Genomic DNA, 56,652 nt, shown 5'->3' on the forward strand with positions numbered 1-56,652 from the left:
TGACAGGGCGCCGACGACGCGGCCATCACTCGCGCCCTTGAAGAGGTACCCTGCATGAAACTTGTCGTCGTCGAGTCGCCCGCCAAGGCCAAAACGATCAACAAATACCTCGGCAAGGACTACAAAGTCCTGGCCTCCTACGGCCATATCCGGGATCTCCCCTCCAAGAATGGCTCGGTCGACCCTGATAATGATTTCGAGATGGTCTGGGAGGCGGACTCGAAGTCCGCGAAGCGAATCTCCGACATCGCCAATGCCCTGAAGGACGCCGACACGCTCATTCTCGCGACCGACCCGGACCGCGAAGGCGAGGCCATTTCCTGGCACCTGATCGAAGCACTGAAGAAGCGCCGCGCGCTCAAGAAGGACACGGCCGTCGAGCGTGTCGTCTTCAACGCCATCACAAAATCCGCCGTCACCACGGCGATGGAACATCCGCGCCAGATCGACGGCGAACTGGTGGACGCCTACCTCGCCCGCCGCGCACTCGACTATCTGGTCGGTTTCAATCTCTCGCCGGTCCTGTGGCGCAAGCTGCCCGGTTCGCGGTCGGCCGGCCGCGTCCAGTCGGTCGCCCTGCGCATCGTCTGCGACCGTGAGAACGAAATCGAGATGTTCAAGCCGCAGGAATACTGGAGCGTCGAAGCAGACCTGCGCGCCCCGGACGGTACCGATTTCAAGGCCCGCCTCCATGCCCTTGACGGCACGACGCTCAAGAAATTCACGCTCAGCGACAAGGGCGGTGCCGACAAGGCCCTCGAAGCTGTCCGCGTCGGCGGCTATTCCGTTACGTCCGTCGAAGCAAAGCCCGTCAAGCGCAACCCCGCCCCGCCCTTCATCACCTCGACGCTGCAGCAGGAGGCCTCACGCAAGCTCGGCTACACCGCCAAGCGCACCATGCAGGCCGCGCAAAAGCTCTACGAGGAAGGCCGCATCACCTATATGCGGACCGACGGCGTCAACATGGCCGAGGAGGCCTATGTCGCCGCCCGGTCGATGATCCAGTCGAACTATGGCGCGCGCTACCTGCCGGAAAAGACGCGCTACTATTCCTCCAAGGCGAAGAACGCCCAGGAAGCGCACGAGGCCATCCGCCCGACGGATTTCAATCTGCGTCCTGAACAATACAATGGCGATGACGACCTGCGGAAACTCTACACGCTGATCTGGCGCCGCGCCGTCGCCTCCCAGATGGAAGCCGCCATCTTTGAACGGACGACCATCGACCTCCACGCGAAAGACAAGCGCGCCCAGCTGCGCGCCACCGGCCAGGTGCTGGTGTTCGACGGCTTCATCAAGCTCTACACCGAGGGCCACGATGCCGGCGACGAAGACGACGATGCCGAAGGCCGCCTGCCGAAAATGTCGGAAGGCCAGCATGCCGACCTCCTGAAGGCCGACGCCACCCAGCATTTCACCACGCCCCCGCCGCGCTACACCGAAGCTTCGCTGGTCAAGCGCCTCGAGGAACTCGGCATCGGCCGTCCGTCCACCTATGCCTCGACACTGTCGACCCTTGAAGACCGCGGCTATGTCCGCCTCGAAAACAAGGCGCTCATCCCGGAAGACAAGGGCCGCCTCGTCACCGCCTTCCTCGAAAACTTCTTCCAGCGCTATGTCGAATACGACTTCACCGCCGCGCTTGAGGAAAAGCTCGACATCATCTCCGACGGCAAGCTCGACTGGAAAGCGTTTCTGCGGGAATTCTGGACGCAGTTCGTCTCCGACATCGATCAGACGAAAGACCTCCGCGTCTCCGCCGTCCTCGATGCCCTGAACGAAGCGCTCGGCGCGCACGTCTTCCCCGACCATGACGCAGACGGCAACCCGATTGCCAATCCGCGCCTCTGCCCGGTGTGCAAGGAAGGCGAGCTCTCCATGAAGCTCGGCAAGTTCGGCGCCTTCGTCGGCTGCTCGCGCCATCCCGAGTGCAAGTACACCCGCCAGTTCTCGGCCGAGGGCGGCGAAGCTGGCTTCATCAATCCCGACGGCAACGAGCTTGGCGTCCATCCGGACACCGGCGAAACCATCTGGCTGAAATCCGGCCGGTTCGGCCCCTATGTCGAAATGGCCAATGGAGAGAAGCCGAAGCGCGCCTCGCTCACCAAGAACGACACGCCGGAAACCCTGACGCTCGACCGTGCCGTCGAACTCCTCTCCCTGCCGCGGGAAGTTGGTCAGCACCCGGAAGATGGCGAGATGATCTACGCCAATTTCGGCCGCTTCGGGCCTTACGTCCAGCATGGCAAGACCTATGCGAACCTGAAGGATCCGTCCGACGTCTTCAATATCGGCCTCAACCGCGCCGTCGCCCTGATCGCCGACAAGAAGGCCCGCGGCGCTGCCCGTGGTGCGGCCTCAGCCCTCAAGACGCTGGGCGACCACCCGGACGGCGGCGCGATCGAAGTCTTCGAAGGTCGCTATGGCCCTTATGTGAAGCACGGCAAGATCAACGCGACGCTGCCGAAGGACGTGACGCCGGACACGGTCACGCTGGAACAGGCCGTAGAGCTGATCAACGCGAAAGCGGGAAAAGGCGGCGGGAAGAAGAAGGCTGCGCCGAAGAAGAAGGCCCCGGCCAAGAAGAAAGCTCCAGCAAAAAAGCCTACGTAGGGCCTCCTTGATCTTGCTGTTCAAATACTTCTGGGCGCTCCTGATTATCGGCCAGGCCGGAAATGGAGCAATCTGGTGGGACTCAACTGCGCCCCAACGGAAAAAGAATCCGGAGCTGGTCAAAGATCACATACGGATCATTTGGATCTGGTATGTCTGTGCCGGATCAATCCCTTGGTTACTCTTGGGTCTGGGCGTGCTCAGCGGCGAACTAACGATCGTTCACGACGTCTTTTTTTTGATACCAATCACGCCATTTAAGCTTGCATTTTACGTCAGTATCGAGGCGCTGACATTGGCATACATTTACTATGTCTTTTTCCGTTCCGGTGCTGAAGAACTTTCAAGAACTCCCGGAATGCTCCGTATGATGCCGCTACAAGGCTCACCAGCGTTTTGGAAGGCATTAGCACTCCTGCTGCTTCCATTCCACGTTGCTTTCTATTTGATGCTCTCCGGTTTCAACAGCCGATAGCTGGGCTGAATACTTCGGGCACAGCAAATCCCCCGCGCATTCCCGCTCGATTCGCCCTATATGGGCCGAATGAGCTTTCCAGACAGACAAACCGTCCTCGACTATCTCCGCGACCATCCCAACGCCACGACCAAGCAGGAAATCGCCCGCGGCCTGCACGTGAAGGGGAAGGAGCGCAACACGCTGCGCCAGATCCTGAAGGAACTGGAAGAGGAAGGCGTGCTGGAACGCACCGGCAAACGCGCCTGGGCACAGGCAGACCGGCCCCCGCCCACCGGGGTCGTCGAATTCACCCATCTCGACGAGGATGGCGAGCTGATCGGCAAGTCCGTCGGCGACAATGGCCTCTTCGGGCCGGACATCCGCTATGCCGGCCCCTCCGGCAAGCCGAAGGCCAAAGCCCCTGCCGTCGGCGACCGCGCCCTCTGCAAGATCTCAGAGCACGATGGCGAATGGCTCGCCCGCGCCATCACCGTCTTCGAAAAGCGCCTGTCCGACCGGATCGTCGGCCTCTACGAGCAGGGCCCGCGCGGCGGCAAGGTCGTGCCGTCTTCCCGAAAGGAAAAGCGCGAATTCGTCATCCAGGAAGCCGACCGTAAGGGCGCCGAGGATGGCGACCTCGTCATCGCGGAGCCGAAACCTGTCGGCCGGCGCCAGTACGGCCCGGCCTTCGGCGTGGTCACCGAAATCATCGGCCACATCACCGATCCGCGCTCGGCGAGCCTCCTCGCCATCCACGCACACGACATTCCGACCGAATTCCCCGAAGCGGCCCTCGAACAGGCGCGCACTGCCGTGCCCGCCGACGCGCCGCGCGAAGACCTGACCCAGATCCCCCTGATTACCATCGACCCGCATGACGCCCGCGACCATGACGACGCCGTCTGGGCCGAGGAACTGGACGATGGCTGGCGCGTCATCGTCGCTATTGCCGATGTCGCCGCTTATGTCACCGAAGGCTCCGCCCTCGACAAGGAAGCCCTGAAGCGCGGCAACTCGACTTACTTCCCTGACCGCGTCGTGCCCATGCTCCCTTTCGAGCTGTCTGCTGACGAATGCTCGCTGCGCGAAGGGGAACTACGCCGCTGCATGGCGGTCGAAATGATCTTCGACAAGTCCGGCACCAAGCGTTCGCATCGCTTCATCCGTGGCATGATGAAATCAGCCGCCAAGCTCGCCTATGAAGAGGCACAGGCCGCTATCGACGGCAAGCCGGGCGGCAAGGCCGGGGAAATCCTCGACAGCGTACTGAAGCCGCTCTGGGGCGCCTACGCCGCCCTCGCCAAGGCGCGCGACAAGCGCAGCCCGCTGGACCTCGACCTGCCCGAACGCCGCATCCTGTTCGATTCCAACGGCGAAATCGAAGGCATCATCACCAAGGAACGCCTCGAAGCGCACCGCCTGATCGAGGAAATGATGATCCAGGCAAACGTCGCTGCAGCCGAGACGCTGGAAGCGAAGAAAAGCCCGCTGGTCTACCGCATCCACGATGTGCCGACCGAGGCCAAGATTTCCGCCTTCGCGGAATTCCTCCAGACGCTCGACATCAAATGGCATATCGGCGACCGTCCGCAGACGCACAAATTCAACAAGCTGCTGACCGACATCCGCGGCGGCGACTACGACCAGATGGTCACGCAGATGGTGCTGCGCTCGCAGGCGCAGGCGATCTATTCGGAAGAAAACCTCGGCCATTTCGGCCTGAACCTTGCGAAGTATGCCCACTTCACCTCGCCCATCCGCCGCTATGCGGACCTGATCGTCCACCGCGCCCTGATCCGCGCCCTCAAACTCGGCCCCGACGGCCTCAGCGACGAGAACGCGGCCCGGCTTGAGGAGATCGCTGAACACATCACCACGACCGAGCGCCGCTCCATGGCCGCCGAGCGTGAAGCGACCGACCGTTACCTCGCCATCTTCCTCGCTGACCGGATCGGGGCTGAGTTCGACGGTCGCATCATGGGCGTCACGGCCTCCGGCCTGTTCGTCGCCCTCGCTGGCTCCGGCGCCGACGGCTTCATCCCGATCTCATCCATCTCGGACGATTACTGGGTGCTCGACGAAGCCGCGATGGAGATTTACGCCCGCGGCTCCGGCAAGACCTATGGCCTCGGCCAGACCGTGCGCGTGCGCCTCAAGGAAGTGACACCGCTGCAAGGCGGCCTGCTGCTCGAAATGCTGTCCGATCCGATGCCCGCGCCGAAGGGGCGTGCCGCGGCCCGCAAGAAAGCAGATGCAGAGCGCGCCGCTTCCCCTCGCGGCAGGGGTGGACCGCCCCGGCGCGGAAAGCCAAAATTCAACAAGAAGACGCTCCCGAAGCAAAAACGGGGACGCCGCAAGTAACCGGCGATCAATTTTAGCCACACCTATGGTCAACAAAAGCGACAGTGAATCCCGCATTGCGGCCGGCATGACGGCTTCCGCCTTCGACCGTGAGGGCGACGATGACGTGATCCTGAAGAATGAACGCTCGCCCCGCCCGAAAGACGCGGCCACGCTGATTCTGGTGCGCCGGGACGCTGCGAAACCCCGCGTCCTGATGGGCCAGCGCTCCGGAGGCCATGTCTTCATGCCGGACAAGTATGTCTTCCCCGGCGGCCGCGTCGACCGTGAGGATGGACGGGCCGTATCCTGGTGTGAACTCAGGCCCGAGGAGGAGGATAGGTTGCGTATCCAGTCGCGCCGCCTGCCCCGCGCGCTGGCGCTCACGGCCATCCGCGAAACCTTCGAGGAGACCGGCCTCCTGGTCGCCCGGCCGGCCGAAATGCCGGCGGTTGCCCCCAAAGGCTGGCAGGCCTTTCACGACCTTGATGTCGCCCCGCATCTCAGCCCGCTTACCTTCATCGGCCGGGCGATCACGCCGCCCTACCGCCCCCGCCGCTTCGACGCCCGCTTCTTCATGGCCGAAGCCGAAGAAGCCCTGATCGATGAGCGGCCGCCGGTCGACGGTGCAGAACTTGCGGATTTACAATGGGTTACGATCGATGACGCGATGGGACTCGACCTGCCGAGCGTCACCCGCTTCATGCTGGGAGAGATCGCCGAACGCCTTTCGACCCCGGATTTCCGGAAAGGTCCGCCCTTCCTGCGCTGGAGCCGCACCGGCCACGTGACCGACCGGCTGTAAACCGCAGCAACCGGTGCTTGACTTAAGCCCCGCACCCCGTCATTAAGCCGCTTTCCGAATTCAGACGCTAGCACAAGCGAGCCCGCGCCATGGCAAAACCGGCCACCATCAAGATCCGCCTCAACTCGACGGCAGACACCGGCTTCTTCTACGTGACCAAGAAGAACCCGCGCAACATGACCGAGAAGATGGTCAAGCGTAAGTACGACCCGGTCGCCAAGAAGCATGTCGAGTTCAAGGAAGGCAAGATCAAGTAAGATCCTGTTTCCTTTAGGTTTCTGAAGAGCCCGCTCGTGTCCCGAGCGGGCTTTTTCATTGCACCTCGTCCCGGTGCAGCTGGCGGGTGGTGCGGATGCCGGGAAACAGGAAGGCCCACGCCGCGGCAACGCCGATGGCAGCGGCTCCGCCCGCAACAACGGTCACGACCGCCCCCAGATAATGCGCCATGAAGCCGGCCCGCGCCTCGCCCAGTTCATTGGAGGCGCCGAGGAACACCGAATTCACGGCGCTGACCCGTCCGCGCACTTCATCCGGCGTCCACAGCTGCAGCAGCACTTCGCGCACATAGACCGAGACCATGTCGAACGCCCCGACCAGCGCGAGCGCCAGAATCGACAGCCAGGCCAGCGTCGAGGCCCCGAACACCATGGTCGCCAGCCCGAACAGGGCGACCGAGACGAACAGGATGATCCCGGCATGGTCCCGGATGGGAAACGCCGTGATCAGGCCGATCATGACAACCGCGCCCACGCCGGGTGCGGCCCGTAACAGGCCAAGGCCTGATGGGCCGAGTTCCAGGATGTCCCGTGCATAAACCGGCAGCAACGCGACCGCGCCGCCCAGCAAAACGGCGAACAGGTCGAGCGAGATAGCCCCCAGAACGACCTTCTCTTTCCAGACATAGGAGAAGCCACCGAGCAGCGATGACAGTGTCGTCGGCTCCTTCACGCCCCGCTGCGCCGGCTTTGGAATCGCGAATACCAGCAGGCCTGCCATCAGGAACAGCACACCTGCCGTGGAATACGCTGCCGACGCGCTGAAGCCATACAGCAATCCGCCAATGACCGGACCAAGGATGGAAGCCAGCTGCCATGACGCCGTGACCCAGCCGACCGCATTGGCGAAATCCTCCCTCGGAACGAGGTTCACTGCGAGACTGGACGATGCCGGTGCATAGAAGGCCCGCGCAACGCCAAACAGGGTCAGGATCCCGAGCACCCAGACAGGGTTGAACGCTTCGCTGACAGCCAGCGCGAGAATCGCCAGCGCGCACCCCATCTCGACCAGCACAGCCAATCCCATGACGTTCCGGCGGCCGAAGCGATCGGCCGTCACCCCTGTGACGACGACAAGCACCAAGGCAGGAAGAAACTGCACGAGGCCGATCCAGCCGAGCAGCGCGGCATTCTGTGTCTGGTCGTAGATCTGCCAGCCCACGGCGACGGAAACGACCTGCGCACCGAGCGAGGCGCAGAAGCGGGAGATGAAATAGCGGCTATAGGCAGCGTGCCGGAATGCCGAAAACCGATCTGTCACGCCCCGCCCCTTTCACTCTGCGCCAGCAGTGCGGACTGCAGGGCGCAGAGTCAATCAGGCTGCGACGCTCTCGACCCGGTTCCGGCCGGCCGACTTTGCCTGATACAGTGCCTGGTCGGCACGTTTGGTCAGGTCGCCGATCGTGTCGTCGGGACCAAGGATGGTCGAAACGCCCGCACTCACGGTGATGGTCAGCTCACGCTCACCGCCGCTCACCTTGAACGGAATGGCCGCGACAGCGCGACGAATGCGCTCTGCGGCTGCGCAGGCGAGGTCGCCCGGCGTGTCCGGCATGATCACCAGGAATTCCTCGCCGCCCGGCCGGCAGACAATATCCATCGGCCTGACATTCTCCTGAAGCCTGTGGGCGACTTCCTGCAACACCTCATCGCCGGCATCGTGACCGAAACTGTCATTGACCGATTTGAAATGGTCGATGTCCGCCATAAGGACAGAAACCGGCTTACCGCCCATGACTGAGCGCTGCATCAGCTGGTGCAGCTGGCTCATCATGTAGCGGCGATTATAGAGGCCGGTCAGTTGGTCGATGACCGAGAGTTCCAGGCCCTTGTCCACGCGCTGGCGCAGCATCTCGATATAGCGCGAGCGGCGCGCCTGCGTGCGCACCCGCGCCAGCAATTCCTGCTTGTCCACCGGCGTCAGGATCACATCGCTGGCACCAATCTCAAGGCCCTTGGCGGCGCGCACCCGGTCATCCGGATCGCAAATCAGGAGAATGGAAATTGCCCGCGTCGCCGCGCTCACCTTGAAGTGCGCACAGATCTTCAGCGCGTCAAAAGTCTTGCTGGTGACGGACAGGATCAGGATGTCGACGCCCTGGCTCGACAGGTCTGCCATGCTGCCTGCCTCCAGCAGCGTGACAGCCGTGTGGCCCGCCTCTCTCAGAACGCTCGCCAGCCGCGAAGAGGCGCGGGGATTGTCATCGACAATGAAGATACGCGCAGGGCGGTCGGCCTCTTCCTTGTTCAGCTCATCAATGGCGCCGATGCCCAGACCTCTCGCCTGCCGCTGGCGCAGTTCGGATGCCACGGCATTGTAGCGCATCAGCGCGCCCACGCGCGACATGAGCGCGAAATCGTCCACGGGCTTGCTGAGGAAATCTTCCGCACCGACCGAAAGTCCGCGGACCCGGTCTTCCGTATCGCTCAGCGCCGTCACCATGACGACCGGGATGAAGCTCGTCGCCGGATCAGCCTTGAGGCGGCGGCAGACCTCATAGCCATCCATGCCGGGCATCATCACGTCCAGCAGGAGGATGTCCGGATGCTTTGTGCGGGCAATCTCCAGCGCCTGCGCGCCATTCTCCGCTTCAAGCACAGTATAGTACTGCGCTTCCAGCTTCGCCTTCAGGACACGTCGGTTGGCTTCGATGTCATCAACAACAAGGATCCTGGCGCTCATGCCGGCTCCCTGGGCATCAGCGACTCCACCGCCTTGATGAAGGTCATGATCTGGATGGGTTTCGAAAGGTATCCCTCGCACCCGGCTTCGCGCACGCGCTGCTCATCCGCCCGCATTGCAAAGGCTGTGACGGCGAGCACAGGTATGTGCCCGACCTTTTCGTCATCCTTCAGCCAGCGCGTTATATCGAGGCCCGACACTTCCGGCAACTGGATGTCCATGATGATGAGGTCCGGCAGTTCGCGCCGGGCGATTTCGACCGCCTTCGCGCCATCGCGGCACTGGTAGGTCTGATAGCCATAGGCGTCCAGCAGGTCGCAAAAAAGGCGCATGTTGAGTTCATTGTCCTCAACAACCAGCACTTTTCTGGTCTTCGCCTCTGCCATTTTTCCTCACGAAAGCAGCGATTCGCACGGATACTCCGATCCAGCGTCCAGCTATACGCGAAAGTGTTAACGGGCTTTTACGATCTTGTCCCGGATTGCCGCGGCCACCGGAACATGGCAGGAACATGAGGGCGATGACCCTGCTGTGCCGCGACTGTTTCCACATTGATGAGCAAGAGGCTGCAACCTGCCCTTCCTGCAACAGCGGGCGTGTCATTGTGCATCCCGCGCTTACGCGGCTCGGTGTGGCGCACATCGACTGCGACGCCTTCTTCGCGGCCATAGAAAAGCGGGACAATCCCGAGCTGAAGGACAAGCCCGTGATCGTCGGCGGCGGTGAGCGCGGTGTCGTTCTGACCTGCTGCTACATCGCCCGGCTCTACGGTGTGCGCTCCGCCATGCCCATGTTCCAGGCGCTGAAACTCTGCCCGGACGCGGCGGTCGTGCGGCCCAGCCGCAATAAATACAGCGAAGCCGCCGCCATCGTCCGCGTGAAGATGGAAGCCCTGACCCCGATGGTCCAACCAGTTTCCATCGACGAAGCCTATCTCGACCTGACCGGAACAGGCACCATCCACAAGTCTCCCCCGGCCGCATCGCTCGCCCGCCTCGCGGCAGAAATCGAACGGGACTTGCAGATCACGGTCTCCATCGGGCTCTCGTCCAATAAGTTTCTCGCCAAGACCGCCAGCGAACTCGACAAGCCACGCGGCTTTGCCGTCATCGCCCCGGAAGAAGCCGAAGCGCTGCTCGGCCCCCGGCCGGTTGGGTTCCTGCACGGTGTCGGGCCCAAATTCGCCGCGCGCCTTTCGCAGGATGGCTTCGAAACGGTCGGAGACCTCCAGCAGGCCGAACTGAAAGCCCTCATCGCCCGCTATGGCGAAACCGGCATGTGGCTGAAACAGGTCGCGCACGGCATCGACCATCGCCCGGTACGCACCGACGAGGAGCGCAAATCCGTTTCGACCGAGACCACGTTCCGGACCGACCTCAGCGACCCGCGCGAACTGGAAGACCAGCTCTGGCAACTCTGCGTGAAGACGGCTGACCGCGCAAAAGCCATCGGCGTCGTCGGATCGGTCATCACGCTCAAACTCAAGACGGCAGACTTCAAACCCCTGACCCGCCGCGTCTCCCTGCCCGAACCGACCCAGATCGCCCAGTCAATCTTCCGCAGCGCGCGGCCGCTGCTGGAACGCGAGGCAGACGGGCGCAGACGCTTCCGCCTGATCGGCATCGGCATTTCCGAACTCGAAGACTACAAAGCCGACTCGATCGACCTGATCGATCCGCTCGTTGCCAAGCGCGCGAAGGCGGAACGGGCCTCAGACGCCGCCCGCGCAAAGTTCGGCAAGGACGCCGTCATCACCGGCCGCGCGGCGCGGTCTGCAAAAGACGAGAAATGACGCCCGCGCGCTTGCCGCCGCGCGTTCCGTGCGGCAAGTCTGCGGCCAGCCATCCAAGATCAGGAGTTATCCATGTCCACACCAGAAGCCCGGCTCGACGCGCTCGGCATCGCCCTGCCCGAGCCGATGAAGCCGGTCGCCACCTATGTGCCCTACGTGATCACCGGCAACCTGCTGTTCGTCTCCGGCCAGGTCAGCGCCACGGCGGAAGGCCGGATGCTCGGCCGCCTCGGTGAGAACATGGAACTGTCGGCAGGCCAGCAGGCGGCCCGCCAATGCGGCATCAACATCATCGCCCAGATCAAGGCGGCGCTGGGAGACCTTTCGCGCGTCAAACAGATCGTGAAGCTCGGCGGCTTCGTGAATGCGGCTCCGGACTTCGTCGATATTCCGCAGGTCATCAATGGCTGTTCGGACCTCATGGTCGAGGTGTTCGGCGACGCAGGCCGGCACGCCCGTTCTGCCGTAGCCTGCCCCGTGCTTCCCCTCGGCGTCGCGGTTGAAGTGGACGCCGTGATCGAGTTCGCTGACTAGGCATGGCGACCCCGTTCGATCCCCGCAAGTTTCGCTACGCCCACCGGGGCCTCTGGTCGGCCAACGGCCCGCCAGAGAACTCGCTGGAGGCGTTCCGGCAGGCCCGTGCGAAGGGGCTCGGGATCGAATTCGATGTCCGTCCCGCCCGCGACGGCACGCCCATCGTCTTCCATGACGACACGCTCGACCGGATGACGCCCAAAGACGGGCCCATCGAACAGCTCAGCGCAAAGGAGGCCGTGCGCCTGCCGCTCGCCGGCACACGGGAAACCATCCCGACCTTTCTCGACCTGCTGCGGATCTGGCCGTACCAGCTGCCGCTCCTGACCGAACTCAAGATCGACGGCCAGACCGATCCGGAAGCCTTCGCCCGGCGTGTCGGCGACAGGCTCTGCCGCTGGAAAGGATTTGCGGCGGCAATGAGTTTTTCGGAAAAGGCCGTCCGGGCGCTGCCACGGACTCTGATGCGCGGCCAGCTGATCCGGTCCGTTTCGCACACCAGCGAAGCAGAATTCGATGAAGTGGCCGACCGCGCAATTGCAGACGGAATAGACTACTTGTCTGTGCACCACACCGACGTTGAACGCGCGTCACTGAAAGCGAAGGCCGCCGGCAAACCGGTCGTCGTCTGGACGGTTCGGACGGAGGATGACCTGGACCGGGTTGCCCGTCACAAACCTGCCGTCATTTTTGAACACCTTGCACCAGACCTCGTCGCAAAGCGCCTTTCGACCTAGATACACCCCATGGATGACACGGCCTTCCGCATCGAAATCGTCACCGCCCTGGCGGATGTCGATGCAGATGAATGGAATGCGGTTGCCAATCCGCCCGGCCTGCGGCGGGATCCCTTCCTGAGCTGGGAGTTTCTCGAAGCGCTTGAAAGTTCCGGCGCGGCGACCCCGGCAACCGGCTGGATGCCGCATCATGTCCTCGTCCGCGACGCAAACGAGAGGCTGCGTGGGGCAATGCCGCTTTACGGCAAGACGCATTCGCGCGGCGAATTCGTTTTCGATCATTCCTGGGCCGACGCATTCGAACGCGCCGGCGGCGCCTATTATCCGAAACTATTGGGTGCGGTCCCCTTCACGCCCGTCACCGGCCGCCGGCGCCTCGTCCCGCCCGGTCCTGACCAGGCGGCGATCGAATCCAGTTTGCTGGACACGGCACTCCGGCTGGCGCAGCAGAACCACATTTCCTCCGTACACGTTAATTTCGTGGAAGAAGACGAAGCGGACGCACTGGTCCGCGCCGGCCTGCTGCTGCGGACGGACCAGCAATTCCACTGGATCAACAATGGCTATGAGACCTTCGACGATTTCCTGGCCCAACTTTCTTCTGCCAAGCGCAAGAATCTGCGGAAAGAGCGCGCGAAAGCCCAGGACGGGCTGTCCTTTCTTCACGTGACCGGCAGCGACATCACCGAAGACCATCTCGACCGCTTCTACGAATTCTATATCGACACCGGCAGCCGGAAATGGGGCTCCCCCTACCTCACGCGCGAAACCTTTTCTCTCCTGCGAGAGCGCATGGCGGACGATTTGCTGTTCATATTTGCCATGGAAGATGGAGACGCAATCGCCGGCGCGATGAACCTGATCGGCTCCGACACGCTATACGGCCGATACTGGGGCACGCTTACCGAGCGCCCAATGCTCCACTTCGAGACCTGTTATTATCAGGCCATCGACTTCGCTATCGCAAACGGGCTCAGCACGGTCGAGGCTGGCGCACAGGGCGGGCACAAACTGGCGCGGGGCTATGTTCCGGTGACGACGCGATCGGCGCACTGGATCGCGCATCCGGGCCTGCGTGACGCTGTGGCGGACTACCTCCACCGGGAACGGATCGCCGTCGAGCACGATTTGGACTACCTCAACGAACGAACGCCCTTTAAGAAGACCGAATGACCCTTCACGCCGATTACGACCCCGACAATATCTTCGCAAAAATCCTGCGCGGCGAAATTCCGTGCATTAAAGTCTATGAGGACGATGTCGCGCTTTCGTTCATGGACGTTTTCCCGCAAAGCGAAGGGCACACGCTCGTAATCCCGAAGCGCGCGAACGCCCGGAACTTCCTCGACATGCCCGGCAATGAACTTGGCTCTTACATGCAGCGGGTCCAGAAGATCGCAAGAGCCGTCGAAGCCGGGCTCCAGCCGGATGGCCTCGTCGTCACCCAGTTCAACGGCGCTCCGGCCGGCCAGACAGTGTTCCATCTTCATTTTCACATCATTCCCCGTTGGGAGGGAGAGGCCCTCGGCCGTCATGCCGGCGGCGGCATGGCCAGCGCGGAAACGCTGGAACCCGTCGCCGCGAGAATTCGCGCAAAACTATAGTTTTCCAAATAGAAGTCATCTAGGTTGCCCCCGGATATGGGGGACAAGAGCGTGCCGGAAGCTTTAAGGAGCTATATCGAGCGTGCCGACAAAGCAGGAACGCCGGAAGACCTTTTCCGCGAATTCGACTCCTATGTCCGATCCTTCGGCATCGAAGTATCCAGCTATCACATACTCGCGGAACACTTGCGCGCCGTGCCCGTCGAGATCGGCCTGGTCCGCGAGAACTTTCCGGACGACTGGACCGAAACCTACCTCAAGCGCCACTATGCTGACATTGACCCGGTCATAAACCAGGCGCGTTTCGAGGCCGAGCCGTTCCACTGGTTCGATATCGAAGACAAGGTGAAGCTGTCACGGGAGCAGCGCTTCTTCCTGAAGGAGATGAAGCAGGTCGGCCTGACCGACGGAATTGCCGTTCCGATCTTCGGACCGATGGGAACCATGGCCTATTTCGGCCTCGGCCGGACGAACGGCACGCTCGATCTGTCCCATGAAGACCAGCTGGAACTCCAGTTCGCGTGCCAGACGACGCACAATCACTATCTCGACCTTACGGCGGAACATCACAATGGCGATCCGCCGCCATCGCTGTCGGCGCGTGAGACCGAAATCCTGAACCTTGTAGCGCTTGGCCTGTCGAACGCTGCCATCGCCGAACGGCTGGGCATCACCGACAATACGGTCGACACGATCCTCCGCCGTGCCTTCAAGAAGCTCGGCGTGACGAACCGTATCACTGCCGTTCTGAAGGGCGTCGGTGCGGGCCTGATCGTTCCCTGAAGCGGGCTAGAGACCGAGCTTGCTTTTCAGGATTTCATTGACGGATTGCGGGTTGGCCTTGCCACCCGACGCCTTCATCACCTGGCCGACGAACCAGCCGAGCGTCTGAGGCTTTTCCTTCACCTTCTCGGCCTGTTCCGGGTTCGCGGCGATGATCTCGTCGACGATCTTCTCGATGGCGCCGGTATCGGTCACCTGCTTCAGACCGTGCTTCTCCACGATCGCTGCGGCTTCTCCTTCACCGTCGATCATCCGTGCGAAGACATCTTTGGCGATCTTGCCGCTGATCGTGTTGTTCGAAATCAGCTCGATCAGCCCGCCGAGGCCCGCTGCGGAGACCGGGCTTTGGGCTAACGTCAGATCTTCCTTGTTGAGATAACCGAACAACTCCTGCGTCACCCAGTTGGCCGCCAGTTTCGCATCGCGCCCCTTCGCCACCTCTTCGAAGAATGCGGCCTTGTCGGCTTCAGCGGTCAGCACACCCGCATCATAGCGTGACAGGCCATATTCCGTCTCGAACCGGGACCGTTTCTCGTCGGGCAATTCCGGCAAGGACGCCCGGATCTCATCGACCCAGGCATGCTCGAATTCGAGCGGCAGGAGGTCCGGATCGGGGAAATACCGGTAGTCGTGCGCATCTTCCTTGGAGCGCATGGACCTTGTTTCGCCCTTCACCGGGTCGAACAGGCGTGTTTCCTGGTCCACCTTGCCGCCGCTTTCGAGAATCTCGATCTGGCGGCGCGCTTCGTACTCGATTGCCTGCTGGATGAAACGAAACGAGTTCATGTTCTTGATCTCGCACCGCGTGCCGAGATGGCTGAAATCGTCAGTCTCGCGGAATTTCTCGTAAGCACCGGGCTTGCAGACGGAGACGTTCACGTCAGCGCGCAGATTGCCCTTCTCCATGTCCCCGTCGCAGGTGCCGAGCGCGATGACGATGGCTCGCAGCTTCTTCACATAGGCCGCAGCCTCCGCCGGCGTGCGCACGTCCGGGCGCGACACGATTTCCATGAGCGCGACCCCGGAACGATTGAGGTCCACATAAGTCGCGTTCGGGTCCATGTCGTGGATCGACTTGCCGGCATCCTGTTCAAGGTGCAGCCGCTCGATCCGGCACGGGAAGGAATAGGCCTCACCCCCATGCGCGGGCTCGACATCCACCTCGATCACACCTTCACCGACGATCGGATGCGCGAACTGGCTGATCTGGTAGCCCTGCGGCAGGTCCGGATAAAAATAATTCTTCCGGTCGAACCGGCTCCAGGTATTGATCTTCGCCTTGAGGCCGAGGCCCGTCCGGATGGCCTGCTCCACGCAGAAACGGTTGATCACCGGCAGCATGCCCGGCATTGCAGCGTCGACCAGAGAGACATTGCAGTTCGGATCGGCCCCGAACGCCGTCGCAGCGCCGGAAAACAGCTTGGCGTTGGAAGACACCTGCGCATGGACTTCAAGGCCCATGACCAGTTCCCAGTCACCTGTTTCGCCCTTGATCGTGTATGGGGTACGTGCGGACATACTTGCCTCGGTCTTCCTGTCGAATCCCGACCTTCTAGCCCCACCCTTGCAGCCCTGTCGAGCCAGTGTGACCACTGCGCGTCACATCTTGCCGCACTGCCGGGGAATGGCTTTGCAAAATGCCCGGGATACGGCAGAATTTGAAGGGTTGGCCGTTCATGCCGGCGGAGGCAGGTGAATGCTGTTCAAGATGATCCTCGACGGTGCCAGTGACGACGAGCGCCACATCGCCCGGGGTTTCCTGAAACACATCGTGGCCGGCTTCGGCGCCGGGCTCCTTTTCGCCGGCGTCATGATCGCTCTGCTGTTCCTTATGATGGGACAACTCGACCTGAATGTGCCGGTGATCTTCATCGCCGCGATGCTCCTGCAGTTCGGCCCGATCGGCGGCCTCATCGGCGCCGGGGTCTATGTGACGCGGATTGCTGACCGCCCGAAGACCCGCGACGAGGACGATGACGACGACAAGCCTGGCGGCGGCACACGGGCGCCCGTTACGCAGGGCGCATTCAAACCCGTCCGGCTACGCCCTAAAGCTTTCCCTGTTCCTTCGCGCGCCTGACGCGTTCGGCGCGGGCGGCCATCCGGTCCTTGATAGGGGCGGATTGCGATACGCGTGTCGGCGATGAGCGTTCTTCGGCGGGCGGTGGCTCCGGTTCAGGGTCGGCTTCCAGCTTGCCTTCCGCGATCAGCTTCTGGCGTTTCGCCTCAACGCGCGCTTCGCGCTCAAGTTGGGCTGCGCTTTTCTGATTGAACACCGATGACAGTTTCGACGCCCACGCCCCAACCGGCCGCGCAGTCCGGTCGAGCGAGTTGCGGCGCCTGGATATGATTCCGGTAATGCGGAACGAAACATAGCCCGCCACCAGGAAGCAGACGAGCAGCATGGGTGCCATCTCGGCGCTGAAAAGATTCAAGCCGTTCTGCGCCATCAACGCCCACATCAGACCGATGGAGACTGTTAACAGGATAAAGAACAGGATGATGAAGCGGCCCATTGCGCCAGAGCCTACCACCACTTCTCCGGCTTGGCCACGAACCCGGCCGCACGCTCCAGTTCGCCGCCGACGCGGAAACACGCCGTTTCATCGAGCGCCTTGCCGATGACCTGCAGCCCGAGCGGCAGGCCGCTTTCGGAAAGACCCGCGGGCACCGAAATGCCCGGCAGGCCGGCGAGATTCGCCGTAACCGTGAACACGTCGTTGAGGTACATTTCGACCGGATCGCCACTCTTCTCGCCGAACGCGAAGGCCGGAGAGGGACAGGTCGGCGTCAGCACAGCATCACAGGTCTCGAAGGCCGTGATGAAGTCCTGCAGGATGCGGGTACGGACCTTCTGTGCCCGGAGGTAGTAGGCGTCATAATAGCCCGACGAGAGCACATAGGTGCCGATCATCAGGCGGCGCTGCACTTCCTTGCCGAAGCCGCCCGCGCGGGTCGCTTCGTATGTACCAGTGAGGTTGTCGCCGTCCACGCGTGCGCCATAGCGCATACCGTCATAGCGCGCGAGGTTCGAAGAGGCTTCGGCTGGGGCCACGATGTAATAGGCCGGCAGGGCATATTTGGTGTGCGGCAGGCTGATCTCGACGATTTCCGCACCCGCCGCCTTCAGCCAGGTGATCCCCTGCTGCCACAGCGCATCGATTTCGTCGGACATGCCGTCGACCCGGTATTCCTTCGGAATGCCGATCCGCATGCCTTTCACGCCCTTGGTCACATCGGCGCGCCAGTCCGGCGTTTCGATCGGGAGCGACGTTGAATCCTTCGGGTCATGGCTGCACATGACTTCGAGAAGGATGGCGCTGTCCTCGACCGTCTTGGCGATCGGGCCTGCCTGGTCGAGCGACGAGGCGAACGCCACCATGCCCCAGCGGCTGGCGCGGCCATAGGTCGGCTTGATGCCGACGGTGCCCGTGAACGCCGCCGGCTGGCGGATGGAGCCGCCTGTGTCGGATGCCGTCGCAGCGAGGCAGAGATCACCCGAAACCGCTGCGGCCGAACCGCCCGAGGAACCGCCCGGCGTCAGCCCCTGATTGTCGCCCTTGCGACGCCAGGGATTGGTTGGCGGCCCGAAGCGTGACGTCTCGTTCGACGAGCCCATGGCAAACTCGTCCATGTTCAGCTTGCCGAGCATGACAGCGCCTGCGTCCCAAAGGTTCTGGGTCACGGTCGACTCATAGGTCGGCGTGAATTCGCCGAGGATGCCGCTGCATGCCGTCGTGCGCACGCCCTTGGTGCAATAAAGATCCTTGATGCCGAGCGGCGCGCCTTCCAGCTTCCCGCCCTCTCCCTTCGCCAGCCGCGCATCGGAGGCATCGGCCATCGCCAGCGCCTTTTCCGGCGTTTCCACGACATAGGCGTTCAGCACGCGGGCCGCTTCCATGGCCTGCAGGAAAGCACTCGTGATTTCACGTGAGGAAAACGACTTCGCCTTCAGCCCGTCGAGAGCGTCAGCAAGCGTCAGTTTCGTCAGATCGGTCATGTCGGGCGGTCTCCGGGGATTTCTGCCCGCCTGCTATGACGGCTTGGGGCGAAAGTTCAAGTGTCTGTGATAGTGCTTGTCAGGCTCGTGTCAGCTCTCCACAACAGGTTCAGGTCAGGATTATTGCTGAGAGGAGAAGGCCATGCGCCTCAGTCTTACACTAGCTGCCGCCTGCGTCGCCCTTGCGGGCTGCACATCCACCGCCGCCGCCGGCGACAAGCCTTCAAATGCCCGCGGTGTTGAAAAGTTCGCTGATGACCCGCGCCTTGGCGAAGAGGTCAAGCAGCTGTGCTTTGCCTCCGCGATCGACAGCTTCGGAAACACGACCCGTGACACGTTGACCGTCCGCGAAGGCGGCGATCACTACCTGATCACCGTGTTCCCGGGCTGCACCAATCTGGACGTGGCACAATCGGTTGCCCTTGAATCCCGCACAAGCTGCCTCTCGGCAGGTGATCACATCGTTGTTTCGGATTCGATGATGCCGTCGGTTCACGATCGGCAAGATCCCTTCGCGTTCCAGCGCTGCACGGTCAATGGCATCTACAAATGGGATCCGAAGGCCGAAAAAGCCCCGGCCGGCGAAGAAACTCCCGCCGACGAAGAATCCTGATGGCAGCCGTTTTCGGGGCGTGGTAGATCGCTGCCATGCCCCCGAAAATCCATGCCTCGTCAGTCGAGGTAAAGAATTCTCCCCTGCACGGCCGCGGCTTGTACGCGGCGGAGCCGTTCCGGAAAGGCCGGCTGATAGGCACCTATCCGCTCCTCATCCTCAACCCTGAAGACACCAAGCGCCTGAAGAAGACGCGGCTCTATCACTATGTCTTCTATGTCGATGAAAATGAGACGGGCGCGATGCGTTCAGCTGTCGCCTTCGGCATGATCTCGATGTGCAATCACAGCCGCACCCCCAACGCGTCCTTCACGGTCGATGCGGCGAATGCGGTCGTCAAGCTGAAGGCCAGCCGCGCCATCAAGGCGGGCGAGGAAATCCTGATCGATTATGAGGACTTTGCCGACGAGGCGATCTGACGCCTATTCCACCGACTTCGGCACGACGAAGAATCCGTCTTCCGTGCGCGGCGCATTGGCCAGAACCTGGTCCTGGATGTTGCCGTCGGTCACCACGTCATCCCGCATGGGCAGTTTCGCCTCGACCACGGACGTCATCGGCTCCACATCGGAGACGTCGACCTCGTTCAGCTGGTCGATCCAGCCGAGAATTCCGTTCAGCTCACCCACCATCTCGTCCAGCCGCTCTTCCGAGACGGCAATGCGCGAGAGGCGCGCAACCTTGCGGACATCTTCCTTGGTGACACTCATCGGACTCTCCGGAACTGCTGGCGGTCCGAATACGCCATAGGCAACGCCCCATCAAGGCGCTATGTGGGCTGCCCATGCCAGTCGTTGACGCCGCCGATTTCCCCGCAAAAGGCCGTTTGCTCGGACTTGATCCGGGAACGAAGACGATCGGCGTCGCCTCCTGCGATGCCCTGCGCATGATCGCGAGCCCTGTCGAGACCATTCCGAAAGGCCGCAAACTGGCGCCGGTGCTGGAGCGCCTGTTCGCCCTTTATGATGAACGCGGCGCCGTCGGCCTCGTCATGGGCCTGCCGCTCAACATGGATGGGACGGAAGGCCCCCGCGCCCAATCCGTCCGGGCGCTCGCCTGGAACATCCTGAAGCATCGCGACGTGCCCATCCTGTTCGAGGATGAAAGGCTTTCGACCGTCGAAGCCGAATGGGTCATGCGCGACGCCGACCTTTCAAGGAAACGCCGCGCCGAACGGATTGATGCATCCGCCGCCGCCGTCATCCTCAAATCGGCACTTGAACGGCTGGGCCGCCCCGCATGAGCGGTTTCATCTATGCCCTCCTTCCAGTCATCGCGATATCGACCCTCGGCCACATCCTGTCGATCCGGCGCTGGATCCCGGCTGAAAGCTGGCGCGCCATCGAGCGCCTGTCCTTCCTGATCCTCCTGCCGGCTCTCGTCGTCCGGACCCTTGCAAATGCGCCGTTTGAAACCGCGCCGTGGCGCCTCGCCAGCGCGCTGATCCTGGCCCAGTTTGCCCTGGCCGGTGTCGGCTGGCTCGCCCGCTACCTGCCCGGATTGCAACGTCCCGCCATCGGATCGATCATCCAGTCGAATGTGCGCTGGAACACCATGATCGGCCTCTCCATCGGCGGCCTCCTGTTCGGTCAGGACGGCCTCGCCCTCGTCGCCATTGCCGCCGCCGCAATGATCCCGACCGCCAACATCATCAGCGTCTACGGCCTCGTCGCCCATGCCGATCACCCGACCGGCAAGCGACCCAAGCCCATCCTTGCATTGGTCCAGAACCCCATCGTTATCGCCTGCATCGTCGGTCTCGTGCTCGCGGGAGGCAATATCGAGCTTCCGGATCTCCTCGATGATTGCCTGAAGATTCTGGGCGACGCCGCCCTGGCCCTTGGCCTCCTGTCAGCCGGCGCCGGGGTCGACCTGTCGGCCCTGCGCCGGGCGGGCCCGCGCACTTTTACATGGGCCACGATCCGGCTGATCGGTCTTCCGGCCTTCGCGGTTGTCTTTTGCCTCGCCCTCGGTGTGACCGGTATTCCGCTGTTGATTGCCGTCATCTGCGCTTCGACGCCAACAGCCACCTCGTCCTACATCCTCGCCAAGGAACTTGGCGGCGACGCCCCCCTTGCAGCCAATCTTCTTGCCGTGGAAACCGTGCTCGCCATGGCCACCATGCCGCTCCTCTATTTCGCCGTGCAGCTGCTGCCAGCCGCAGCCGGGGCTTGAAGGCGCGCGGAAACGCGCCTAAACCGCCAAAAATCGAAAGGGCCACCATGGCAAAGGCGGCATACCACTACAGTTTCGACCATGAGCATCTGCTCAGTATCGATGGCCTTTCCCCTTTTGACATCACCCACATTCTGGACCTCGCCGATCAGTACGCCGAAGCCACGCGCGCCGGCCAGCGGCCCGATCTGGTCCTGACCGGCAAGACTGTCGTCAATCTCTTCTTCGAGAACTCGACCCGCACGATGAGCAGTTTCGAGATCGCGGCCCGGCGCCTCGGGGCAGATGTCGTTTCCATGCCGGTCGCCAATTCCAGCGTAAAGAAGGGCGAAACCCTCATCGACACGGCGATGACGCTGAACGCCATGAAGCCGGACGTGCTGGTGGTCCGCCACTCCGCGTCAGGCGGCCCGAAGCTCCTCTCGCGCAAGGTCGATTGCGCGGTGGTCAATGCGGGCGACGGAACGCACGAACACCCCACCCAGGGCCTGCTCGACACACTCACCATCCGCCGGGCCAAAGGCCGGATCGAAGGCCTGAAAGTCGTCATCTGCGGAGACATCGCGCATTCGCGCGTCGCCCGCTCGACCACGCTCGCCCTGCATCTGCTTGGCGCCGAGGTACACCTTTGCGCGCCCAAAACACTCCTGCCCCCCGGAACGGAAACCTGGGGCGCCGCCAGCGCAACCACTGATTTCGGGGCCGCACTGGCAGGCGCGGATGTCGTGATGATGCTCCGCCTCCAGCTTGAGCGCATGGATGGCGCCTTCCTGCCCAGCCGGCGCGAATACTTCCGCTATTTCGGCCTGACGCAGGAACGCCTTGCACTCGCGAAGCCGGACGCCATCGTGATGCATCCCGGCCCGATGAACCGCGGTATCGAGATCGAAAGCGCCATCGCCGATGGCGAGCGCTCTGTCATCACGGAGCAGGTCGAAATGGGGGTCGCCGTCCGCGAAGCCGTCCTCCACCTTCTCGCAGGAGGCCGCGCATGAGCCTTGCGATCCACAATGCGCGCCTGCTCGACCCGGCAACGGGGCTCGACGCATTTGGCGCCCTTCTGATCGAAGGCGGCGTCATCCGCGAAGTGTCGCCCGAAGGCGCGCCGCCCGCCGAAACGGTCGTCGACGCTGGAGGCCTCTGCCTTGCGCCGGGCCTTGTCGATCTGCGCGTCAAGACCGGCGAACCGGGTGACGAGCAGAAGGAAACCCTCGCCACAGCGTCGCGGTCCGCGGTTGCCGGCGGCATCACCAGCTTCGTCGTTATGCCGGACACAAGGCCGGTCGTCGACGACATCGCCCTCGTCCGCTTCATCGCCGACCGGGCCGAAGCCAGCGCCAGCGCCCGCATCTATCCCGCCGGCGCCCTCACCACCGGGCTCCGCGGCGAAGCCATGGCCGAGATCGGCCTGATGGCCGAGGAAGGCGCCGTATTGTTCACCAATGGCGACCTGCCCGTTGCCAACGCCTCTCTGATGAAGCGCGCGATGGCCTACGCCGCCAGCCGCAACGCCACCATCATGTCCCGCCCGGACGAGCGCGCGCTGGCAGGCTCCGGCGTGATGAATGCCGGCGCCCTCGCAGCCCGCCTCGGCCTGTCCGGCATTCCGGTGGAGGCCGAGTGGATCGGCGCCATGCGCGACACCGCGCTGGCGGAGGCCACCGGATGCACCCTGATCCTGGATCAGGTCTCGACGCCCCGCACGCTGGAAATCGCCGCCGCTGCCCGCGCGCGCGGCGCAAAGGTCTTCACGACGGCCGCGGCGCATTCCCTGTTCTTCAACGAACGCGACGTCGGCGACTATCTCACTTATTGCAAGGTGAACCCGCCCTTCCGTGATGAAGACACGCGCCAGGGCCTGATCGCCGCGCTGAAGCGCGGAGAGATCGACGCCATCGTCTCGGCGCACGACCCCCAGCCGCCCGAAGAAAAGCGCCTGCCCTTCGGCGAAGCGGCTTTCGGGGCCGCAGGCCTCGAAACCGTGTTGCCCGCACTGCTCAGCCTGGTCCATGACGGCCCGCTGACGCTTCTGGACGCGCTCGCGCCCGTTACGTGCCGTCCTGCCGACATGATCGGTAAGCCTCAGGGACGCCTCGCGAAAGGCGCTCCGGCCGACTTCATCCTGTTCGATCCGGGCAAGCCCTGGCTCTGCGAGCGCGAGCATTTGCGCTCCCGCTCGACCAATTCGCCGTTTGACGGCCGCCGCCTTCAAGGCCGCGTGCTGCGCACTTTCGTTGCTGGCGAGCAGGTGTTTGCCCATGAGAGCCTCGCCTGATCAGGCTTGCTCCTGTGTCCTGCACTGCCTACGAGTAATTTGTGTATCCGGAGTCAATTATGGCCACCTTTCTAGTCATGCTGATGGCAGTCATTGTGGGCTATCTGGCCGGGTCTATCCCCTTCGGCCTGCTCATCACGAAGGCCGCCGGGCTGGGTGACATTCGCCAGATCGGCTCCGGCAATATCGGCGCAACGAATGTGCTGCGCACCGGCCGCAAGGATCTCGCCCTTGCGACGCTGATCCTCGACAGCTTCAAGGCCGGCTTCGCCGCGCTGGCCTTCAAGCTCCTCGGCGGACCTGAAATCGGCCTTCTCGCCGGCGCCTCTGCGTTCATTGGCCATTGCTATCCCGTCTGGCTGAACTTCAAGGGCGGCAAAGGGATCGCAACCTATGCCGGGCTCCTTCCCTTCGTGTCGCTCCCGGCCTTCTCTGTCGCCGCGCCTGTCTGGCTTGGGCTGTTCGCCGCCACCCGTATCTCGTCTCTCGCTGCGCTCACTGCGGCCGTCCTCGTTCCACCGGGCACCTTCATCGTCGAGTCGCTGCTTCACCAGCCTCATAACTGGTACGTCCTTGGCGGCCTCACCCTGCTTTCAGCCTTCGTGTTCTGGACCCATCGGGCCAATCTTGCGCGGTTACTGCAAGGCACTGAACCGCGCTTCGGCGCCGCCAAGCCCAAAACATGAGCGCTGACGCTGCGCGCCTCGACTGGCTTCGCCTCGCGCGCACGCCCGGCATTGGCCCGGTCTCTTTCTTCCAACTCCTGCACCGCTACAAGACCGCCACATCGGCCCTCGCCGCCCTGCCTGAGCTTTCCGGCCGCTCCCGGCGGGCGCAGCCCATGGCGGCCCCATCGCGCGACGAAGCGGCAGCAGAGCTGAAAGCCACGGAACGCTACGGCGCGCGCATCGTCCTCAGCAGCGAGCCTGACTACCCGCCGCTTCTGAAGGCTCTCGGCCCGCCGCCGCCCGTCCTGACCCTTTTAGGAAAAGCAGATCTTGCGGCCCGCCCGACCATTGCTCTTGTGGGTTCCCGCAACGCTTCGGCCGCCGGGCGAAAAATCGCCCGCGACATGGCATCGGAACTCGGACGCAACGGCTTTACAGTGGTCTCCGGCCTTGCCCTCGGGATCGACGGCGAAGCCCACGCCGCCAGCCTCCAGACCGGTACAATCGCCGTCCTCGGCGGCGCCGTAGACCATGTCTATCCCCCCCAGCACCAACGCCTCTATGCCGAAATCGCTGCATCCGGCCTGATCGTTTCGGAAAGCCCGTTCGGCTATCGCGCGAAAGCCCAGGATTTTCCGCGCCGCAACCGCATCATCACGGGCGTGTCGCTCGGTGTGGTCGTGATTGAGGCTGCGGAGCGCTCAGGTTCGCTGATTTCGGCCCGCGTGGCCGGTGAACAGGGCCGCGAGGTCATGGCCGTACCGGGCTCTCCCCTCGATCCGAGGGCCGCCGGCACAAACGGCCTTTTGCACCAGGGCGCCACGCTGGTGCGGCACGCTCAGGACGTCCTTGATGTGCTGTCATCGCTGCACACTCAGGGATTTTCGGCCCCCGATGCGACACCCTTCGAATTCGACCCTTCCGGCGACGAACCCGACGCGTCCGAACTGGCGCGCGTGCGGGATGCCCTGTCGCCTCATCCCATGCCCATGGACGAAATCGCCCGCGCCGCGGGCCTCACCGCTGCGCGATGCGCCGTTGTGCTGCTGGAGCTGGAGATCGCCGGCGAAGCGTCGACGCTTCCCGGCGGTCTCGCGGCCCGCGCGTTCTGACATGTGACCCCGCTGCACCGGCCTGAACGTGAATATCCCGCAAGCCGCCTTCTGCGTCTGGACGCTTGGAAAGTTCGCCCTTAAGCCTCGTCAGAGAGGATTCACGCCATATTTCGCTGTTGCCCCACGCTGCAGCCGTAACCGAGGTAGCCTGACTTGGCCAACTGGTATCACTACGCAGCAGCCTTAGGACTTGCCGCGGCCCAGTCGTTCGCCGCGGCGGCTCAGGAAACGGCGGCCCCGACGATCGGTCCTGCGTCGCAGGAACAGGTCATCCTTGAAGCGGATTATGTCTACGAGATCCGCGACGAAAACCTGATCGTCGCCGAAGGCAATGTCGAAGCCCTCTATGATGGCCGCACCCTGCGGGCCGACCGGCTGGTCTATAACCGGGCGACCGAGCGTGTCCGGGCCACCGGAAATGTCGTCATCATCGAATCGGACGGGACGCAGCAATTCTCCGATGAAGTCGAAGTCGGCTCGAACCTGTCCGACGGCTATGCCATCGGCTATTCGGCCCGCCTCGCCGGGGGCGCGACCGTCGTTGCCAACTCCGCCATCCGCCAGTCCAATGGCATCAATGCCATGGACCAGGTCGTCTATACGGCCTGCCCCATCTGCGCTGAAGACGTAACACCCACTTGGTCGCTCCGGGCTCGTCGCGCCGTGCTGGACCAGGAGTCCCAGATGATTTCCTACCGCGATGCGGTTCTGGAAGTCATGGGTCTGCCGGTGTTCTACTTTCCCTTCCTTGCGCATCCGGACCCGTCATCCGATCGGCGTTCGGGTTTGCTGATCCCATCCGCCGGCGTTTCGTCCAAGCTGGGCCTGTTCTACCAGCAGCCCTACTACTGGGCCATTTCGGAACATTCAGATCTCACAATCTCGCCGCTGATCACCGAAAATGTGAATCCGATGATGGAGCTCGATTACCGCAAGCGGTTCTACTCCGGCTCGATCGACATCAATACAAGCTTCACGCACGAAGCCGATTTCGACACCAACGGAGACCGCTTCGGCGACGAGAAATGGCGCGGGCACCTCTACGGTTCCGGCCGCTTTGCCCTTTCGCCGGAATGGCAGTGGGGCTTTGGCGTCGAAACCCAGACGGACGATCTCTATGACCGTCGATATGACATCAGCGGACAGGGTGAACGGCGCGGCATCTATGTCAGCCAGCCGCGGCGATTGCTGTCTCAACTCTATGCGGTCGGCCAGGGCGATAGCTATTATTCCGACGTATCGCTGCTCTCCTTCCAGGGTCTTCGGGCCGGCGACACCGACGGCAGCCTGCCGACCGTCACGCCGCTCTTCTTTGGCGAGAAATACTGGGATCTTGGCAATTTCGGCTTTGCCAGCGTCAATGCATCGACCGCAATTCTTACGCGTGATGTTGGCGAAGACAGCCAGCGCGTCAGCGTCGGTGCCGACTGGTCGGACCTGAACATCCTTCCTGGAGGGTTCACCTTTGAACCCTTCGCGGAATTGCGGGCGGACTATTACGCGCTCGACGCCCAGTACGCCGGACAGGATAATGTGTCGCGCGTCGTAGGTAACACCGGAGCTCGTCTGTCATACCCGATGGTTCGTCCTGGCAAGGTCGTGGACATCTCAATTGAGCCAACGCTGATGGCGGCGTGGGGATTCTCAAATATCAACGACCCGGTCATCCCCAACGAAGATTCCCTGCTGTTCGAAGCCGATGAGTCCCTGCTTTTTGAGCCAAGCGCAACGACTGGATTTGATCTCTATGAAGGCGACGGGAAGCTTTCCGCCGGTCTTACGGCGCGGGCTGTATGGAAAAATGGGGTAGAGCTGTCCACCACCGTCGGACGCCGCTGGCGCTCGCGGCCGGACGCGGCATTCAACGCGGTATCCAATCTCGACGGCACATCTTCCGACTGGGTGGTCTCCAATTCAGCTGACTTCGGCCGGCCCCTGCGCATCGAAACCCGCATGCGCCTTGACGAAGACGGTTTCAGCCTCAACCGTATCGACGCCCGCTTCTCGACGAATTTCAAGCGCCTGCGGGCGACCGGCCAGTACTATAAGATCGACCAGCGGATCAGCCCGCTGGGCCGTGACGATGAGGGCATTTTCCTGCGGGGCGAAGTCCGCGTCACCGACCGGTATTCGCTGATCTACGGCGAACTCCGGGACATTGCAGAAGATATCGACGCCCGGAAGGAAATCGGGATCGCTTATGAGGATGAGTGTTCGCGGCTGGAACTCGTTTATTCCCGATCGGAAATCCGCGACCGTACGCTGGGCCCTTCTGAAAACATCCAGATCCGTTTCTCTCTGAAAACGCTTGGAGAATTCGGGTCCAACGAATTCGACTGATTCGCAGTCATTGCCCACAAATCGCCGCCTTGCCTAAATATCCGTAAGAATTCAGGGCTGACTGCGGGCCTTCATTGCACGACAGCGCAAGATTTGTATGGTCCGTTTCAATCATGTGTCTGCACACGCAGACCTTCTGGAGACGCTCGATGGTTCGTAACATCCTGGCTGCCGCAACCGTTTTGGCTTTCTCGGCCACCGGCATTTCCGCAAGCATTGCTTCTGCCCAGGAAATCACGGCCGATCGCCTTCCGCTCGAGGGCGTGGCAGCCATCGTCAATGACAGCGTCATTTCCTTTTCAGATGTGCGCCAGCGGGCCCGCCTGCTCCTGATGAGCCTTGGCGGCCAACAGGCATCGCAGGAACAGGTCCAGCAGATCACGGGCCAGGCCCTCGAGCAACTGATCGATGAACGCCTCCAGCTGGACAAGGCGGCGGAATATGAACTTGTAATCGATGCCGATGAGATTGACGCCGCCATCAATGACATGGCCGCACAATCCGGCGCTGACGCCCAGACGCTGCGTTCGGAACTGATCCGCGCCGGGGTGAACCCTGCCAGCCTCGAAGAGCAGATGCGGGCCGAGATCGCCTGGCAGCGCGTAATGACGGGCCTTTACGGCTCCCGCATCCGGATTTCCGAGAACCAGGTGGATGATCAGATCGACCGCCTGCGCGCCGCTTCGAAAAAGACCCAGTATCGCGTCTCGGAGATCTTCCTGTTTGCCCCTGATGAGGACACCAGGGAACAGGCCGCCCAGGCGGCGAATTCCATTGCGGAACAGCTGCGCGCCGGCGCCGACTTCCGCGTTGCTGCTCAACGCCTGTCTTCCGCACCGACGGCCGCGACCGGCGGCGACATGGGCTGGATTTCAATTGACGACCTCTCGCCGGAACTCGCCCCCGCCGTTGAGGCTGCTCCTGGCCCTGGCCTGCTAGACCCGATCCCGGTCGAAAACGGCGTTTACCTCCTGTTTGTCGCGGCCAAGCGCGAGCCTGCGGCTGCCGTTACCAAGGTTGACCTCATCCGGTTGGTCACCCAGGGCGCGAGCGATGCGCCACTGATCGCGGCCATGGACCGTATCAATTCCTGTGATGATGTGCAGACCGTCGCCAACACCACTCAGGATGTGCGTGCCCAGCCTCTGGACGACATCGACGTTGCCGAGCTCGGTCCGGAGGGCAAATCCCTTGTCGAGGCTGCTGAAATCGGCAAACCGACGCCAATCTTCGCCGCCGGCAGAGGCCTTGCGACCATGTATGTCTGCCGCCGCGAAGAAGGCGCCGAAGCGATCCCGTCCCGCGAAGACCTGAAGCAGAACCTGAAAGGCCAGGAACTGAACATGATCTCGGAGCGCGAGCTGCGGAACCTGCGGCGCGAAGCGACCATCCTGTACCGCTGAGGCTTGCCTAAGAGCCGAATTGGCGCGAAACCGCGCGCGTGACCACACCCACGCTGCCTCCGCTTGCCATGACCATGGGCGACCCCGCCGGGGTCGGACCCGCCATCACGGCTGCAACCTGGCGAGAGCTCAGGAGCGATCCGGGCCTTGCCTTCTACGTGATCGGTGCGCCGACGCTCTACCAGTCAGCCTGCCCTGTGCACGAAATTGCCTCACCAGCCGAGGCCGCGGCGATATTCTCAGAGGCCCTGCCAGTCCTTCCGGTCGGGCCACTTCCGGATGTTACTCCCGGCCAGCCCAACGTTGACACAGCACCAGCGATCATCTCGGCAATCGGATCCGGCGTTGCCCATTGCCTTGATGGACGCGCAGCAGGGCTCGTGACCAACCCCATCAACAAGTCCCTTCTCTATGGCGCGGGCTTCCGCCATCCGGGTCACACGGAATACATTGCCGACCTATGCGCGGCAGCGACAGGCAAACCCCTTCGTCCGGTGATGATGCTTATCGGCGGGGGGCTGAGGGTAGCACTTGCGACGATCCACCAATCGCTCTCCAGCGTACCCGCGTCGCTTGAAACCAATGCGCTCGTCGAGCTCGGCGAGATTGTGCATGCTGCCCTCATTGCAGATTTCGGCATCTCCGAACCTCGTATCGCCTTCACCGGGCTCAACCCCCATGCTGGTGAAGGGGGCGCCATGGGCCATGAGGAAATCGATATCATCAATCCCGCAGCGAACATCCTCCGCCAGCGGAACATCCTGATGTCAGACGCCCGCGCAGCTGACACCGTCTTCGCGGAGGCTCTTTCCGGCGCGTTCGATGCGGTCATCGCCATGACCCATGACCAGGGCCTGATCCCGGTGAAAACGCTGGACATCTGGGGCGGTGTGAACATGACGCTTGGCCTTCCCATCGTCCGTACCAGCCCCGACCATGGCACGGGCTATGACGCGGCAGCATCGGGCAATACCCATGCCGGCAGCCTGATTGCAGCGGTGCGCGCCGCGTCTTCGGTCGCCCGCACAAGGAACAAATTATGACCGACGCAGAAGATCCTGAGCTGACACAAGCCCCCGCCCGAAAGGCGCTTGGCCAGCACTTCCTGTTCGACCCCAGCATCCTGCATCGCGCAGCGTTGGCTGCCGGCCCCGTCGAAGGACGGACTGTAATCGAAGTCGGCCCCGGCCCCGGCGGCCTGACGCGCGCAATCCTGAAGGAAGGCGCCGCAAAACTGATCGCGGTGGAGGCGGACCCGCGCTTCGCATCGGCACTTCTGGAATGGCCCGAAGCGAAAGACGGCCGGCTCGTCGTCATCGAAAAGGATGCGCGCAAGGTGCGGTGGGAGAAAGTGCTTGAGGAACATGGCGCATCAACCCCTGCCATGATCGTCGCCAACCTGCCCTACAATGTCGGAACCGTCCTGCTGATCGACTGGCTGAAAGCCGGTGCCTGGCGCGGAGAGATGGCGCTCATGTTCCAGAAGGAAGTCGCCCAGCGCATCTGCGCGGCGCCGGATACCGAACATTATGGCCGCCTCGCCGTTCTGGCGCATGCCATCACGAAGCCGCACATCGCCTTCACCCTGCCGCCCGGCGCCTTCAAGCCGCCGCCCAAGGTCGATAGCGCCGTTGCAGTCCTTCATCCGCTGCCGGACGATCAGCGGTTCCAACATATCGACAAGCTGGAACAGGTTGCCGGCGCTGCTTTCGGGCAGCGCCGCAAGATGCTGCGTGCGGCGCTCAAGCCCTTCGCGAAGCGCCATGGCCTGAAGGCAGAGGAATGGCTGGAAGGGCTTGGCATAGACCCGACCGCCCGCGCAGAGACCCTGACGCAGGACGAATTCCGCCGCATGGCGGCCTCTATTGCCAATTGAAACGGGGCTCCGATTTCCCGGAGCCCCGCATCATCGATACCGGCGAAGACTAGTTCAGATCGAACCGGTCCGCATTCATGACTTTCGCCCAGGCAGCCACGAAGTCCTTGACGAACTTCTCCTTGGCGTCGTCCTGAGCGTAGACTTCTGCATAGGCGCGCAGGATCGAGTTCGAACCGAACACGAGGTCTGCACGGGTCGCCGTGAACTTCGTCGCGCCGCTCTTGCGGTCGACGATGTCATAGACGTTCGAGCCCTTCGGCACCCACTTGTAGGCCATGTCGGTCAGCGTGACGAAAAAGTCGTTCGTCAGCGCACCCACTTTGTCCGTGAACACACCATGCTTGGTGCCGCCATGATTGGTGCCGAGCACGCGCATGCCGCCGAGCAGGACGGTCATTTCCGGTCCCGTCAGGCCCATCAGCTGGGCGCGGTCGAGCAGCAGCTCTTCAGGGCTCACCGCATAGTCCTTCTTGACCCAGTTACGGAAGCCGTCGGCCAGCGGCTCAAGAACGGCGAACGAGTCAGCATCGGTCATCTCGGCGGTCGCATCGCCGCGGCCCGGCGAGAACGGAACCGTCACAGTTACGCCAGCAGCCTTCGCAGCCTGCTCGACACCGACATTGCCCGCCAGCACGATCACGTCAGCAACGCTTGCACCGGCTTCCTTCGCAATACCTTCCAGAACGCCGAGCACTTTGGCGAGGCGGGCGGGCTCATTGCCTTCCCAGTCCTTCTGCGGAGCCAGGCGGATGCGGGCGCCATTGGCCCCGCCACGCATGTCAGAGCCGCGATAGGTGCGGGCGCTGTCCCAGGCCGTCGACACCATGTCAGAGATCGACAGATCGCTTGCGGCAATCTTCTTCTTTACGGCGTCGACATCGTACTGGGTGCTGCCGGCCGGAACCGGATCCTGCCAGATGAGGTCTTCCTTCGGCACATCCGGGCCAACCCAGCGGGCTTTCGGGCCCATGTCGCGGTGCGTCAGCTTGAACCAGGCGCGGGCGAAGCAGTCGTCGAAATAGGCCGGATCTGCCATGAATTTCTGGCAGATCGCGTTGTAGATCGGGTCCACCTTCATCGCCATGTCGGCATCGGTCATGACCGGCATGACGCGCTTGGTCGGATCGGAGGAGTCGACCGGCATGTCTTCTTCCTTGATGCCAACCGGCTTCCACTGGTTCGCACCGGCGGGCGACTTGGTCTTTTCCCATTCATAGCCGAACAGCAGCTTGAAATAGCCCATGTCCCACTTGGTCGGGTTCGTCGTCCAGGCGCCTTCGACGCCGGACGTGACGGCGAGGTCAGCCTTGCCGTTCATGTTCGGGTTCAGCCAGCCGAAGCCCTGGTCTTCGATGGCGCCGCCTTCCGGCGCCGGGCTGAGCGCGCCCGCGTCGCCATTGCCATGCGCCTTGCCGACCGTATGGCCACCACAGGTCAGTGCTGCGGTTTCTTCGTCGTCCATCGCCATGCGGGCGAAGGTTTCACGAACCTCCAGCGCAGTCTTTGCCGGATCGAGAACGCCCTGCACGCCTTCCGGATTGACGTAGATGAGGCCCATCTGTACCGCGGCGAGCGGGTTTTCAAGCGAGTCTGCCTGCGCGTTGTCTTCGTAGCGGTCGCGGCCCAGCCATTCCTTCTCGGCGCCCCAATAGGTGTCGATTTCTGGATGCCAGATGTCCGGACGGCCGAACGCGAAGCCATAGGTCTTCAGGCCCATGGATTCATAGGCGATCGTACCCGACAGGACGATCAGGTCGGCCCACGAGATCTTGTTGCCGTACTTCTTCTTGATCGGCCACAGCAGGCGGCGCGCCTTGTCGAGGTTGCCGTTATCCGGCCAGGAGTTCAGCGGTGCAAAACGGATGTTGCCGGCGCCGCCGCCACCGCGGCCATCAGCCAGACGGTAGGAACCTGCCGAGTGCCAGGCGAGACGGATCATCAGACCGCCGTAATGGCCATAGTCCGCCGGCCACCATTCCTGGCTGTCGGTCATCAGCGCGGTCAGGTCTTTCTTCAGCGCCGCGAAGTCGAGCTTCTTTACTTCCTTGCTATAGTCAAAATCGGGCCCAAGCGGGTTCGTCTTGGTGTCGTGCTGGTGAAGGATGTCGAGGTTCAACGCGTTCGGCCACCAATCCATCACCGTGCGGCCAACAGCGGTCATACTGCCATGCATCACGGGGCACTTGCCGCCACCCATATCGTTTCCGTCCATGTCTTTCTCCGATCAAGACTACAGTTATCGTCAGTGAGTTCTAAATAACGCAGGGATTTCCGCCGAGGCTCGCCTGAGGGGCGAGCGCCCCTCGACGACTGCCTCATGTCTTAGTGCTCGCACCTTACGCGAGTCTGGAACATAGGACCAATTGATTGCGGGGATAATTGATATAGATTTTATCTATACTTTCATCGGAACATAAAAAAAGCCCCGGCACTTTCGCACCGGGGCTCTCATTCTTGGTCATGGCCGTCTTAGTGGCCGGCGAGGACCGCCAGCAGCAACAGGGCCACGATGTTCGTGATCTTGATCATCGGGTTCACGGCCGGACCCGCAGTGTCCTTGTAGGGGTCACCGACAGTGTCACCGGTCACGGCAGCCTTGTGGGCTTCAGAGCCCTTGCCGCCATGATGGCCGTCTTCGATGTACTTCTTGGCGTTGTCCCATGCACCGCCGCCCGAAGTCATCGAGATGGCAACGAACAAGCCCGTCACGATCACGCCCAGCAGCATTGCGCCGACGGCTGCCAGGGCAGCCCCCTTGCCCGCGATCAGCATGATCACGCCGAACAGCACGACCGGCGACAGAACCGGCAGCAGCGACGGCACGATCATTTCCTTGATCGCTGCCTGCGTCAGCAGGTCAACCGCGCGGCCATAGTCCGGCTTCACCTCGCCTTTCATAATGCCCGGCATTTCGCGGAACTGGCGGCGGACTTCCTCCACCACAGCCTGCGCTGCGCGGCCCACGGCCATCATCGACATGCCGCCGAACAGGAACGGCAGCAGGCCGCCGAACAGCAGGCCGACCACGACATATGGGTTGGCAATCGAGAAATCGACCGTCACGCCGTAGAAGAATGTGCCTTCCGCGGCGCGGGCCGAGAAGTATTTGAGGTCTTCCGAATAGGCTGCGAACAGCACAAGCGCGCCGAGACCGGCAGAGCCAATGGCGTAGCCTTTGGTCACGGCTTTCGTGGTGTTGCCGACCGCGTCCAGCGCATCGGTTGTATTGCGGACTTCCGAAGGAAGCTCCGCCATTTCCGCGATGCCGCCGGCATTGTCCGTCACCGGGCCGAAAGCGTCGAGCGCAACGATCATGCCTGCCAGCGCAAGCATCGTGGTCGTCGCAATCGCGACGCCATAGAGACCGGCGAGGTTGTAGGTGGCAATGATGCCAGCGATGATCGTCAGGGCCGGAAGCGCCGTCGATTCAAGCGACACAGCGAGGCCCTGGATGACGTTCGTGCCGTGGCCGGACTCGGACGCCTTCGCGACCGAGCGCACAGGACGATACTTTGTCTCCGTATAGTATGCCGTGATGACCACGATCAGGCCCGTCACGATGAGGCCCAGAAGGCCGCACAGGAACAGGTCCATCCCCGTGATATCGCCGGTGATGCCGAGCGCCGCTCCTGCGCCATCCATCACGCCGAAGCCGTTTGGCAGCACCGAACCGATCGCCAGCGCGAGGCCGCCGATCGACAGCACGCCCGTCACGATCAGGCCCTTGTAGAGCGCGCCCATGACGTCCGTCTTGCCGGGGCCGAGGTTCACGAAGAAAGTGCCGATGATCGAGGTGATGATGCAAATGCCGCTGATCGCGAGCGGCAGGATCATCAACTCGTTGATGAAGTTCGAATCTGCGAAATAGATCGCACCGAGAACCATGGTCGCAACCAACGTCACCGCATAGGTCTCGAACAGGTCGGCCGCCATGCCGGCACAGTCGCCGACATTGTCGCCGACATTATCGGCGATCGTGGCTGCGTTCCGCGGATCATCTTCCGGAATGCCGGCTTCCACCTTGCCCACCATGTCACCGCCGACGTCCGCACCCTTGGTGAAGATGCCGCCGCCGAGACGGGCGAAGATCGAGATCAGCGAGGCGCCGAAGCCGAGAGCCACCATCGAGTCGATGATCTGGCGCTTTTCGTCCTCGACCTTGATGTCGAGGCCGAGCGCCATGGTCAGGATGCCGTAATATACGACGATACCGATCAGCGCGAGGCCGACCACGAGCAGGCCAGTGATCGCGCCCGACTTGAACGCCATCTTGAGGCCTTCATTGAGGCCCGATTTCGCGGCTTCCGTCGTGCGCACGTTTGCCTGCACCGACACTTTCATGCCGATGAAGCCGGCCGCGCCGGACAGGACTGCACCGATGATGAAGCCGACCGGCGCCTGCCAGTTGCGGAATGCAATGGCGAGGGCGATGACGACAATCACGCCGACAATGGCGATGGTCTTGTACTGACGGCCCAGATAGGCATTGGCGCCTTCCTGGATGGCCGCCGCGATTTCGCGCATGCGCGCATCGCCTGACGGTGCCTTCATGATCGAATTGATCTGAAGCCAGCCGAACAGGACCGATACAACGCCCGCTCCGAGAGCGAGATAATACCACATGGGTTGTGTTTCCTTCCCTAAGCCTGCGCGGGCCGGATCTTAGGTCCAACCCGCCAAAACTGCCTTTTTATGGGGCCACCCCTGCCACTCATGCACGGAAGGCGCAATGTGCCTCTCGTTTCAAGCGAGTCAGCCCGGACCCAACTTATCCATGCTCGAAACCCAATGTTTCCGGAAGGTTAACGAGCGTGCCGCCGGACATGACGGTCAGGCCATGCCCCGACTGAAATGAGCCGATTCTCGTGATTTTGATGCCAGATTCCGACGCTTCCTGGCTGATCAGGCTCGCGGAGGTGGGCGGCGCAGCCATCAGCACCTGATAATCGTCGCCCCATGTCGCAAGCTGTAGCATTTCCTTCAGATCCGGCTCCCCGCCTGCAAACGGAACCCGGTCGAGGTCGATATGAACGGCAAGGCCCGACGCCTCGGCGAGCTGGCGGGCATCACCGAGTAACCCGTCCGACACGTCCATGGACGCCGCCGCATGATCGCGGACGAGGCCTGCGATGCTCTCTGGCGGCAGACGCAGCTCCTGGTAGGCATCGACAAACGGATTCGCCCCGTCCCCGGCCTGAAGCGCCCGGAAGCCGAGGCAGGCGGCGCCGATGTCGCCACTGACCCAGAGTTCATCACCATCCCGCGCCCCTTGTCTCCGGATCGGGCCGCGCGCACCGCACATGCCAGTCAGGGCCAGCGACAGAAACAGGCCTCCGGGGCTGGCCGTGGTATCACCGCCGACCAGCCTCGCGCCCCAGGCTTCCAGCTCCTCCGCCAGTGCGTCGGCGAACAGCGCAAGCTCCCCTTCGCTGCGTCCTTCCGGCCAGCCGAGCGTCAGAAGCGCCTCACTCGGCGCCGCGCCCTTTGCCAGAATGTCTGAGACGTTCACGCGCACCAGTTTGCGCGCCACGGACGAAATCGGATCGGAGGTTAGGAAATGGACGCCCTCAACCAGCGCGTCGACCGTCGCAACCAATGCCCGGCTGGCGTCACACGTCAGCACACAGACATCATCCTTCAGCCCCGCCGCGCCGTCAGACGCGGCCGCCGGCGCAAAGTATCTGGCGATCCAGTCGCGTTCCGCCATCAGCCGCCATCGATGGGGCGTTTGACGCCGCCCAGCACCACACCCCAGACCGGTATATTCTCCCAGTCTTCCGGTGCTGTCTCCAGCGGGTCGCTTTCAAGGATGGTCAGGTCAGCCTTCTTGGCCGGCGCGATCGACCCGAGTTCTCCCTCAAGTCCCAGCACCTTCGCCGCATCAAGCGTGATCGCTTCCAGCGCCTGATAGGGGCTCAGCGCCATCTCAGCCACATATGTCCCGCCTTCGCGCGTCGCCCGCGTGACCTGCACGCTTGCGGCCCGCAATGGCAGCGGTGGCGCCAGCGGCGCATCGGAATGCACCGCCACGGGCACGCCCGCCGCTGTCAGCCCGCCCAGCGGCGTAATCCACCGCGCCCGCGGCTGCCGGAGCGGTCCGGCATAGGCCTCGCCGAGATAGAAAACATAATGGCTCGCCGCCGAAACCTGCGCACCCAATTCGCCTGCGCGGGCAACCTGCTCGGGTGAGAAGAGGCCGCCATGCTCTATCGTGAACGTGTTATCGGCCAGCGTCTTGCCCAGTGCTTCGAGTGCATCCAGCGTAGCGGTCTGCGCCGCGTCGCCATTGGAGTGGATGTTGATGCCCAAGCCTGCGTCCCAATAGGGCTGCATGGTCGGCACCAGTTCCTCCGGCGGGATCACCCAAAGGCCATGCGTGCCCTCCGACTGGCCAGCCAGATAGCCGGGGTCCGACAGGCGCATCGTCTGGCTGTAATAGGCCGCATCGGTGAAGAACTTGACCCGTGGCAACACCGGCGCAGCCGCCGGAATGGCCCCGCGATACATGTCCAGCACCGCCTTCACGCGCCCATCGCCGAACTCGCGCTGCAGCATCCGGTACTCCGGCACAAGGTACATGCGAAAGCCGGCATGCTCCATGTTCTGCCATGTTGCGCGGATCGCCTGATCCTCCAGTTGGAGCCCGAACACGCCATACGCAAGGTCCGCCGTGGTCGTGACGCCGGATTTCGCGAGGATCTCGCGATAGGCCTCGAACCCGGCCACAAGGTGTTCGGGCGAAAGGAAGGTCTCGTGGAACGCCTGCAGCACCACGAAGGCGGCATCCTCGTATATCCGGCCAGTCAGGTCGCCATGATCGTCAAGGTCGACGCCGTGATAGGTCTCAGCGAGCGCGGGTGCCAGGTTCGCCTGAGCAAGGGCCGCATTGTTCAGGTAAAAATCATGCCCCGAAAAATGCCAGAGGATCAGCGGCCTCTCCGGCGACAGCGCGCTCAGCAAGTGGCGGTCCACATCCCCATGCACGAGGTTGTGATAGCCATAGATCACAATCGGCCCATCGCCTGGAGCCGTCGCCACGATGTCTGTAACGGCCGCCCGGAATGCCTCAGGCGTCCCATAGCCCTCCTTCATCCCGTCAGGTGTCGCCATCGGCCACGGCGCAACCATCGGGAAGCTGTAGAGCATCGCGCCCAGCGTCACATGCGCATGCGGGTCGATAAAGCCAGGCAGGATCACCTTGTCCGCAAACGTCTCGTCGACGGTCGCCCCCCGGAAATCCTTTTTCATGGTTTTGAGGCGACCCGCCCCGATGATCATATCGCCCTGAACGACCACTGCTTCCGCGACCGAGCCCTCACCATTCATGGTGATGACTTTGCCCGGATAGATGATTGCGTCGCTATACTCTCCACCGCTGCCACCGCACGCGGTCAGCAGCAGGCCAAGGGCGCCAAATGCCAGTTTTTTCATCGCTGGTGTCCTCCACGAACCGGGAGCGTTACGCGCCCGCACGCTGAACACAAGCCTTGAGGCCTAGATGCCCTCGCGTCCGATGGCGTAGAACCGTTCGCGGCGCTGACGGCGCAGTTCAGCGGGAGACAGGCCTTCCAGCTCTTTCAGGGCACCGTCGAGCGCCTTGGCAGCGGCCGCCATCGCCCGCTTCGGATCGCGGTGCGCGCCTCCGACAGGCTCCTTGACGATCCCGTCGATGACACCGGTCCGCAGAAGGTCCGGCGCCGTGATCTTCATGGCATCCGCCGCTTCCTTGGCCTTGCCCGCATCGCGGTATAGGATCGAGGCGCAGCCCTCCGGCGAAATCACCGAATAGATCGCGTGTTCCATCATCAGCACCTTGTTGGCCGCGGCGATGCCAATGGCGCCGCCCGACATGCCCTCGCCGATGATCAGCGTCACAAACGGAACGCCCAGCGACAGGCCGCGCTGTGTTCCGCGCGCAATCGCCTCGGCCTGGCCGCGTTCTTCGCCGCCCTTGCCGGGATAGGCACCCTGCGTGTCGGGGAAGCTGAAGACCGGCAGGTCGAACTTCTCCGCAAGGTCCATCAGGCGCACCGCCTTCCGGTAACCTTCCGGGTGGGCCATGCCGAAATTATGTTTCAGGCGCTTCTCGATGGTGCGCCCCTTCTCGTGACCCATGATCACGACAGGCCGGCCCTTGAAACGCGCGAGGCCTCCGATGACGGCATCGTCGTTGCCGTAAAGCCGGTCGCCTGCCAATTCCTCGAAATCCTCGAAGATGTTTTCGATGAAATCTGAAAAGTGCGGCCGGTCGGGGTGGCGGGCCACCAGTGTCTTCTGCCAGGCGCTAAGGTCCGAATAGGTGTCCTTCAGCAGCTTCTGGGACTTCGCCTTCAGCTTGGTCAGTTCGTCCGTGATGGACGGCCCGTCCTTGCGCGAAGCGATTGTTTCAAGCTCCGAAATCTTGGAATCGAGATCGGCGATCGGCTTTTCGAAATCGAGGTATGACACTTTCATGGCCGGATACCTAGCAATCCCAGCCTGACTCGCCTAGTGCCGGCGTCAGCCCATGACGCTCTGGATCTTGACCACCGCCGGCAGGGTCAGAACACCCAACAGGACCGGAAACACAAAGAAAATCAAAGGCAAAGTTAGCTTCGCCGGCAGCGCCATGGCCCGCTCCTCCGCCATCAGGATGCGCCGCTGGCGCATGTCAGCCGAGAAAATTCGCAGCGTGGCGCCAAGACTCGTGCCCATTTCCTCGGCTTGGCGCAGCATGGTGGCCAGCGATCCGGCGTCTTCAAGGTCCATCCGGTCTGCGAAAGAGCGCCACGCCGTCTTGCGTGACTTGCCGGCTCGCAGTTCCAGAGACAACTTGCGCATATGATCGGCGATGACCGGGTGTCGCGTTTCAAGCTCCTCGCCGACCCGCTGCACCGCGGCGTCGAGGCTGAGGCCCGCTTCGACGCAAGCCACCATCAGGTCCATCATGTCGGGGAAACCCGCCGAGCATTGGTCCTGCCGCTTTGATATCCGTTGGCCGATGACCATGGGCGGCCCCATCAGGCCCGCAAGGACCAGACCCACGCTGATCAGCAGCGGTGCCAGCGGCGGCAGTCCGCCCAAATAGGGCAAGGCCAGCAGGACCAGCAGTTGAGGCACCACCACGCAAAGAAGGCGAACGAGATAATACCGGCCGACCGCCGCAGGGTGGGTGAATCCTGCCTGGACAAGGCGCGCCCGTGCCGTGCTCATTTCCTCTTCGTCCGTCGGCGCCGCCTTGCTGGCGAAGCTCGCGACCACTTCATCGAACGCGCCGGCGCGGCGCTTCACTGGCTCAGACCCCGGCTGTCCCCGCCGCTCCAGCCGCCGCTCCACCTCGTCCTTCGCGCGCACATTGCGCATGAAAGACAGGGTTCCCGGAATCGCGAGCAGCATCGCCGCCACGAACATCAGGCCGGGCACAAGTGACTGTTGAAGGGTGAAGCCGTCGAACATGCCTGCCTACATCTTGAAATTGATCATCTTGCGCATGACGAGATTGCCAATACCCATCCAGACAAACAGGATCGGGAACGCCGTGCGGATCAGCGGTTCGTCAATCACGTCACCATAGAATTCCGGCCGCAGCAGGTGGATCGCCGTCATCACGATGAAGGGCGCACCGGTCAGGATCATGGCGGACACGCGCCCCTCGGAGGTCGCGGCCTTCACCTTGAGGCGCATGGTCTGCCGTTCACGGATGGTCGACGTGTTAGCCTTCAGAAGCTCGCACAGATTGCCACCGGTCTTTTCCTGCAGGCGCACCGTCGCGGCGAAGAGCTCGACATCCGGGTCACCTGCCCGATCCGCCATGCGCTGCACAGCGTTCGTCAATGACATGCCGTAGGAGACCTCGTCTGCCGCCATGCCGAATTCCGTGCCGATCGGGTCCGGCATTTCCTTGGCGACGAGTGAAATTGCGGTCGCCACCGGATGGCCCGCCTCAAGGCTGCGGCAGGCAATCTGCATCGCGTCGGGGAGTTGTACCGACAGGCGCTTCATCCGCTTCCCGGCAACCATTTTGAGGCCCAGGATCGGCGCGCCGGCGAACAGGAGCAGTGCGATCAGCACGCCTGGCCAAACCCCACCGACAAACTGGAAATAGGCGAGCCCGGCCGCCACGCCGCCCGCAGCGGAAGCGCCCCACCAGCGCAGCGGCTGGAACGGAAGGCCGGTCTGCACCACAAGCCGGTTGAACCAGCGCACCGGCATCATCAGGTTGCCATTCTCGTCGAGGCCGCGACTCTTGCGCAACTCCACCATGGCTTCGCGGGTGCTTTCGAACCGGTCCTTGAACATCAGGCGCCGGTTCACGACGCGCTGTGTTTGTGCCGTCGATACGACGCTCAGGACCGCCTGAATCGCGAGGAAGAAGGCGCCCGCCGCCATGATCGCGGGGATGACCAGCGTCAGGCTGAAACCGGAAATGTCTGCAAGACCCGGCACCGCTGCTTCCTCAGAATTTCATCGCCGGATCGAACAGGCCCTGCGGCATGTGCACACCGCGCCGTTCCATTTCATCCAGGAATTTCGGGCGCAGGCCCGTCGCGACGAACTTTCCCAACACCTTGCCATTGTCGTCCGTGCCCGTGCGCTCGAACTTGAAGATCTCCTGCATCTGCACCACGGCGCCTTCCATGCCGGTCACTTCGGCGATCGACATCACGCGGCGCGAGCCATCCGACAGGCGCGAAGCCTGCACGATGAAATTTACAGCCGAGGCAATCTGACCACGGATGGCCTCTTCGGAGATTTTCATTCCGCCCATCATTACCATCTGTTCAAGACGTGTCAGGGCATCGCGCGGATTGTTGGCGTGGATCGTGGCCATCGAGCCTTCATGACCCGTGTTCATGGCCTGCAGCATGTCGAAAGCTTCCTCGCCGCGCACCTCCCCGAGGATCACTCGGTCCGGACGCATCCGCAGCGCGTTCTTGACAAGCTCTCGCTGGCGAATCTCGCCCTTGCCCTCGATGTTCGGAGGACGGGTCTCCATCCGCGCCACGTGCGGCTGCTGTAGCTGCAGTTCGGCAGCGTCCTCAATCGTGATCATCCGCTCGTCCGGGCTGATGGCCGATGACAGGGCGTTCAGCAGCGTCGTCTTGCCTGAGCCGGTACCACCCGAAATAACGGTTGAAGCACGGCACTTTACTGCGCCCAGGATGAAATCCGCAATCGGTCGCGGGATGGCGCCGAACTCTACGAGGCGGTCGATGGTCAGTGGCGACTTGGAAAATTTCCGGATCGACACCAGCGGGCCGTCGATGGCGATTGGCAGCACCGCAGCGTTCACGCGGCTGCCGTCAGCCAAGCGCGCATCCACCAGCGGCTGGCTTTCATCGACACGGCGGCCGACAGCCGCCACGATGCGCTGAACGATGCGCAGCAAATGGTCATTGTCGGCAAACTTCACCGGCGCCAGCTGCAGCTTTCCATGCCGCTCGACATACACCTGATGGCAGCCATTGATCAGGATGTCCGCGATGGAGTCATCCTTCAGCAGCGGCTCGATCGGGCCAAGGCCCGTCATTTCATCCATCACCGCATCGGCAAACGAGGCCTCCTCGGCCGAAGACAGCGCCATGTCTTCCTTCCGGATGATCTCGGCGATAATGCTCCGCACGCGGCGGCGCATCGTGTCATCGTCGAGCTTCTCAAGTGCCGACAGGTCCAGCTCGTCGATCAGCTTGGCATGAACTTTCAGCTTGGCATTCAGCAGGTCGAACGCTTTGGAATCCTGCTGCCCGCGCGCGGGCGGAGGAGGTGCTGACGTGGCCTGCGGCTGCGGCAAGGACGATGGCTCATCCGGCTTTGCGACTGCGTTGGAAAATCCGAACCGGCTCATCCTCTGCGCCTCCGCTTGGTGTTGACGGGCTGGGTCACTTTCATCTCTTTCGGCAGCATCTGTTCGACCAGTGCAGCAACATCTGCCACCAACGGGCTTTTAGGCTTCACCTCGGCAATCGGCCTGCCGAGATTGACGGCCGTGCGCGCTGCATCCCAGTCGGACGTGATGGTCGCATTGATCTTCCGCTCTATGGCCTTCTCGGCCTTGTCGACCGGAAAGCTCGCGCGCATGCTTTTCTTCTGGAACATCCGGTTCAGCACAAGGCGTGCCGGCACGCGGTCACGACGCAGGACGTCGGTCTCGCGGCACATATCGGCAGCCGCATGAAGACTCGGCACGGTCAGCTCACTGATGATGACGGCTTCATCGACAGCGGCAAGGACAGACTTGGTCCACGGCAGCAAGTGGCGCGGCATGTCCATGATCACAAACTCGAACGTTCCGCAGGCAACATCCAGCAGACGAAGGATGGCAGGCTCGGATGCCAGCGCATCGGCGTCCGGATTGCGCGGCGACGCGATCACCGACACACCGCTCTCATGCTGCGAACACCAGGCCGCGAGGAGACGCGTATCCAACCGGTCCGGAGCGGCCGAGAGGGCAGCCAGATCCAGCTTCGGTACTGCCTCAAGGAACGAGGTGATCATCCCGTCAGCAACGTTGAGGTCAACCAGGCAGACCTTGCCGGGCCCGAAGCGGCGCGCGAGTTCGAAGGCGCTTTCGATGGCAATGGTCGAAACGCCAGCTCCTCCGACGGCTCCACGGAACGCCCAGCAGACATTGCCGCTGCTGCCGCCATCGGCTTCCAGCGTTTCACTGAATTTGAGTGCGGATTCGAGCAGGTCCGCTGCGCCTGCCGATGTCGGCAGGATGTCCGACATGTCGAGCTTCATCAGCGCCCGTACCATATGGGCCGGGATCTGGTCGGAAAGAACGATAACTGCAGTTGAAGGACGATCGACAGCCAGCTTCAGCAACAACTGGTCCCAGCCCGCCTGCGACTGTTCCAGCACAACAATGCCATTGCCGAATTTCACGGCCGATCCAGACGCCGAAGCACCCGACAGGTCGGCAACGTCCGTGCAGATCGTCTTGAGCGTCTCAAGGCGCTCCGGCGAGACCAGCGCCGCCATATGTGGCACCATCTGGTCCGGCATGGGGCGTAGCGCCATGGAGGGTGCAGCTTCGCCCATCTTACAGGCCCTCGCTGCCGCCGCCGAGAGACGCATCCGGAAGCGGCTTTGACTTGCCTTCATTCAGGGCACGCACGGCGTTGGCCGCCCGCACGCCTGAAGCCGATTCGATCTCGGCCGAATTCGGCACCGTCACATCGCGCACAGACTGTTCCGCAATATTGGTCCGGGTCGCTTCACCCAGCAGGTAACGGTCCTGCGCGTCATAGGAGGCGCACGCTCCCAGCAGCACCACAGCACCGGCGAGCAGCATTTTTGCAATCATTGTACGGAGTTTCATCATCCCTGCCCCCTCAGTTCGTCAGCGCGCCGGTTGTCTTGTTCATCAGGAAGAATTCTTCTTCCGTCGGCTCTGCAAAGGCATCGAACGGCGATGCCAGATGATCCGGATGCGCCGCCGGCTTCACCAGGCGCGGCGTGATCATGATGACCAGTTCGCTTTCATTGCGCTGGAAACGCTTGGACGAGAACAGAGACCCGAGCACCGGCACGGAGCCGAGCCACGGCGTCTGGCGTACATCGTTCGAATAATCGTTCTGAAGCAGGCCGGCGATGGCGAAGGCCTGACCATCGCGCAGCTCGACCGTCGTGTCGGCCCGGCGCACGGAAATGCCCGGAATCTCGATATTGGACGCACGGATGCCATTGGCTCGGTCAAGCGCCGACACTTCGGGCCGTACACGCAGGTTCACCAGCCCATCGCCCAGCACGGTCGGCACAAAGTCGAGCCCGACGCCGAATTTCTTGAATTCCACCGTGATCTCGCCATTGCGCGTCGCGACCGGGATGGGGAATTCGCCGCCGGCGAGGAAGCTCGCCGTATCGCCGGACAGCGCCACGAGGTTCGGTTCTGCCAGCGTGCGGATCACGCCTTTCTTCTCCAGCGCGCGCAGCGTCACGTCGATATTCTCGCCGCCAACATTGGTGAACGCCGCCAGCGTCTTGACTGCGAGGCCCGAAATGGTGCTCGACTCGGTCTGCGTAACAAAGTCATTAGCGTCGATCTGGTTGCCGAAGCCGATCTCCTTGACCGTGCTGCGGCTCGCTTCCAGGAAACGCACTTCCAGCAGCACCTGCTGGCTCTGCCCGATCGAAAGCCCGTTCGCGACACCGCCCGGCACATAACGCTCTGCCACCTGCAACGCCATTTCGGCTGCTGCGGCCGTTGTCACCTTGCCATCCAGGAACACGCCATCGTGCACCGGATACACTTCGATCTCTTCGCCCGGCAGCAGGTTGCCAAGGTCGGAGCGCAACTCATTGAGGCCAAGCTCGACTTCCACATCGATCAGTTCGGCGATCTTCCCGTCAGACCCATAGATCAGGACAGTAGTCGAGCCCGGCATCTTACCGCGCAGGAAGAAAGACCGGTTGGAAGTTGCCATCGCTTCGGCAACTTCCGGATCGGCGACCACCAACGTCGAGAATACTGTGTCAGATTCAACGACCGCCGAGCGGCCTTTTTCCACGACCAGAACTTCCGCATCCGGACCGCTCGTGCGCTGTGTCCAGGCCTGCGCGGCCGGAGCCACGACAACACTCATCACCGCAAGCGCGGCGGCAATCTTCCTGAAGTCGAACATCAGCGGTTACCCCCGGTCAGGCCTTTCGGCGCGGCCGGCGCATTTGCCGGCGCAGTCACTTCAACATCAGAATTGCCATTGATCACGCGGACCCGTGCGGTCGGCGGTGCCCGGCGCGTCGGGCGCACGACTGCCGGCTTCACCGGTTCAGTCTTGGCTTCAACGATCAGGTCGGCCTCTTCCTCGCGCCCGATCAGGGCAAGACCGAGCGCTCCGCGCTGGCTCGCCGCGCCCAGCGCCAACGCGCCTTCCGGCGTAACTTCGAGCGTCACGGTGTTGGATGGCCGCGCGCCTTCAAGGTGCGGATCGAAGGTCTGGTCGACCGCCAGCACGGTTACGTTACGCAGCACCGGTCGGGCAATCAGGTCACCGGAAATGCGCATGTCTTCGTTTCCGCGGGCGTAGCGGTCGCCGTCGCGGTCGCGCGGAATAAACTCGTTCACGTCCACCCGGTCGCCGGGCAGGACGAATCCTGCGACGCCGGTATCGTTCTTTACAACGATGGAGACGGCGCGCATGCCGGTCTTGATCGCGCCCGCCAGCGTCACGGCTGCGCCGTCAAGGTCGAGCTTCTCCAGCATGACCGGCTCGCCCGCCACGATCACGCCGCGGGCATAGGCCTTCGGCGGCAGGTCGCCGGCGGCGCGCAGCGCGCCTTCCGGTACGATGTCCGCCGGCCATTCCACCCGTTTCAGCATGCTGCCGTCGACAATCTCGCCCGGCTCGATCGAAGCGACCGCGACCATTACGCCAGCCATCTGCACTGCGGGCGCCGCCGCCTGTGCTTCAGCCGACGATGAGCCCGACGTCATGTAGTTCCGGCCCATCCATACCGCGCCTGCACCAAGCAGGACCGACAGGCCAAGACTGATAAGGGGCGCTAATTTCATGTCTGTACCCTCTCGCGCCGTTCTGGCGCGCCATCTGCAGCTATCTTGCTTAACAGACAGACGGTAAGGGGCCTTGAAGGCCGGGCGCAAAATCTCGTCCCGGCACGGAACATGCCGTTAACCATCCCGAAAGATATGGCGTCAGGAAATATGTGGGTTCAGCCGCGCCCGCACTCAGGCGGCCGACAGGATTTCTGCATAGAGCAATGCGTCGACATTGCCGCCGGTAACCAGCACGCCCACCCGCTTGCCGCGCATCTCGTCCGGAAGGCCCCCCAAGGCCGCTGCCAGGCTGACCGACCCGCCGGGCTCCGCCACGACCTTCAGGTAACGAAACGCCGCCCGCATTGCGACGGCCACTTCATGGTCACTGACCACCAGCCCGCCGGACAGTAGCCGCTTGCCGATGGCGAAAGTCAGGTTTCCAGGCTTTGGCGTGAGGATCGCATCGCAGAAAGACCGCGTGCCCGGCGCATTGGCGAGAATTTCACCTGCCGCCAGCGAGCGCGCCCAGTCGTCATGCCCTTCCGGCTCGGCCGTCCAGATGCGCGTCTGCGGCGACATGCCCTCCAGCGCGAGGGCGATGCCCGTAATCAGGCCGCCGCCACCGGCCCCGCAGATGAGATAGTCCAGCGGCGCCCCGAGCTCTTGCATCTGCGCGGCAAATTCGAGACCCACCGTGCCCTGCCCGGCAATGATGTCAAAATCATCATAGGACGGCACCAGAACGGAGCCCCGCTCGGCGTTGATCGCCCGTGCGATCTCTTCGCGGCTTTCGCTCACCGGATCGTACAGCCGGATCTCCGCGCCGTCCGCGCGCACACCATCCACCTTCACGGCTGGCGCATTTGCAGGCATCACGATCAGCGCCGGCATGCCCAGCAGGCGCGCTGCGCGTGCAACGCCCTGCGCATGGTTCCCTGACGAAAACGCCACAACGCCCGCTTGCCGCTGGTCTTCGGGAATCTGCAGCAGCCGGTTGGTCGCGCCCCGGATCTTGAAGCTGCCCGTTTCCTGCAAGCATTCCGGCTTCACGAACACCTGCCCGCCGGCCATCTCGTCGATTGCGTCGTGGCGCAGGACGAGGGTGCGGCGCACATGGCCGGCAAGCCGCGCCGATGCGGCAACGACATCCTCAAAAACAGGCAGATTCAGCGGATCCATGACGGGTGCATAGCCTGCTCCCGCGCCGGATAAAATCTGAATTTAGAGCTTGGCAGCCGCCTTGCGGACCAGTTCGCGCGCGCCGTCCGATGTTTCCTCATTGTCGAGGGCATGGGCAAGCACGGCTTCGAAATAGCCAAGCTTGGAGCCGCAGTCATACGGCGCCCCTTCGAACTCATAGGCATAGAACGCCTGGCTTTCCATCAGGCGGGCCATGGAATCCGTCAGCTGGATCTCGCCACCCGCGCCTTTGCCCTGGTCGGCCAGCAAGTCGAAGATTTCAGGCTGCAGGATATAGCGGCCGGTAATTGCAAGGTTCGACGGTGCAGTCTCAACCGGCGGCTTCTCCACCATGCCGGACATACGGATCAGGCGGCCATCCCGCTCGACCGGCGCGATCACGCCATAAGACGACACGCGATCCATGGGCACCGGGTCGACTGCGATCATGTTGCCGCCGACCCTGTCATAGGCGTCCACCATCTGCTTTAGGCAGGACGGCTTGCCCTTCACGATCACGTCCGGCAACAGCACCGCAAACGGTTCGTTGCCGACGATGTCGCGGGCACACCAGACGGCATGGCCAAGCCCCAGCGGCTTTTGCTGGCGGGTAAAGCTTGCGGCGCCCGACGGCAGCCGGCTCTGCTCTACCTGCTTCAGGATCGCATCCTTTTTCTTGGCGATCAGGGCTTCTTCCAGCTCATAGGAATGGTCGAAATAGTCTTCGATGGCGGCCTTGTTGCGGCCAGTCACAAAGACGATGTGCTCGATCCCGGCTTCAAGGGCCTCGTCCACCACGTACTGGATTGCCGGACGGTCCACCACCGGAAGCATTTCCTTGGGGATAGACTTCGTCGCGGGCAAAACCCGCGTTCCGAAACCGGCGACCGGCAGGACTGCCTTCCTTACGCGCATGATATTTCCAATTCTCGTGTCTCAGGGGTATTCTGTTGCCGCTAAATAAGCAAATAGCCTGCCACCTCCAAGGGGCAGACCATCATACTTTGCTGACAATTGCCGTCAGAGCGAGGTGACGAGCCAGAAGCCTGCCAGCCAGCAGGACAAGCAGAGCACCAGCACCGTCGCCGTCACATAGCGCGCCGGGTACTTCTTGGGTTCCTGCAGCCGGCTCTCCAGGTGCGACTGGAGTTTGCGGGCCGGCGACTCGGTGCGCCCGCGTTCGGCCGCATCCGGCACGCGGATGTGCGCGGCGGCGGTCCCGCCGACGGCGTCTTGGTCCGCCTTGCGAGGTACGGGCTTTGCACTGGGTGGATCGGAAGGGGCACGGGCTGCGGACATTCTACTCTCCGGTCGGTTGCCGCCACACCTGCACATGACTCACTAAGGCTTGGCTAACGCATGAGCGTTTCGTTCAAATATTCAGAAATCTATGCTTTGTTTAACTCGCCTCAGACGCGAAAAATGGCTAAACTTCATCCACTTCTCGCCAGAAAAATGTCATGAGCTGTGTTTTTTCACTTCCGCAGCACACGAGGCCTTTTCGTATTCTTTACGAATCGTTAAAGCCCTCACCAAGCAGCTGGTAGCGTGGGGACGACACCGCTATGGGACTAATTCATTTCGACTCCGGCATGAGCCGGCAAGCAGGCGCGCCGCCGCCGGCAAAGCCGACGTCGCCGAAAGACTCTTCCCTGTTCGGGATCAACGGCCCGGCCAAGCGCGCCATGGACCTCGCAATTGCCGTTCCGGCAGCCATTTTCCTTGCCCCGCTGTTCCTGATCGTGAGCCTTGCGATTTTCCTCGAGAGCGGCGGCCCCGTATTCTACGCCCAGCAAAGGATCGGTCGCGGTGGCAAGCTGTTCCGCATGCTCAAATTCCGCTCCATGCACAAGAACGCGGAAAGCCTGCTGGAAGCGCACCTTGCTGCCAACCCTGAAGCGCGCGCGGAATGGATCGAATTCCAGAAGCTACGCTCCGATCCGCGCGTCACGCCCCTCGGCCGCATCCTGCGCGCGTCATCGATCGACGAACTGCCCCAGATCTTCAACGTCATTGCTGGCGACATGTCGATCGTCGGCCAGCGGCCCATCCTCAATTCGCAGCGCGATGCACTCGGCCCACATATTGCCGGCTATGAGCGTGCCCGCCCCGGCATTACCGGTCTCTGGCAGGTTTCCGGCCGCAACGGCGTGAATTTCGCCCGCCGCGCCGAACTCGGCAGCGAATACGTGAATGACTGGAGCCTGCTGCTGGACCTACGGATCATCGCGATGACCGTGCCCGCTATCCTCCTCTCAAAGGACGCGTTCTAGCGCCCCCTGCTCGGTCCTGCGGATCCCGAACACGCGCGCCAGCAGCTCGTTTTCGAGCACAGCGTCCGGCACGCCGTCCGCCTCGACCTGACCTTCATGCAGCACGACGATGCGGCTGCAGAAGCGCACGGCGAGATCCAGGTCGTGCAGCGCCACCAGAACCGTGCGCCCCGCTGCCGCTTCCTGCTTCAGCACATCCATCAGGCTGAGCTGTTGGGAAATATCCAGCGCGGCCGCCGGCTCATCCAGCAGCAGCAGCTTCGCGTCGCTCACCAGCACACGCGCCATGTGCAGCCGGGCTGTTTCACCGCCGGACAATGCCAGGACGCCCCGGCCCTTCAGATGAGCCGCAGACATCCGCGCCATTGCGGCGTCCACCCGCTGCTGCGCCCCTGAGCTAAGCCGGTCGAACGTGGCTGACGCCGCCGGGCCGAGCCCCAGCGCGACAAGGTCTTCCGCCAGCAGGTTCCACGCCACCGGCCGGCTCTGTTGCAGCCAGGCTGCTTTCCGGGCGCGGACTTCAACCGTCATCCCGTTCAGGTTCTCCCCATCGAGCAACACCCGGCCCGATGAAGGTGCCAGCAATCCCGCCGCTAGCCTCAGCGCCGTGCTCTTGCCCGCACCATTCAGCCCCGCCAGCGCAATCAGTTCGCCTGCGCCTGCAGCAAAGCTGACATCGCGCAGTGCTTCACGGGGACCGAGCCTCGCCGAAACGCCATGGAATTCAATCATCGGCCCAGCCCCCCGATGCGCGCGGCAATCCAGATGAAGACCGGCGCTCCGAACAATGCCGCCGCGACACCCAGCTTCAGTTCCTGTGCGAACGGCAACACCCGCGCAGCAAGATCCGCCGAGACCAGAAGCAGGCCGGCCAGCAAGGCCGACGGCACCAGCAGCCGCGCCGGGTCATGCCGCACGAACGGCCGTATCACATGCGGCGCGACGATCCCGACAAAGCCGATCGTTCCGGCAATCGCAACGCTGCCCCCTGCCAGAAGCGATGTGCCCGCAATCACCAGCCAGCGGGTCCGGCGCGGATCCGCACCCAGCGTCGCCGCCGTCTCGTCGCCCAGTGAAAGCGCCCTCAGCCCTCCGCCTGACATCAACACGGCCACCGCCCCGGCAATCCAGACCGGCAGGATCATCGCTACGTCCGTCCACGAACGATTGGCGACCGATCCCAGCATCCAGTTGACGAGGTCAGCGAGGCTCCAGGGATTGGGCGCAAGGTTCAGCGCCAGCGCCATGAGCGCGCCCGCAAGGCTCGACAGACCAATCCCGACCAGCAGCAGAGTGACGGAGTTTGCTCCCTTGCCGGCCGCAAACAGCAGCAAGACCACCGCGACCAGCGAAAACAGGATCGCCGCGGCCGGCACGCCCAGGCTCCCGGCACCCGCAAGTCCGAAATAGATCGCCACCATGGCGCCGAGCGAGGCAAAAGACGACACGCCCAGCACGCCCGGTTCTGCCAGTGGGTTCTGCAACAGGCCCTGCATCGCCGCGCCTGCGAGCCCCAGCGCCGCACCGACGCCGAACGCCGCGACCGCACGCGGCAGGCGTATCTCCCACACGATGACCCGCGCCGCTTCGCTGCCCTGTCCGAGCAGTGCCGAGACCGTTTCGCCAAAGCTGAGGGGCGCCGTTCCGGCGAACACCGATACAATCAGCATCAGGCCGCAAAGGCCGAAGAGGAGCAGGCTCACTTTCACCGATTGCGCCCCTTCACTTGCCGGTTCAGGTCCGCCGCCTCGTCTGCTACGAACCAGGCAGGACAGGTCAGCCGGCTCTCATCCAGCTCCACCTGCTCTGCATGCTGAAGGATTTTCCGCAACACCGGGTGGCGCGCGGCACTCCACTGGTCGCCCGTATCCGTGTCGAATCCGAAGAACGCCGTCACGGCAAGAGCCGGTGGCGCAACAACCAGCCGTTCCAGGCCGACACTATGCCAACCTGGCCGGTCCGCCGCATTTTCAAGGCCCGCAGCGCTCAGAATGGTGTCGACCATGGTGCCGGTACCCGCACTCACGCCACTCGGCGTCATGTACGCCGCCTTTAAGCCGAGCGGTGCGGCGGGAGGTGGCATGTGTTCCACCAATCCTTCTGCCCGCGCGGCCTGATCCAGAGAAGCTCCGATCTCACGCGTGACCTGCGCGGCTCCCTCAAAATCGGTCGCATAGCCGATCTGCACAGTGTGGATGCCAAACCGCTCATAAAAGGCCAGCGCCCGCGCATCCCCGCCCCAGCTCCGCACCACAAGGTCCGGCTTCAGGGCGATCACATCCTCCGCCGCCGCCCGCACTTTCGGAATGCCTGCAGCCCGGGCGCGAAGGAAGCTGAACGGCTTTTCCGCATCCTTGGAAACGGCAAGGATCTGCTCCCGGTCAGCGAGGCCCAGCACAAACTGGTCCGCGCAATAGTCCAGCGACACGACGCGCGGCTTTTCGGCCCGTACCGGCAGCGCGGACAGGACGACACCCAGGAGCAGACCCATCAACCTCATCTGAGCTTCAGCCCCACATATCCGGCGGCGCCCGGCGCGGCGTAACCAAACACGTCGACGGCCTCTTCGTCGAGCAGATTCTCGCCCCGCAACGTCAGTGAGATACGCTCTGTCAGCGGATATTCGAACCGCCCCGACACGAGCACATAGGAATCAAGTGTCACGCGCGTTTCCGGGAATGTCCCGAAGTCGAAATCATCCTGTTCGCCCACATAGTCGAGCGCAAGCCCCGCCTGCCACCCATTGCCATCCGGCTGCCACAACAAGGCAACAGACGCCGTCTCTGACGGCACGCGGATTTCATCCACGCCGGTGTCGTTGGAACTGTCCGTCAGGGTCAGCTGGCCCGACACAGTCAGGGCATCGCTCACCGGCCAGCGCCCCGCCAGTTCGATGCCGGACCGCTCGCTCCTGCCGGTCCTGTTACGGGCCGTTGAAGTGAAGTCAGGATTGAAAGCCGTGTAGATCTCGTCTTCAAGTTCGGCGGAGAAATACGAAGCGGCAAGAACAGCAGGCCCCGCCTGCAAGTCGAACCCGGCTTCCCAGGAAACAGACGTTTCCGGCTTCAGGTCGCGGTTGCCGACAAAGCTGCCGGGAAAAAACCCGAAAAGCTCCGTAAACGTTGGGTTCTTCACACCCTTTCCGGCACTTGCGCGCAGACGCACAGGCGCCCCGGCGACCTGATACGCCCCGCCAAGGCGCCAGGTCGTTGCGTCATCGAAGCGGCCATCATTGTCATCATGGCGCACTGATGCCGACAGCGATACCTGATCCGTCGTGAACCTGTATTCGCCAGCCAGCCCAAGCGTCTCGAACTCTTCCGATGCATCGGTTTGCCCGCCATACTGAACATCTGCGCGCTCATACTCTTCGCGCTCATACTCGGCGAGGCCAGCAAATCCGTGCGCCCCCCGGCTGACCGACGGAATCCACGAAACCCTGGTGCGCTTGCCGGTCGACGAGTCCAGAAGGCCGGTCTCGCTCGTATTGTCGCGCGAAACTTCGCCATAGCTGGCCCGCAGCGACTGATCGATCCCGGCGATTGCGCCATTCAGCGACACGCCGAGCAGCGACTGGTCCGCTTCGGTTTCACGGTCGGCATCGTCGAGCCGCCCGTCAAAGTCGAGATCGGTGTCGAACTGTGAGGTTGACCGGCGCACCAGGGCCAGCCCACCCAGCATCCAGCCGGGAGCAATCTCTGCCTGCCCGCGCAGCAGGCCGGACAGTGCATCGGAGCTGTCTGCCTCACCGCCCTGTCCGGACACGTCGACGCCGTCTGTCCGGAAGCCGGAAAGCACCGCACCGAACTGCTCTCCGTTCCATCCAAGCCGGCCGTTCAGGGTGTCCCGGTTGCCCGCTTCCGCTAACCCGATCCATCCGGACGCAGATGACGGCAGGATATCCACCACGCCGCCAATTGCGTCGGAACCATGGATCGAGGACGCCTCACCCCGCAGAACTTCCACCCGCGCTGCCGGCAGCGCCGTCAGCAGGCCGAAATCGACCTCGCCGGTCACCGGGTCCGACACTTCGAACCCATCGAACAGGACCAGCGTATGGTTCGCCTCCGCCCCGCGCATCCGCAACTGCGTCAGGCCACCCACACCGCCGGAGCGGGAAACGGCCACACCCGGCACGGCCCGCAGCGCGTCAGCCAGATTTGGCGCCGCCCGTACCGCAAGATCATCTTCCGTCAGCACACTGACGCTACCGGTCACGGCATCCAGCGTCAGCGGGGTAAACCCGGTCACCTCGACCGTCTCGAGTGACAAGTCTTCTTCCGCGGCCGCAGCTCCGCAAAAGCCGGTTGCAAAAATAGTCGTCAAAAGCGCGCGTCTCAGCATCGCGATAGTCCTTCCGTCTGCCCGGCGCACCGGGCGGTTTCACACGATGTCGCATGGACGGAAGTCTTGCCTCCGCTGCCTCTGGCCTCTTCCCGGACCGGGGCAAACGACGGCAGTAGGCAGGTCTCCTGGCTCACGGATCGTCGCTTGCGGGCCGCCTTCCCAATCCCCTTTGATGGGGTTCAGTGGCTTGATTGGCCCGCCAGCTAACCGCTGACAGTTGCGGGTACAGCGCCGGATTTTCGCCGGCTTCCCTTTTCACCCGGAATTACCCGGGCACCTTCTGCGTGAGGTGTCTGTAGACGCGCTTTTGCTGCGCCGCAAGATCAAAGCGGGATCAGCATATGTCCGCCGTCCACAACAACGGTCGATCCTGTCATGTAGCTGCCCGCGTCCGAGCTGAGGAGCAGCAGGGCGCCATCCAGCTCGCGATAATCCCCGAACCGCTTCATGGCGATCCGCTTGCGCATCGCCTCTCCCGCATCGGAGTCGAGATAGTCGTCATTGATCTCGGTATAGTAATAGCCCGGAGAAATCGCATTCACGCGGATGCCATAGCGTGCATTCTCCAGCGCCATGTGCCGCGTCAGATGGTCGACACCCGCTTTCGAAACGCTGTAGGCAGCCGTCATCATCTGAGTCCGGTGCCCGGTGATCGAGGCGATGTTGACGATCGAGCCTTTCACGCCCGCATCGATCATCGCATTCGTCGCATGCTTGCCCACCCGCCAGACGCCGGTGAGGTTCGTATCGATCACGGCGTTCCAGTCCGCCTCGCTCTGTTCCCGGAACCAGCCTTCGCGGGACATGCCGGAATTGCTGATGATAATGTCGCAGGGCCGGCCCAGCGCTTCCTTTATCTCTGCAAAGGCGCCGGAGACGCTGTCGTCCGAAGTCACATCCATCTCGACCGGGAGCGCGCGTCCGCCCGCCTTGCTGATCTCTTCGGCCAGGTCTTCCAGACGATCCATACGCCTTGCCGCAACGACAACATCTGCGCCCGCCTGCGACAAAACCGACGCGAAATGCCGCCCCAGCCCGCTCGATGCGCCCGTAATCAAGGCCGTCCGGCCTCTCACATTGAACAAATCCATGCCCCCATCCTCCTATTTCGCACTTGCACGCCGCAAGATTCTGCCGCTACCACTAAGCCCATGAAAATATCAGTGCTGAGGGAACGACGTTCTGGTGAGACCCGTGTGGCGGCAACACCAGAGACGGTCAAGAAGCTAGTGGCCTCCGGTCACTCGATCACAATCGAATCCGATGCTGGCCGCACCGCCGGCTTTCTGGACAGCGCCTATGAGGAGGCCGGTGCCAGCATCGCGAAAGATGCCGCCAGCGCCGCCGCAGGGGCCGACATCGTCTTCAAGGTCCGAGGACCGATGAAAGACGAAGTCGCCGTCCTGCCGGAAGGCTCGACGGTGATTGCCCAGATGGAACCCTTCGCGCTCGACCCGGAAGTCGTCAGCGCTCTCAACGCGAAGAAGATCGCTTCGCTCTCGATGGAATTCACCCCGCGCATCACGCGGGCCCAGAGCATGGACGCGCTGTCGTCCCAGTCCAATCTCGCCGGCTACCGCGCCGTCATCGAAGGCGCGCAGATCTATGGCCGCGCCATGCCGATGATGATGACCGCCGCCGGCACCATCGCGCCCGCCAAAGTGTTCATCATGGGCGTCGGCGTCGCCGGCCTGCAAGCGATTGCCACGGCCCGCCGCCTCGGCGCGGTCGTGACCGCCACGGACGTCCGCCCCGCCGCCAAGGAACAGGTCGCCTCGCTCGGCGCGAAATTCATCGCGGTGGAGGATGATGAGTTCAAGGCGGCTGAAACCGCCGGCGGCTACGCCAAGGAAATGTCCAAGGAGTACCAGGCCAAACAGGCGGAACTGACGGCCAGCCACATCACCAAGCAGGACATCGTCATCACCACGGCCCTCATCCCCGGCCGCCCGGCCCCGGTGCTGGTCTCGGAAGCCATGGTGAAAACCATGAAGCCCGGCTCCGTCATCATCGACATGGCGGTGACGCAGGGCGGCAACTGCCCGCTGTCGAAAGCCGACGAGATCGTCGATGTCGGCGGCGTGAAAGTCGCAGGTTTCTCCAACCTGCCCGCCCGCCTGCCGGCGGACTCCTCGTCCCTCTACGCCAAGAATTTACTCGCCTTCCTGCCGCTCGTCACGGCCGAGGATGGCGCCCTTAATCTCGATACAGAGGATGAAGTCGTTGTCGCCATGCTGCTCACCAAGGGCGGCGAGACGGTGAACGAAAGGATCAAATCATGAAG

53 protein-coding genes and 1 riboswitch are annotated in these 56,652 nt (G+C 62.9%); of the genes, 26 read left to right on the plus strand and 27 right to left on the minus strand.

Annotated features, from left to right (window positions below; translation table 11 throughout):
- The first annotated feature begins 54 nt into the window (after nucleotides 1-54).
- The 5 genes from topA to rpmG all read left to right on the plus strand — a co-directional run bounded on the left by topA (nucleotide 55) and on the right by rpmG (nucleotide 6,472).
- A complete protein-coding gene (topA, locus tag R3C13_RS09670; protein ID WP_371310613.1) occupies nucleotides 55-2,613 on the plus strand; it encodes a type I DNA topoisomerase in 2,559 nt (852 codons plus the stop codon).
- 7 nt (nucleotides 2,614-2,620) lie between these two features.
- Nucleotides 2,621-3,088: a hypothetical protein gene (locus R3C13_RS09675; protein WP_371310614.1), complete on the plus strand. Its 468-nt coding sequence runs from the start codon at nucleotides 2,621-2,623 to the stop codon at nucleotides 3,086-3,088.
- Between the two features lie 69 nt (nucleotides 3,089-3,157).
- Nucleotides 3,158-5,431, plus strand: coding sequence for a ribonuclease R (gene rnr / locus R3C13_RS09680; RefSeq protein WP_371310615.1), 2,274 nt, complete (start codon nucleotides 3,158-3,160; stop codon nucleotides 5,429-5,431).
- 67 nt (nucleotides 5,432-5,498) lie between these two features.
- On the plus strand, nucleotides 5,499-6,215 hold the full coding sequence (locus tag R3C13_RS09685; protein WP_371310616.1) for an NUDIX domain-containing protein: 717 nt from the start codon (nucleotides 5,499-5,501) through the stop codon (nucleotides 6,213-6,215).
- Nucleotides 6,216-6,304: 89 nt separating this feature from the next.
- A complete protein-coding gene (gene rpmG / locus R3C13_RS09690) occupies nucleotides 6,305-6,472 on the plus strand; it encodes a 50S ribosomal protein L33 (RefSeq protein WP_034789743.1) in 168 nt (55 codons plus the stop codon).
- Nucleotides 6,473-6,527: 55 nt separating this feature from the next.
- Here rpmG and R3C13_RS09695 read toward each other — a convergent pair whose 3' ends face one another.
- Genes R3C13_RS09695 through R3C13_RS09705 form a run of 3 tightly spaced genes read right to left on the minus strand, consistent with a single transcriptional unit; the run spans nucleotide 6,528 to nucleotide 9,559 of the window.
- The gene (locus tag R3C13_RS09695) at nucleotides 6,528-7,751 is read right to left on the minus strand and encodes an MFS transporter (protein ID WP_371310617.1); all 1,224 of its coding nucleotides are present in this window, start codon (nucleotides 7,749-7,751) and stop codon (nucleotides 6,528-6,530) included.
- Nucleotides 7,752-7,805: 54 nt separating this feature from the next.
- Nucleotides 7,806-9,173: a PleD family two-component system response regulator gene (locus tag R3C13_RS09700; RefSeq protein WP_371310618.1), complete on the minus strand. Its 1,368-nt coding sequence runs from the start codon at nucleotides 9,171-9,173 to the stop codon at nucleotides 7,806-7,808.
- A complete protein-coding gene (locus R3C13_RS09705) occupies nucleotides 9,170-9,559 on the minus strand; it encodes a response regulator (protein ID WP_371310619.1) in 390 nt (129 codons plus the stop codon). Before R3C13_RS09705 ends, R3C13_RS09700 begins: the two co-directional genes overlap by 4 nt.
- A gap of 134 nt (nucleotides 9,560-9,693) precedes the next feature.
- On the opposite strand from R3C13_RS09705, the gene R3C13_RS09710 reads away from it, so the two are divergent.
- The 6 genes from R3C13_RS09710 (at nucleotide 9,694) to R3C13_RS09735 (ending at nucleotide 14,623) form a co-directional block, all read left to right on the plus strand.
- Nucleotides 9,694-10,965 (plus strand): DNA polymerase IV, encoded by a 1,272-nt coding sequence (locus R3C13_RS09710; RefSeq protein ID WP_371310620.1) that lies wholly within the window; start codon nucleotides 9,694-9,696, stop codon nucleotides 10,963-10,965.
- Nucleotides 10,966-11,037: 72 nt separating this feature from the next.
- On the plus strand, nucleotides 11,038-11,499 hold the full coding sequence (locus tag R3C13_RS09715) for a RidA family protein (RefSeq protein ID WP_371310621.1): 462 nt from the start codon (nucleotides 11,038-11,040) through the stop codon (nucleotides 11,497-11,499).
- 2 nt (nucleotides 11,500-11,501) lie between these two features.
- A complete protein-coding gene (locus R3C13_RS09720; RefSeq protein WP_371310622.1) occupies nucleotides 11,502-12,236 on the plus strand; it encodes a glycerophosphodiester phosphodiesterase family protein in 735 nt (244 codons plus the stop codon).
- 9 nt (nucleotides 12,237-12,245) lie between these two features.
- Nucleotides 12,246-13,409 (plus strand): GNAT family N-acetyltransferase, encoded by a 1,164-nt coding sequence (locus tag R3C13_RS09725; protein ID WP_371310623.1) that lies wholly within the window; start codon nucleotides 12,246-12,248, stop codon nucleotides 13,407-13,409.
- On the plus strand, nucleotides 13,406-13,840 hold the full coding sequence (locus R3C13_RS09730) for an HIT family protein (RefSeq protein ID WP_371310624.1): 435 nt from the start codon (nucleotides 13,406-13,408) through the stop codon (nucleotides 13,838-13,840). Before R3C13_RS09725 ends, R3C13_RS09730 begins: the two co-directional genes overlap by 4 nt.
- Before the next feature lie 36 nt (nucleotides 13,841-13,876).
- A complete protein-coding gene (locus R3C13_RS09735; protein WP_371310625.1) occupies nucleotides 13,877-14,623 on the plus strand; it encodes an autoinducer binding domain-containing protein in 747 nt (248 codons plus the stop codon).
- 6 nt (nucleotides 14,624-14,629) lie between these two features.
- Here the strand turns inward: R3C13_RS09735 and gatB are convergent, their stop codons facing one another.
- Nucleotides 14,630-16,141: an Asp-tRNA(Asn)/Glu-tRNA(Gln) amidotransferase subunit GatB gene (gene gatB / locus R3C13_RS09740; RefSeq protein ID WP_371310626.1), complete on the minus strand. Its 1,512-nt coding sequence runs from the start codon at nucleotides 16,139-16,141 to the stop codon at nucleotides 14,630-14,632.
- A 178-nt stretch (nucleotides 16,142-16,319) separates the two neighbouring features.
- Between gatB and R3C13_RS09745 the strand changes: the two genes are divergently transcribed.
- Complete coding sequence (locus R3C13_RS09745) at nucleotides 16,320-16,703, plus strand: hypothetical protein (protein WP_371310627.1); 384 nt, start codon at nucleotides 16,320-16,322, stop codon at nucleotides 16,701-16,703.
- On the opposite strand, the gene R3C13_RS09750 is transcribed toward R3C13_RS09745, so the two are convergent.
- Nucleotides 16,672-17,139 (minus strand): hypothetical protein, encoded by a 468-nt coding sequence (locus R3C13_RS09750; protein WP_371310628.1) that lies wholly within the window; start codon nucleotides 17,137-17,139, stop codon nucleotides 16,672-16,674. The genes R3C13_RS09745 and R3C13_RS09750 overlap by 32 nt on opposite strands.
- 11 nt (nucleotides 17,140-17,150) lie before the next feature.
- The gene (gatA, locus tag R3C13_RS09755) at nucleotides 17,151-18,623 is read right to left on the minus strand and encodes an Asp-tRNA(Asn)/Glu-tRNA(Gln) amidotransferase subunit GatA (protein ID WP_371310629.1); all 1,473 of its coding nucleotides are present in this window, start codon (nucleotides 18,621-18,623) and stop codon (nucleotides 17,151-17,153) included.
- Nucleotides 18,624-18,765: 142 nt separating this feature from the next.
- Between gatA and R3C13_RS09760 the strand changes: the two genes are divergently transcribed.
- Nucleotides 18,766-19,236 (plus strand): DUF6491 family protein, encoded by a 471-nt coding sequence (locus tag R3C13_RS09760; RefSeq protein WP_371310630.1) that lies wholly within the window; start codon nucleotides 18,766-18,768, stop codon nucleotides 19,234-19,236.
- A gap of 35 nt (nucleotides 19,237-19,271) precedes the next feature.
- Nucleotides 19,272-19,655: an SET domain-containing protein gene (locus tag R3C13_RS09765; protein ID WP_371310631.1), complete on the plus strand. Its 384-nt coding sequence runs from the start codon at nucleotides 19,272-19,274 to the stop codon at nucleotides 19,653-19,655.
- Between the two features lie 3 nt (nucleotides 19,656-19,658).
- Here R3C13_RS09765 and gatC read toward each other — a convergent pair whose 3' ends face one another.
- Nucleotides 19,659-19,946, minus strand: coding sequence for an Asp-tRNA(Asn)/Glu-tRNA(Gln) amidotransferase subunit GatC (gene gatC, locus R3C13_RS09770; RefSeq protein WP_371310632.1), 288 nt, complete (start codon nucleotides 19,944-19,946; stop codon nucleotides 19,659-19,661).
- Between the two features lie 74 nt (nucleotides 19,947-20,020).
- On the opposite strand from gatC, the gene ruvX reads away from it, so the two are divergent.
- The 10 genes from ruvX (at nucleotide 20,021) to rsmA (ending at nucleotide 31,088) form a co-directional block, all read left to right on the plus strand.
- Nucleotides 20,021-20,479, plus strand: coding sequence for a Holliday junction resolvase RuvX (ruvX, locus tag R3C13_RS09775; RefSeq protein ID WP_371310633.1), 459 nt, complete (start codon nucleotides 20,021-20,023; stop codon nucleotides 20,477-20,479).
- Complete coding sequence (locus R3C13_RS09780; protein WP_371310634.1) at nucleotides 20,476-21,411, plus strand: AEC family transporter; 936 nt, start codon at nucleotides 20,476-20,478, stop codon at nucleotides 21,409-21,411. The genes ruvX and R3C13_RS09780 overlap by 4 nt, the downstream gene beginning before the upstream one ends.
- A 47-nt stretch (nucleotides 21,412-21,458) precedes the next feature.
- Entirely contained in the window at nucleotides 21,459-22,406 is a 948-nt protein-coding gene (locus tag R3C13_RS09785) for an aspartate carbamoyltransferase catalytic subunit (RefSeq protein WP_371310635.1), read from the plus strand.
- Nucleotides 22,403-23,686, plus strand: coding sequence for an amidohydrolase family protein (locus R3C13_RS09790; RefSeq protein ID WP_371310636.1), 1,284 nt, complete (start codon nucleotides 22,403-22,405; stop codon nucleotides 23,684-23,686). The genes R3C13_RS09785 and R3C13_RS09790 overlap by 4 nt, the downstream gene beginning before the upstream one ends.
- Before the next feature lie 59 nt (nucleotides 23,687-23,745).
- Entirely contained in the window at nucleotides 23,746-24,372 is a 627-nt protein-coding gene (plsY, locus tag R3C13_RS09795; RefSeq protein ID WP_371310637.1) for a glycerol-3-phosphate 1-O-acyltransferase PlsY, read from the plus strand.
- Complete coding sequence (dprA, locus tag R3C13_RS09800) at nucleotides 24,369-25,466, plus strand: DNA-processing protein DprA (protein ID WP_371310638.1); 1,098 nt, start codon at nucleotides 24,369-24,371, stop codon at nucleotides 25,464-25,466. Before plsY ends, dprA begins: the two co-directional genes overlap by 4 nt.
- A 156-nt stretch (nucleotides 25,467-25,622) precedes the next feature.
- Nucleotides 25,623-27,809 (plus strand): LPS-assembly protein LptD, encoded by a 2,187-nt coding sequence (locus R3C13_RS09805; protein ID WP_371310639.1) that lies wholly within the window; start codon nucleotides 25,623-25,625, stop codon nucleotides 27,807-27,809.
- Nucleotides 27,810-27,958: 149 nt separating this feature from the next.
- Complete coding sequence (locus tag R3C13_RS09810; RefSeq protein WP_371310640.1) at nucleotides 27,959-29,212, plus strand: SurA N-terminal domain-containing protein; 1,254 nt, start codon at nucleotides 27,959-27,961, stop codon at nucleotides 29,210-29,212.
- Nucleotides 29,213-29,250: 38 nt separating this feature from the next.
- Nucleotides 29,251-30,255, plus strand: coding sequence for a 4-hydroxythreonine-4-phosphate dehydrogenase PdxA (gene pdxA / locus R3C13_RS09815; protein ID WP_371310641.1), 1,005 nt, complete (start codon nucleotides 29,251-29,253; stop codon nucleotides 30,253-30,255).
- The gene (gene rsmA / locus R3C13_RS09820) at nucleotides 30,252-31,088 is read left to right on the plus strand and encodes a 16S rRNA (adenine(1518)-N(6)/adenine(1519)-N(6))-dimethyltransferase RsmA (RefSeq protein WP_371310642.1); all 837 of its coding nucleotides are present in this window, start codon (nucleotides 30,252-30,254) and stop codon (nucleotides 31,086-31,088) included. The genes pdxA and rsmA overlap by 4 nt, the downstream gene beginning before the upstream one ends.
- Before the next feature lie 49 nt (nucleotides 31,089-31,137).
- Here the strand turns inward: rsmA and katG are convergent, their stop codons facing one another.
- From katG to R3C13_RS09895, 15 genes are all read right to left on the minus strand, one after another.
- Nucleotides 31,138-33,303 (minus strand): catalase/peroxidase HPI, encoded by a 2,166-nt coding sequence (katG, locus tag R3C13_RS09825; RefSeq protein ID WP_371310643.1) that lies wholly within the window; start codon nucleotides 33,301-33,303, stop codon nucleotides 31,138-31,140.
- Between the two features lie 257 nt (nucleotides 33,304-33,560).
- Complete coding sequence (locus tag R3C13_RS09830) at nucleotides 33,561-35,714, minus strand: sodium-translocating pyrophosphatase (RefSeq protein ID WP_371310644.1); 2,154 nt, start codon at nucleotides 35,712-35,714, stop codon at nucleotides 33,561-33,563.
- A 145-nt stretch (nucleotides 35,715-35,859) separates the two neighbouring features.
- Nucleotides 35,860-36,798: a thiamine-phosphate kinase gene (thiL, locus tag R3C13_RS09835; RefSeq protein ID WP_371310645.1), complete on the minus strand. Its 939-nt coding sequence runs from the start codon at nucleotides 36,796-36,798 to the stop codon at nucleotides 35,860-35,862.
- On the minus strand, nucleotides 36,798-38,522 hold the full coding sequence (locus tag R3C13_RS09840; protein WP_371310646.1) for an amidohydrolase: 1,725 nt from the start codon (nucleotides 38,520-38,522) through the stop codon (nucleotides 36,798-36,800). The genes thiL and R3C13_RS09840 overlap by 1 nt, the downstream gene beginning before the upstream one ends.
- A 63-nt stretch (nucleotides 38,523-38,585) precedes the next feature.
- A complete protein-coding gene (locus R3C13_RS09845; RefSeq protein ID WP_371310647.1) occupies nucleotides 38,586-39,545 on the minus strand; it encodes an acetyl-CoA carboxylase carboxyltransferase subunit alpha in 960 nt (319 codons plus the stop codon).
- A 45-nt stretch (nucleotides 39,546-39,590) separates the two neighbouring features.
- Nucleotides 39,591-40,526, minus strand: a complete 936-nt coding sequence (locus R3C13_RS09850; RefSeq protein ID WP_371310648.1) for a type II secretion system F family protein — start codon at nucleotides 40,524-40,526, stop codon at nucleotides 39,591-39,593.
- 6 nt (nucleotides 40,527-40,532) lie between these two features.
- Nucleotides 40,533-41,516: a type II secretion system F family protein gene (locus R3C13_RS09855; RefSeq protein WP_371310649.1), complete on the minus strand. Its 984-nt coding sequence runs from the start codon at nucleotides 41,514-41,516 to the stop codon at nucleotides 40,533-40,535.
- A 10-nt stretch (nucleotides 41,517-41,526) separates the two neighbouring features.
- Nucleotides 41,527-42,915 (minus strand): CpaF family protein, encoded by a 1,389-nt coding sequence (locus tag R3C13_RS09860; protein WP_371310650.1) that lies wholly within the window; start codon nucleotides 42,913-42,915, stop codon nucleotides 41,527-41,529.
- Nucleotides 42,912-44,111: a CpaE family protein gene (locus R3C13_RS09865; protein WP_371310651.1), complete on the minus strand. Its 1,200-nt coding sequence runs from the start codon at nucleotides 44,109-44,111 to the stop codon at nucleotides 42,912-42,914. The genes R3C13_RS09860 and R3C13_RS09865 overlap by 4 nt, the downstream gene beginning before the upstream one ends.
- 1 nt (nucleotide 44,112) lies before the next feature.
- A complete protein-coding gene (locus R3C13_RS09870) occupies nucleotides 44,113-44,391 on the minus strand; it encodes a hypothetical protein (protein ID WP_371310652.1) in 279 nt (92 codons plus the stop codon).
- Between the two features lie 13 nt (nucleotides 44,392-44,404).
- The gene (locus tag R3C13_RS09875) at nucleotides 44,405-45,694 is read right to left on the minus strand and encodes a type II and III secretion system protein family protein (RefSeq protein WP_371310653.1); all 1,290 of its coding nucleotides are present in this window, start codon (nucleotides 45,692-45,694) and stop codon (nucleotides 44,405-44,407) included.
- Entirely contained in the window at nucleotides 45,694-46,584 is an 891-nt protein-coding gene (gene cpaB, locus R3C13_RS09880; protein ID WP_371310654.1) for a Flp pilus assembly protein CpaB, read from the minus strand. Before cpaB ends, R3C13_RS09875 begins: the two co-directional genes overlap by 1 nt.
- Nucleotides 46,585-46,758: 174 nt before the next feature.
- On the minus strand, nucleotides 46,759-47,748 hold the full coding sequence (locus R3C13_RS09885) for a threonine/serine dehydratase (protein WP_371310655.1): 990 nt from the start codon (nucleotides 47,746-47,748) through the stop codon (nucleotides 46,759-46,761).
- A 42-nt stretch (nucleotides 47,749-47,790) separates the two neighbouring features.
- Nucleotides 47,791-48,663: a UTP--glucose-1-phosphate uridylyltransferase GalU gene (gene galU / locus R3C13_RS09890; RefSeq protein WP_371310656.1), complete on the minus strand. Its 873-nt coding sequence runs from the start codon at nucleotides 48,661-48,663 to the stop codon at nucleotides 47,791-47,793.
- 105 nt (nucleotides 48,664-48,768) lie between these two features.
- A complete protein-coding gene (locus tag R3C13_RS09895; protein ID WP_371310657.1) occupies nucleotides 48,769-49,047 on the minus strand; it encodes a hypothetical protein in 279 nt (92 codons plus the stop codon).
- Between the two features lie 266 nt (nucleotides 49,048-49,313).
- Between R3C13_RS09895 and R3C13_RS09900 the strand changes: the two genes are divergently transcribed.
- Entirely contained in the window at nucleotides 49,314-50,021 is a 708-nt protein-coding gene (locus R3C13_RS09900; RefSeq protein ID WP_371310658.1) for a sugar transferase, read from the plus strand.
- On the opposite strand, the gene R3C13_RS09905 is transcribed toward R3C13_RS09900, so the two are convergent.
- The 5 genes from R3C13_RS09905 to R3C13_RS09925 form a co-directional block, all read right to left on the minus strand.
- Nucleotides 50,004-50,753 (minus strand): ABC transporter ATP-binding protein, encoded by a 750-nt coding sequence (locus R3C13_RS09905; protein WP_371310659.1) that lies wholly within the window; start codon nucleotides 50,751-50,753, stop codon nucleotides 50,004-50,006. The genes R3C13_RS09900 and R3C13_RS09905 overlap by 18 nt on opposite strands.
- Nucleotides 50,750-51,724, minus strand: a complete 975-nt coding sequence (locus R3C13_RS09910; RefSeq protein WP_371310660.1) for a FecCD family ABC transporter permease — start codon at nucleotides 51,722-51,724, stop codon at nucleotides 50,750-50,752. Before R3C13_RS09910 ends, R3C13_RS09905 begins: the two co-directional genes overlap by 4 nt.
- A gap of 2 nt (nucleotides 51,725-51,726) precedes the next feature.
- A complete protein-coding gene (locus R3C13_RS09915; protein WP_371310661.1) occupies nucleotides 51,727-52,512 on the minus strand; it encodes an ABC transporter substrate-binding protein in 786 nt (261 codons plus the stop codon).
- Nucleotides 52,513-52,517: 5 nt separating this feature from the next.
- Nucleotides 52,518-54,293, minus strand: a complete 1,776-nt coding sequence (locus tag R3C13_RS09920; protein ID WP_371310662.1) for a TonB-dependent receptor plug domain-containing protein — start codon at nucleotides 54,291-54,293, stop codon at nucleotides 52,518-52,520.
- A 172-nt stretch (nucleotides 54,294-54,465) separates the two neighbouring features.
- Nucleotides 54,466-54,664, minus strand: a riboswitch (cobalamin riboswitch).
- A 27-nt stretch (nucleotides 54,665-54,691) separates the two neighbouring features.
- Nucleotides 54,692-55,459: an SDR family NAD(P)-dependent oxidoreductase gene (locus R3C13_RS09925; protein ID WP_371310663.1), complete on the minus strand. Its 768-nt coding sequence runs from the start codon at nucleotides 55,457-55,459 to the stop codon at nucleotides 54,692-54,694.
- A 60-nt stretch (nucleotides 55,460-55,519) separates the two neighbouring features.
- Here R3C13_RS09925 and R3C13_RS09930 point away from each other — a divergent pair, with 60 nt between their 5' ends.
- Complete coding sequence (locus R3C13_RS09930; protein ID WP_371310664.1) at nucleotides 55,520-56,650, plus strand: Re/Si-specific NAD(P)(+) transhydrogenase subunit alpha; 1,131 nt, start codon at nucleotides 55,520-55,522, stop codon at nucleotides 56,648-56,650.
- The last annotated feature ends 2 nt before the right edge of the window (nucleotides 56,651-56,652 follow it).

The sequence above is a fragment of the Hyphomonas sp. genome (assembly GCF_041398385.1).
GTDB lineage: Bacteria > Pseudomonadota > Alphaproteobacteria > Caulobacterales > Hyphomonadaceae > Hyphomonas.

Coding starts and splice junctions, on each gene's coding strand:
- topA (WP_371310613.1), top strand. CDS start 55: ATGAAACTTGTCGTCGTCGAGTCGCCCGCCAAGGCCAAAACGATCAAC.
- rnr (WP_371310615.1), top strand. CDS start 3,158: ATGAGCTTTCCAGACAGACAAACCGTCCTCGACTATCTCCGCGACCAT.
- R3C13_RS09685 (WP_371310616.1), top strand. CDS start 5,499: ATGACGGCTTCCGCCTTCGACCGTGAGGGCGACGATGACGTGATCCTG.
- rpmG (WP_034789743.1), top strand. CDS start 6,305: ATGGCAAAACCGGCCACCATCAAGATCCGCCTCAACTCGACGGCAGAC.
- R3C13_RS09700 (WP_371310618.1), bottom strand. CDS start 9,173: ATGAGCGCCAGGATCCTTGTTGTTGATGACATCGAAGCCAACCGACGT.
- R3C13_RS09705 (WP_371310619.1), bottom strand. CDS start 9,559: ATGGCAGAGGCGAAGACCAGAAAAGTGCTGGTTGTTGAGGACAATGAA.
- R3C13_RS09710 (WP_371310620.1), top strand. CDS start 9,694: ATGACCCTGCTGTGCCGCGACTGTTTCCACATTGATGAGCAAGAGGCT.
- R3C13_RS09715 (WP_371310621.1), top strand. CDS start 11,038: ATGTCCACACCAGAAGCCCGGCTCGACGCGCTCGGCATCGCCCTGCCC.
- R3C13_RS09720 (WP_371310622.1), top strand. CDS start 11,502: ATGGCGACCCCGTTCGATCCCCGCAAGTTTCGCTACGCCCACCGGGGC.
- R3C13_RS09725 (WP_371310623.1), top strand. CDS start 12,246: ATGGATGACACGGCCTTCCGCATCGAAATCGTCACCGCCCTGGCGGAT.
- R3C13_RS09730 (WP_371310624.1), top strand. CDS start 13,406: ATGACCCTTCACGCCGATTACGACCCCGACAATATCTTCGCAAAAATC.
- R3C13_RS09735 (WP_371310625.1), top strand. CDS start 13,877: ATGGGGGACAAGAGCGTGCCGGAAGCTTTAAGGAGCTATATCGAGCGT.
- gatB (WP_371310626.1), bottom strand. CDS start 16,141: ATGTCCGCACGTACCCCATACACGATCAAGGGCGAAACAGGTGACTGG.
- R3C13_RS09745 (WP_371310627.1), top strand. CDS start 16,320: ATGCTGTTCAAGATGATCCTCGACGGTGCCAGTGACGACGAGCGCCAC.
- R3C13_RS09750 (WP_371310628.1), bottom strand. CDS start 17,139: ATGGGCCGCTTCATCATCCTGTTCTTTATCCTGTTAACAGTCTCCATC.
- gatA (WP_371310629.1), bottom strand. CDS start 18,623: ATGACCGATCTGACGAAACTGACGCTTGCTGACGCTCTCGACGGGCTG.
- R3C13_RS09760 (WP_371310630.1), top strand. CDS start 18,766: ATGCGCCTCAGTCTTACACTAGCTGCCGCCTGCGTCGCCCTTGCGGGC.
- R3C13_RS09765 (WP_371310631.1), top strand. CDS start 19,272: ATGCCCCCGAAAATCCATGCCTCGTCAGTCGAGGTAAAGAATTCTCCC.
- gatC (WP_371310632.1), bottom strand. CDS start 19,946: ATGAGTGTCACCAAGGAAGATGTCCGCAAGGTTGCGCGCCTCTCGCGC.
- ruvX (WP_371310633.1), top strand. CDS start 20,021: ATGCCAGTCGTTGACGCCGCCGATTTCCCCGCAAAAGGCCGTTTGCTC.
- R3C13_RS09780 (WP_371310634.1), top strand. CDS start 20,476: ATGAGCGGTTTCATCTATGCCCTCCTTCCAGTCATCGCGATATCGACC.
- R3C13_RS09785 (WP_371310635.1), top strand. CDS start 21,459: ATGGCAAAGGCGGCATACCACTACAGTTTCGACCATGAGCATCTGCTC.
- R3C13_RS09790 (WP_371310636.1), top strand. CDS start 22,403: ATGAGCCTTGCGATCCACAATGCGCGCCTGCTCGACCCGGCAACGGGG.
- plsY (WP_371310637.1), top strand. CDS start 23,746: ATGGCCACCTTTCTAGTCATGCTGATGGCAGTCATTGTGGGCTATCTG.
- dprA (WP_371310638.1), top strand. CDS start 24,369: ATGAGCGCTGACGCTGCGCGCCTCGACTGGCTTCGCCTCGCGCGCACG.
- R3C13_RS09810 (WP_371310640.1), top strand. CDS start 27,959: ATGGTTCGTAACATCCTGGCTGCCGCAACCGTTTTGGCTTTCTCGGCC.
- rsmA (WP_371310642.1), top strand. CDS start 30,252: ATGACCGACGCAGAAGATCCTGAGCTGACACAAGCCCCCGCCCGAAAG.
- katG (WP_371310643.1), bottom strand. CDS start 33,303: ATGGACGGAAACGATATGGGTGGCGGCAAGTGCCCCGTGATGCATGGC.
- R3C13_RS09830 (WP_371310644.1), bottom strand. CDS start 35,714: ATGTGGTATTATCTCGCTCTCGGAGCGGGCGTTGTATCGGTCCTGTTC.
- thiL (WP_371310645.1), bottom strand. CDS start 36,798: ATGGCGGAACGCGACTGGATCGCCAGATACTTTGCGCCGGCGGCCGCG.
- R3C13_RS09840 (WP_371310646.1), bottom strand. CDS start 38,522: ATGAAAAAACTGGCATTTGGCGCCCTTGGCCTGCTGCTGACCGCGTGC.
- R3C13_RS09845 (WP_371310647.1), bottom strand. CDS start 39,545: ATGAAAGTGTCATACCTCGATTTCGAAAAGCCGATCGCCGATCTCGAT.
- R3C13_RS09850 (WP_371310648.1), bottom strand. CDS start 40,526: ATGTTCGACGGCTTCACCCTTCAACAGTCACTTGTGCCCGGCCTGATG.
- R3C13_RS09860 (WP_371310650.1), bottom strand. CDS start 42,915: ATGAGCCGGTTCGGATTTTCCAACGCAGTCGCAAAGCCGGATGAGCCA.
- R3C13_RS09865 (WP_371310651.1), bottom strand. CDS start 44,111: ATGGGCGAAGCTGCACCCTCCATGGCGCTACGCCCCATGCCGGACCAG.
- R3C13_RS09870 (WP_371310652.1), bottom strand. CDS start 44,391: ATGAAACTCCGTACAATGATTGCAAAAATGCTGCTCGCCGGTGCTGTG.
- R3C13_RS09875 (WP_371310653.1), bottom strand. CDS start 45,694: ATGTTCGACTTCAGGAAGATTGCCGCCGCGCTTGCGGTGATGAGTGTT.
- cpaB (WP_371310654.1), bottom strand. CDS start 46,584: ATGAAATTAGCGCCCCTTATCAGTCTTGGCCTGTCGGTCCTGCTTGGT.
- R3C13_RS09885 (WP_371310655.1), bottom strand. CDS start 47,748: ATGGATCCGCTGAATCTGCCTGTTTTTGAGGATGTCGTTGCCGCATCG.
- galU (WP_371310656.1), bottom strand. CDS start 48,663: ATGCGCGTAAGGAAGGCAGTCCTGCCGGTCGCCGGTTTCGGAACGCGG.
- R3C13_RS09895 (WP_371310657.1), bottom strand. CDS start 49,047: ATGTCCGCAGCCCGTGCCCCTTCCGATCCACCCAGTGCAAAGCCCGTA.
- R3C13_RS09900 (WP_371310658.1), top strand. CDS start 49,314: ATGGGACTAATTCATTTCGACTCCGGCATGAGCCGGCAAGCAGGCGCG.
- R3C13_RS09905 (WP_371310659.1), bottom strand. CDS start 50,753: ATGATTGAATTCCATGGCGTTTCGGCGAGGCTCGGTCCCCGTGAAGCA.
- R3C13_RS09915 (WP_371310661.1), bottom strand. CDS start 52,512: ATGGGTCTGCTCCTGGGTGTCGTCCTGTCCGCGCTGCCGGTACGGGCC.
- R3C13_RS09925 (WP_371310663.1), bottom strand. CDS start 55,459: ATGGATTTGTTCAATGTGAGAGGCCGGACGGCCTTGATTACGGGCGCA.
- R3C13_RS09930 (WP_371310664.1), top strand. CDS start 55,520: ATGAAAATATCAGTGCTGAGGGAACGACGTTCTGGTGAGACCCGTGTG.